General features: G+C 45.5%; 47 protein-coding genes. 17 read left to right on the forward strand and 30 right to left on the reverse strand.

The genetic code is table 11. The features are described 5' to 3' along the window. Window positions 1-352: hypothetical protein (locus QUB30_RS19915; RefSeq protein ID WP_333336699.1), on the forward strand; the 352-nt coding region annotated here is incomplete at its 5' end. A gap of 777 nt (window positions 353-1,129) precedes the next feature. Here QUB30_RS19915 and QUB30_RS19920 read toward each other — a convergent pair. From QUB30_RS19920 to QUB30_RS19975, 12 genes are all read right to left on the reverse strand, one after another. Beyond that, window positions 1,130-1,591, reverse strand: a complete 462-nt coding sequence (locus QUB30_RS19920; protein WP_333336701.1) for a VOC family protein — start codon at window positions 1,589-1,591, stop codon at window positions 1,130-1,132. Between the two features lie 559 nt (window positions 1,592-2,150). Beyond that, window positions 2,151-2,636, reverse strand: a complete 486-nt coding sequence (locus tag QUB30_RS19925) for a glutathione peroxidase (RefSeq protein ID WP_333336703.1) — start codon at window positions 2,634-2,636, stop codon at window positions 2,151-2,153. A 290-nt stretch (window positions 2,637-2,926) separates the two neighbouring features. Next, window positions 2,927-3,820, reverse strand: a complete 894-nt coding sequence (locus QUB30_RS19930; RefSeq protein ID WP_333336705.1) for a DUF2382 domain-containing protein — start codon at window positions 3,818-3,820, stop codon at window positions 2,927-2,929. 219 nt (window positions 3,821-4,039) lie between these two features. Continuing rightward, complete coding sequence (locus QUB30_RS19935; protein WP_333336707.1) at window positions 4,040-4,894, reverse strand: DUF2382 domain-containing protein; 855 nt, start codon at window positions 4,892-4,894, stop codon at window positions 4,040-4,042. A 458-nt stretch (window positions 4,895-5,352) separates the two neighbouring features. After that, entirely contained in the window at window positions 5,353-5,811 is a 459-nt protein-coding gene (locus QUB30_RS19940; RefSeq protein ID WP_333336709.1) for a DUF1499 domain-containing protein, read from the reverse strand. 125 nt (window positions 5,812-5,936) lie between these two features. Then, window positions 5,937-7,595, reverse strand: coding sequence for an adenylate/guanylate cyclase domain-containing protein (locus QUB30_RS19945; RefSeq protein WP_333336711.1), 1,659 nt, complete (start codon window positions 7,593-7,595; stop codon window positions 5,937-5,939). Then, window positions 7,570-10,128 (reverse strand): response regulator, encoded by a 2,559-nt coding sequence (locus QUB30_RS19950; RefSeq protein WP_333336713.1) that lies wholly within the window; start codon window positions 10,126-10,128, stop codon window positions 7,570-7,572. The genes QUB30_RS19945 and QUB30_RS19950 overlap by 26 nt, the downstream gene beginning before the upstream one ends. Next, the gene (locus QUB30_RS19955) at window positions 10,125-10,517 is read right to left on the reverse strand and encodes a response regulator (protein WP_333336715.1); all 393 of its coding nucleotides are present in this window, start codon (window positions 10,515-10,517) and stop codon (window positions 10,125-10,127) included. The genes QUB30_RS19950 and QUB30_RS19955 overlap by 4 nt, the downstream gene beginning before the upstream one ends. Window positions 10,518-10,835: 318 nt before the next feature. Beyond that, complete coding sequence (locus tag QUB30_RS19960) at window positions 10,836-12,260, reverse strand: response regulator (protein ID WP_333336717.1); 1,425 nt, start codon at window positions 12,258-12,260, stop codon at window positions 10,836-10,838. Window positions 12,261-12,267: 7 nt separating this feature from the next. Then, window positions 12,268-16,212 carry a PAS domain S-box protein gene (locus QUB30_RS19965; RefSeq protein ID WP_333336719.1) on the reverse strand — a complete coding sequence of 1,315 codons (3,945 nt, stop codon included), beginning with the start codon at window positions 16,210-16,212 and terminating at the stop codon, window positions 12,268-12,270. A 538-nt stretch (window positions 16,213-16,750) separates the two neighbouring features. After that, window positions 16,751-19,489: a family 10 glycosylhydrolase gene (locus QUB30_RS19970; RefSeq protein WP_445300523.1), complete on the reverse strand. Its 2,739-nt coding sequence runs from the start codon at window positions 19,487-19,489 to the stop codon at window positions 16,751-16,753. A gap of 355 nt (window positions 19,490-19,844) precedes the next feature. Next, window positions 19,845-22,583, reverse strand: a complete 2,739-nt coding sequence (locus tag QUB30_RS19975) for a DEAD/DEAH box helicase (protein ID WP_333336724.1) — start codon at window positions 22,581-22,583, stop codon at window positions 19,845-19,847. A 245-nt stretch (window positions 22,584-22,828) separates the two neighbouring features. Here QUB30_RS19975 and QUB30_RS19980 point away from each other — a divergent pair, with 245 nt between their 5' ends. After that, on the forward strand, window positions 22,829-23,962 hold the full coding sequence (locus QUB30_RS19980) for a succinylglutamate desuccinylase/aspartoacylase family protein (RefSeq protein WP_333336727.1): 1,134 nt from the start codon (window positions 22,829-22,831) through the stop codon (window positions 23,960-23,962). A 69-nt stretch (window positions 23,963-24,031) separates the two neighbouring features. Here the strand turns inward: QUB30_RS19980 and QUB30_RS19985 are convergent, their stop codons facing one another. The 3 genes from QUB30_RS19985 to QUB30_RS19995 form a co-directional block, all read right to left on the reverse strand. Further along, on the reverse strand, window positions 24,032-25,393 hold the full coding sequence (locus tag QUB30_RS19985; RefSeq protein WP_333336729.1) for a protein kinase domain-containing protein: 1,362 nt from the start codon (window positions 25,391-25,393) through the stop codon (window positions 24,032-24,034). Between the two features lie 114 nt (window positions 25,394-25,507). After that, a complete protein-coding gene (locus tag QUB30_RS19990; RefSeq protein WP_333336731.1) occupies window positions 25,508-25,909 on the reverse strand; it encodes an endonuclease domain-containing protein in 402 nt (133 codons plus the stop codon). Between the two features lie 526 nt (window positions 25,910-26,435). Further along, on the reverse strand, window positions 26,436-27,818 hold the full coding sequence (locus QUB30_RS19995; RefSeq protein WP_333336733.1) for a serine/threonine-protein kinase: 1,383 nt from the start codon (window positions 27,816-27,818) through the stop codon (window positions 26,436-26,438). 358 nt (window positions 27,819-28,176) lie between these two features. Here QUB30_RS19995 and QUB30_RS20000 point away from each other — a divergent pair, with 358 nt between their 5' ends. Then, complete coding sequence (locus QUB30_RS20000; RefSeq protein ID WP_333336735.1) at window positions 28,177-29,187, forward strand: cysteine peptidase family C39 domain-containing protein; 1,011 nt, start codon at window positions 28,177-28,179, stop codon at window positions 29,185-29,187. Between the two features lie 359 nt (window positions 29,188-29,546). Here the strand turns inward: QUB30_RS20000 and QUB30_RS20005 are convergent, their stop codons facing one another. Both QUB30_RS20005 and QUB30_RS20010 read right to left on the reverse strand, forming a co-directional pair. After that, window positions 29,547-30,035 carry a hypothetical protein gene (locus QUB30_RS20005; RefSeq protein WP_333336737.1) on the reverse strand — a complete coding sequence of 163 codons (489 nt, stop codon included), beginning with the start codon at window positions 30,033-30,035 and terminating at the stop codon, window positions 29,547-29,549. Between the two features lie 276 nt (window positions 30,036-30,311). Continuing rightward, the gene (locus tag QUB30_RS20010) at window positions 30,312-31,340 is read right to left on the reverse strand and encodes an isochorismatase (RefSeq protein WP_333336739.1); all 1,029 of its coding nucleotides are present in this window, start codon (window positions 31,338-31,340) and stop codon (window positions 30,312-30,314) included. Window positions 31,341-31,417: 77 nt separating this feature from the next. On the opposite strand from QUB30_RS20010, the gene QUB30_RS20015 reads away from it, so the two are divergent. Both QUB30_RS20015 and QUB30_RS20020 read left to right on the forward strand, forming a co-directional pair. Beyond that, window positions 31,418-32,149 carry a TVP38/TMEM64 family protein gene (locus QUB30_RS20015; RefSeq protein WP_333336742.1) on the forward strand — a complete coding sequence of 244 codons (732 nt, stop codon included), beginning with the start codon at window positions 31,418-31,420 and terminating at the stop codon, window positions 32,147-32,149. A gap of 16 nt (window positions 32,150-32,165) precedes the next feature. Next, window positions 32,166-33,701: a mercuric reductase gene (locus QUB30_RS20020; RefSeq protein WP_333336744.1), complete on the forward strand. Its 1,536-nt coding sequence runs from the start codon at window positions 32,166-32,168 to the stop codon at window positions 33,699-33,701. A gap of 143 nt (window positions 33,702-33,844) precedes the next feature. Here QUB30_RS20020 and QUB30_RS20025 read toward each other — a convergent pair whose 3' ends face one another. The 3 genes from QUB30_RS20025 to QUB30_RS20035 all read right to left on the reverse strand — a co-directional run bounded on the left by QUB30_RS20025 (window position 33,845) and on the right by QUB30_RS20035 (window position 36,559). Next, window positions 33,845-34,435 (reverse strand): Uma2 family endonuclease, encoded by a 591-nt coding sequence (locus QUB30_RS20025; RefSeq protein WP_333336746.1) that lies wholly within the window; start codon window positions 34,433-34,435, stop codon window positions 33,845-33,847. Between the two features lie 70 nt (window positions 34,436-34,505). Further along, a complete protein-coding gene (locus QUB30_RS20030; protein ID WP_333336748.1) occupies window positions 34,506-35,354 on the reverse strand; it encodes a phosphatase domain-containing protein in 849 nt (282 codons plus the stop codon). 119 nt (window positions 35,355-35,473) lie between these two features. Continuing rightward, window positions 35,474-36,559: a T4 RnlA family RNA ligase gene (locus QUB30_RS20035; RefSeq protein WP_333336750.1), complete on the reverse strand. Its 1,086-nt coding sequence runs from the start codon at window positions 36,557-36,559 to the stop codon at window positions 35,474-35,476. Between the two features lie 190 nt (window positions 36,560-36,749). On the opposite strand from QUB30_RS20035, the gene QUB30_RS20040 reads away from it, so the two are divergent. The 9 genes from QUB30_RS20040 to glgA all read left to right on the forward strand — a co-directional run bounded on the left by QUB30_RS20040 (window position 36,750) and on the right by glgA (window position 43,778). Then, on the forward strand, window positions 36,750-37,310 hold the full coding sequence (locus tag QUB30_RS20040) for a hypothetical protein (RefSeq protein WP_333336751.1): 561 nt from the start codon (window positions 36,750-36,752) through the stop codon (window positions 37,308-37,310). Window positions 37,311-37,455: 145 nt separating this feature from the next. Next, window positions 37,456-38,460, forward strand: a complete 1,005-nt coding sequence (locus tag QUB30_RS20045) for a hypothetical protein (protein ID WP_333336753.1) — start codon at window positions 37,456-37,458, stop codon at window positions 38,458-38,460. A 138-nt stretch (window positions 38,461-38,598) separates the two neighbouring features. Continuing rightward, window positions 38,599-38,835 (forward strand): type II toxin-antitoxin system prevent-host-death family antitoxin, encoded by a 237-nt coding sequence (locus QUB30_RS20050; protein ID WP_333063723.1) that lies wholly within the window; start codon window positions 38,599-38,601, stop codon window positions 38,833-38,835. After that, a complete protein-coding gene (locus QUB30_RS20055) occupies window positions 38,832-39,269 on the forward strand; it encodes a type II toxin-antitoxin system VapC family toxin (RefSeq protein WP_333336755.1) in 438 nt (145 codons plus the stop codon). Before QUB30_RS20050 ends, QUB30_RS20055 begins: the two co-directional genes overlap by 4 nt. Window positions 39,270-39,473: 204 nt before the next feature. Then, window positions 39,474-39,713, forward strand: coding sequence for a hypothetical protein (locus tag QUB30_RS20060; RefSeq protein WP_333336757.1), 240 nt, complete (start codon window positions 39,474-39,476; stop codon window positions 39,711-39,713). Between the two features lie 48 nt (window positions 39,714-39,761). Further along, a complete protein-coding gene (gene hemC / locus QUB30_RS20065) occupies window positions 39,762-40,733 on the forward strand; it encodes a hydroxymethylbilane synthase (protein ID WP_333336759.1) in 972 nt (323 codons plus the stop codon). A gap of 359 nt (window positions 40,734-41,092) precedes the next feature. After that, entirely contained in the window at window positions 41,093-41,920 is an 828-nt protein-coding gene (locus QUB30_RS20070; RefSeq protein ID WP_333336761.1) for a S1C family serine protease, read from the forward strand. 218 nt (window positions 41,921-42,138) lie between these two features. After that, entirely contained in the window at window positions 42,139-42,309 is a 171-nt protein-coding gene (locus QUB30_RS20075; protein WP_333336763.1) for a hypothetical protein, read from the forward strand. 41 nt (window positions 42,310-42,350) lie between these two features. Continuing rightward, window positions 42,351-43,778 (forward strand): glycogen synthase GlgA, encoded by a 1,428-nt coding sequence (gene glgA, locus QUB30_RS20080; RefSeq protein ID WP_333336765.1) that lies wholly within the window; start codon window positions 42,351-42,353, stop codon window positions 43,776-43,778. A 119-nt stretch (window positions 43,779-43,897) separates the two neighbouring features. Here glgA and QUB30_RS20085 read toward each other — a convergent pair whose 3' ends face one another. From QUB30_RS20085 to QUB30_RS20095, 3 genes are all read right to left on the reverse strand, one after another. Further along, a complete protein-coding gene (locus QUB30_RS20085) occupies window positions 43,898-44,326 on the reverse strand; it encodes a DUF1824 family protein (RefSeq protein WP_333336766.1) in 429 nt (142 codons plus the stop codon). A 219-nt stretch (window positions 44,327-44,545) separates the two neighbouring features. Beyond that, window positions 44,546-45,259, reverse strand: coding sequence for a ribonuclease III (rnc, locus tag QUB30_RS20090; RefSeq protein ID WP_333336768.1), 714 nt, complete (start codon window positions 45,257-45,259; stop codon window positions 44,546-44,548). Between the two features lie 364 nt (window positions 45,260-45,623). Next, window positions 45,624-46,145 (reverse strand): NYN domain-containing protein, encoded by a 522-nt coding sequence (locus tag QUB30_RS20095; protein WP_333336770.1) that lies wholly within the window; start codon window positions 46,143-46,145, stop codon window positions 45,624-45,626. A gap of 672 nt (window positions 46,146-46,817) precedes the next feature. Between QUB30_RS20095 and QUB30_RS20100 the strand changes: the two genes are divergently transcribed. Next, window positions 46,818-46,961, forward strand: a complete 144-nt coding sequence (locus tag QUB30_RS20100) for a chlorophyll a/b-binding protein (protein ID WP_015176459.1) — start codon at window positions 46,818-46,820, stop codon at window positions 46,959-46,961. Window positions 46,962-47,153: 192 nt separating this feature from the next. Here QUB30_RS20100 and QUB30_RS20105 read toward each other — a convergent pair whose 3' ends face one another. From QUB30_RS20105 to QUB30_RS20125, 5 genes are all read right to left on the reverse strand, one after another. Then, window positions 47,154-47,366 carry a hypothetical protein gene (locus QUB30_RS20105; RefSeq protein ID WP_015176460.1) on the reverse strand — a complete coding sequence of 71 codons (213 nt, stop codon included), beginning with the start codon at window positions 47,364-47,366 and terminating at the stop codon, window positions 47,154-47,156. A 105-nt stretch (window positions 47,367-47,471) separates the two neighbouring features. Beyond that, window positions 47,472-47,690, reverse strand: a complete 219-nt coding sequence (locus QUB30_RS20110) for a hypothetical protein (RefSeq protein ID WP_333336772.1) — start codon at window positions 47,688-47,690, stop codon at window positions 47,472-47,474. Between the two features lie 463 nt (window positions 47,691-48,153). Continuing rightward, entirely contained in the window at window positions 48,154-48,546 is a 393-nt protein-coding gene (locus QUB30_RS20115) for a response regulator (protein WP_333046072.1), read from the reverse strand. 381 nt (window positions 48,547-48,927) lie between these two features. Beyond that, the gene (locus tag QUB30_RS20120; RefSeq protein WP_333336774.1) at window positions 48,928-51,495 is read right to left on the reverse strand and encodes a PAS domain S-box protein; all 2,568 of its coding nucleotides are present in this window, start codon (window positions 51,493-51,495) and stop codon (window positions 48,928-48,930) included. A 360-nt stretch (window positions 51,496-51,855) separates the two neighbouring features. Next, complete coding sequence (locus QUB30_RS20125) at window positions 51,856-54,102, reverse strand: glycoside hydrolase (RefSeq protein ID WP_333336776.1); 2,247 nt, start codon at window positions 54,100-54,102, stop codon at window positions 51,856-51,858. A 68-nt stretch (window positions 54,103-54,170) separates the two neighbouring features. Between QUB30_RS20125 and QUB30_RS20130 the strand changes: the two genes are divergently transcribed. Continuing rightward, complete coding sequence (locus tag QUB30_RS20130) at window positions 54,171-54,317, forward strand: hypothetical protein (RefSeq protein ID WP_333336778.1); 147 nt, start codon at window positions 54,171-54,173, stop codon at window positions 54,315-54,317. On the opposite strand, the gene QUB30_RS20135 is transcribed toward QUB30_RS20130, so the two are convergent. Next, window positions 54,318-54,554 (reverse strand): NifU family protein, encoded by a 237-nt coding sequence (locus QUB30_RS20135; protein ID WP_172191146.1) that lies wholly within the window; start codon window positions 54,552-54,554, stop codon window positions 54,318-54,320. It abuts the gene before it with no gap. 278 nt (window positions 54,555-54,832) lie between these two features. After that, complete coding sequence (locus QUB30_RS20140; RefSeq protein ID WP_333336781.1) at window positions 54,833-55,483, reverse strand: DUF3386 domain-containing protein; 651 nt, start codon at window positions 55,481-55,483, stop codon at window positions 54,833-54,835. 315 nt (window positions 55,484-55,798) lie between these two features. On the opposite strand from QUB30_RS20140, the gene QUB30_RS20145 reads away from it, so the two are divergent. Further along, a complete protein-coding gene (locus tag QUB30_RS20145) occupies window positions 55,799-57,337 on the forward strand; it encodes a PAS domain S-box protein (RefSeq protein ID WP_333336783.1) in 1,539 nt (512 codons plus the stop codon). Window positions 57,338-57,671 lie beyond the last annotated feature (334 nt).

The following is a 57,671-nucleotide window of genomic DNA, read 5'->3' on the forward strand; positions in this document are numbered from 1 at the left end:
GTGTGAATGTGACCGTTTTTCACGGTTCGGCAAGAATAGCAAAGGGGACAATTCGGCAGAGTTTACAAAAAACTTATTGAGGCTACTTTTTTACCATCATTACTTCTTGACCACTACCCAAAATCGAAGTAAGTCCGCAGGGTTGTTGTTTTTTGGCAGTGATGTCAACTTAACATCAAATGTAGTAGCGGTTTGCTGTCTTAATCCAAAATCATCTCGCTCCCCCCAGCGCCCTCCTCGCGGGCAGGGCTGTTTCATTCTAGCAAAATCATCAACCGCCAAAACCTATCACGGAGCCATCTTCGGCCTTGCGTTACCGATCGACAGCTCACAACTCGGAAAAGATTCATAGCAATAGTAGTTGATAGAATTGAAAAGTTAATCACAGACCCAAATTGATGTAAGGGAAATTTATATTCTTAGGAGTTACGCATGGGGCCCAGCAACCGGGTTTTTTTACGAAAAAACTTCGTTCGCAGGAAGTAAATTACAGCATATTTCTGGTTTGTGAAACACAGTAGCAGCTATATTGTGTGGTACCTGTTATGTAGGGGGCGTCGCTGCTCAATGGTTCAATCAAACTTGCAGATTGCAGATTGTTAATGGCGAGGCGACGCACCTTACTTAATACAATATGGTGTATACCAAATAGACATGAAATATACTGTAAGAGTTGATTTTTGACAATGCAGAGCCTCCCCCGTAAATACTTTGTTTGTCAGACCTGAATTCCTTAGTGTAACTCTTTAAGATAAAATCTCAAATGGTATGAATATCGGTAAAATTAATCTTATGTGGATGTCTTTGTCTCTGCACTCGAATAAAATCCTTGAGTTTTTTTAGAGATTCGATTAGAAGGTGCGTATTATTAATTACCAAATTACGAGCGATTGCTATCTAATTTGCTTCAGGGCGATCGCTTTTTATTTTCCCGATTTAGTATTAGAATCAAACAGCCCTGATTCTTAAGGGGGCGTTGGGGGTATAAGCGAAGCTAATAGTCAAACAGTAGACTGATACTACGTTTGAGCTGGTGGTTGACACTGATTAAATGTGACATACTGCTACACAGACTGCAAACAGTAAATGTAGGCTGCGCACGGAACAACGAGATACTGATAGCTGGTGTTTAAACTGGATCGCAGCGGATTTCGATGATAAATCCGTCGGGATCGTAAAAGTAAATGCCGCGTCCTGTAGCGCGAGTGACGGGGCCGCTGTCGATCGCAATTTGATTTGACTTTAGCACTTCAAGAGCGCGATCGAACAAAGCCGGATCGATGTCGAAGGCTAAGTGGTTGGCGCGGGTAAAAGCTTTCTCCGGGTCTGGGTTTGGCGGTTCCAAGTGCGGCTGCCAAAATAAGTCAATCACAGTGCCGTCTGGGGTGACGAAATTAGCGACTTTACCGGCGGCTACCATTTCTGTTAAAGTTGCGGGAATTTCTGCACCTGTTAGTTCGTGCAGACCGAGAATTGTAGCGTAGAAGTGGCGGGAAGCATTCATGTCGCGCACGTTTAAAGCAATATGGTGAACGCGGCGCAAATTCCCCGGCGCGAGGGCAATTTTGACTGTGTTTTGGGTTGTTTGCATGATTTTCAATTGCGAAGATTAAAATTGAATGCTGTTAGATTTATTCTGATTCTGTCCTGGAAAATAACCGTTTTAAGTTGGTAGTGAAAACTTTTAGTATGGTCGTGCGATCGCACATAATATCAAGTATTCAGTCCTGGACGCATCGGGGCCCAGAAACCGGGTTTTTACCTTGGGTTCGGTCTACAACCCGTCTTTTCGTAAAATACCCCGGTTTCTCAACAATCCCACATAATATCAAGTATTGTTATTTTTCTTTAGGGAACGATGCCATGCCTACAAATAGCATTGCCAGACCGCCTGCAAGAATTGCGAAAGCAAGTACACCTACAACTAAATCTAATCCCGATGTATTTTCCATTAAATTAAACCTTTTTCCACTTAAATAAAATCATCGGTATTTGTTCATGGTTGAGTGCTGGCAAACAATGAATGGGAAAGAGAAGAAAAAAATAATATTTCAACTTCTAAAAAAAAGCCTATTAAGTTCTTCTCTCTTTCCTAAACATCCATCCGTTAAATCGGTTAAATTCCGTACACTGCTTAGTTGCCGAACTTCTTATTTTGCCAATTCTCGATCGATCGCAGCGATCAGTTCTGGCGAATCTGGGCCTACGCTGCTGCGGAATCTGGCAACCACTTCACCTTGTTTGCTAACTAAGAATTTCTCAAAATTCCAGGAAACATCACCCTTGGGCTCGACTGCACTCGTAAGCTTAGCGTACAGCGGGTGCTGCTGACTGCCTTTAGCGTGTACTTTGTCAAATAATTCAAAGGTGACGCCGTATTTTGTAGTACAGAAATTGACGATTTCTGAATTACTTCCGGGTTCTTGAGCTCCGAAATCGTTGCAGGGAAATCCTAAAACACGAAGTCCAGCAGCGCTGTACTTCTTGCCCAATTCTTCGAGTCCTTTGTATTGCGGTGTATACCCACATTGGGAAGCTACGTTAACTATCAAGAGTACCTTGCCAGCGTACTCTCCTAGCTGCTTGTCTTCGCCTGCGATCGTTTTTACTTTAATGTCGGAGATTGTGCTGGGCATTTTCAAATACTTTTAAATTTGACCACCACAATTTTACCGCAATTGGGTACAATCTTGTCTAGATGCCGATCGCTAAAAATTTAAATATCCCGGCCTGGGCAGGTTTGCCGAGCTCTGGCTTGTATGATAAATATTGGCGAACCCGCCCATACCAAAATTACGGTTAATTTACCCAACACGATCTTAGTAGATGGCGGTGAACTTTCCCCACAGCATCTATCGCCACAGTCAGCTATTAGATTGAAGCTTCTTGCTGATAGCTAAAATCTACAGCGAAAAGGAGGAATATTTTAACTCTCTGATTGGTGTTCCGTCATCCATTTTTGGTAAGTATCCTCAAGTTGCTTGTCTTCGAGAACGAGTTCTAGGCGGACTTTGACGCAACCGTGGCGGGGTTGAGAGGCGATCGAATTTAAGATTTTGCTAGCTTTCTGCACAGAGGTAAATTCCGCCTTAACTGTCGGTTCCTGGCGATCGCTTTTAACCTCCGTCAAATCTATACCGGTGATGTTTCCCTCGCCCAAATCTATTTCTGCCAACACCTTCGGATCTTCGCCCACTTGTTCGACAATCAGCTTTTCCCACTGGATCGGCACTTGTACCATCCGAGTTTCAATTTCTTTGCGCACGATGACTTCGCCGACTTTGCGCTTGCTGCGGTTGATCACCAATCTTTCTTCTAGCAGGCGAATTACTTCTCGATCGACAATATCCAAGTTTTCCTCATCCTCATCTGTGTCCAAATTTGCATCTGTGCGATCGGCATCTGTTAGATTTGACATAACTTTTGAGGGATTCGTTAACTCGGTGTTGCTGAATTCACTATGCGGTTCTGAGGCATTTTCTAAAGACTGACTCCCGGCATTTGCCGAAACTCCCGGCAGCATATCGACTTGTTCGGAATTAATACTTACAAACAGCGCTTTTTGGTGATAATCGACTTTTTTGAGCAGCTTAATACTTAGTAAAAAAATGCGGGTATTTTCACTGCCTAGCCCGGAAACCACAAAGTTTAGCTGACCGTTCTCATCAAAATAGACATCTTTAACTTTGCCTACCAATAGACCTTGGTTGTCTTTGACTGTAAAACTTTTTAGCTTAGTTCTAACTTTTTCGGGCACCCGGTTGAGACGGGTAATTGATTTGGCAGTTGCTATCTTTTCTGCTGATGCTTTAACGTTCATTTTTTAAACTTGCCTGCTTAGGTATTTTTATTATGAATTGGTAAGAGAAAATGGGTAAAGGCGGGGAAAGTGCATAAACTTTGCCAAAACCAGACAAGTTTTGTACCCCACCCGCCCCGTCATCACATAGGAATTGCGCGATGCCACAAATCAAACCTGCGCGGTGACAGAATTATGTTATGAATCTGCAATCCCTATGCAATACCTGTTGCGGTTGCGTTAGATATCTTTATTATCTATAACCGCAGTTCCATCGCTCTTAATGTCTAATTCTTCACGACGCAAAGTTTCTTCGCCCTCAACCGTGCTGCGAACAACTTCTTTTCTGACGTTGACTTCTTCCCGGACGAAAGCTTCCTTGTGAATGTCGGCCGTTTCTTCGTAGACTTCCATGCGTGCAACTTCCCCTGATTGGAAGTCAGCGTCACCAACTGAAACTACTCGACCCGCTTCTACCGGCGTTACTCGCTCGATTACGACTCGTTCTTTTTCAATGGGTACTGAAGCTCGCGCTGTTTCAGTTTCCACGCGCTTGCCAACAGCTACTTCGCCTGTTTTTGCGCGGTGTTTGTTGGCAATCAAGCGTTCTTCATAAAGCTTGAGATTTTGGTGCTGCTGTTCGTTGGTGTCGTAGAGGGGGCGGTCGATATCGTAGCTGTAGCTGCTGCGATCGTAGCTAGCAGGAGTTGCAGTGGTTGCGGCTGCTGTTCCTTGATTGCGGTAAACGCCTCTTACCTGTTCTTCGCGATCGTAATCTAATGGTTCTAATTCATTGTAAGCCGGCAATTGTTCTGCTTGAGCTTTGTTGCGAAGGCCTGTTGCGTGGACGCGACGGGCTCCGTAGTCGAAGCGAGCCGAGCCGATTGGCAACAATACTTTTTTGCCAAAAATCCAAATACCGGTATCAATTACCAGATAGCGGAAACGACCAGTGTCATCAACCAAAGCATCATAAACAGTGCCTACTTTGTCATCAGAGTCGCCAGCATAAACATCAAATCCCTTGATGTCGTCTCCAGCAAAGATTTCTTCCTGATAATTAGGATAAAATTCAGCTAATCTTTGAAGTGCCATGTGTTTTTTCCTCTTCGCTCTACTTAAATTAATAGTAGAAATTAATTCGTTGACTTCCCTCTCCCTAAAGTCAGAAGTGTATAATTTAGGGTGTTTAATACTATAGGAATACTGCCCCAAATCTTTTTCTGTGCTAGCAAACTCAGCTATTTAAAAGGTTGTAAAACTTTACAATCCTCACTCTTATAGCCATTATTAAAAGTCAAAGCGAACCGTAGGGACACGGCATTGCCGTGTCCTACTCCCCGCGCCGGACAAGGCAATGCCGTGTCCTACTCCCCGCCCTGGACAAGGCAATGCCGTTTCCTACTCCTCGCCCTGGACAAGGCAATGCCGTTTCCCTACTGTTAATAATTGTTAACTAGGTAGTTACAAATAAACATTACATAGTTATATACAAAAATCGAAGCCCCTCATCTTGCGGGAGAGGGGCTTCGGGAAAGTTAGAAATTTTAAGTTCAGAGTTGATTTAGTTGAGTTCTGATAGTTTCTATCCGGCTGCGATTAACTCCTAAATCCGACTCTCCCAGACGCGAAGCCGATCGCACGTGGATGACTTTTGCTGCATCATCTACCAAAAATTCAACGTCATCAACAAACCCCATCAAAGCACTGGTGAACTCCGCATAGAGGTAATTATCAGTTGCCGTGATAATTTTAGTTTTTCCATAGGACTCGATCGCCTCTTTGAGCTTTGCCATCGCTTCACTCTGGGACGAAGTGTATGCCAAAGGCTCAATTTTGTGTTCGGCATCTTGACTGAAGCTGCTGACGCAGTTGGGGGAACTCGGACACGCTGCGAGTTTTCCTGACACAATGCCGATATTGGCAGGTCTTTTTCCAGCAAACATTGTTTTTTCTCCGGGTATAGCGATAAAAGTAGCGATCGACAGTACCGCTACTGCTACCAATGACATTAAAATAACTATCACTCTTTTCAATGCTGTCGGCGATTTAGTTTCAACTGTTTGCAAAGGATTAGCCCTCTTGAAAGTGTAAATACGGTATAATTTTAATATTAATTCAAATTAACATCAAAAAGTTAAATATATTTACTTTGTTCTTCTATCAACCAGTAAGTCAACATTCTTCCTTTACCTTTAACCGGGATATGACCCCGTTCTTCAAAAACAAACTGCTCTTTCAAACGATCGTAAGTCTGCACCGTCACTTGAATTTTACCGGGCAATCCGTTCGACTCCATGCGCGAAGCAACATTAACAGTATCCCCCCACAAATCATAGCTAAATTTGCTAATCCCAATAATTCCCGCCACCACCGAACCGCTGTGAATTCCGATCCGCAATTGAAAATTTTCTCCCATTTTGCCATTAAACCTCCTCAAAGCTGCCTGCATCTCTAAAGCTAAAAGTGCGATCGCCTCAGAGTGGTCCTCCCGCGCCGTCGGCAAACCCCCAACCACCATGTAAGCATCCCCAATCGTCTTAATCTTTTCCAACCCGTGCAACTCAGACAACCTATCGAACTCCGAGAAAATCCCGTTCAAAATTTCTACCAACTGCGTCGGACTTTTGTGAGCCGAAAACTCTGTAAAACCCACCAAATCAGCAAACAATACGCTCACATCATCAAAATGATCCGCTATCAATTTTTGCTCTTTTTGCAAGCGCTCGGCAATAGGTTTCGGTAAAATATTCAGCAGCAATTTCTCTGTTTGTCCTTGCTGCAATTTCAGCGCTGCTTCAGCTTGTTTCCGCTGAATCAGCGAACCGAGCTGCGTAGCAACCGCACTCACTAATTCCAACAAGCGCGGCTGACATTTTAAAAAAATTTCTCGATAAAAAATCAAAATAGCTAACACTTGGTTGTCCGCCACAATTGGCACCCCAAAAGCCGCTTTCAATCCCACATTCACCGCAATTTGCGATCGCAAAAAAACTTGTTCCGGTGCAGTAGAAACATCCTCGATCCATTCAGGCTGCTGCGACTGCCAAATCCTCCCCGGGAGTCCCACACCGGGAACAAAAGTTAACTGCCAACTTTTTTGTCGGAATTCAGCAAAACTCAAGTCGCTGACGTACCTGCCTGTAGCACATTTTAAAACGCCCTCACTGCAAGGAATCCAAGCTTCGCCCAGATTCCATTCAATAGTTTGGCAAATTAAACCTAAAATCACATTTATAGCCGAATCAAAATCCTCAGATTTGCTAATAGCTTGAGTTGCCTTCAGCAGCAAGCTTGTTTCCATTTCAACCTGGCGACGTTCGGCGATTTCCTGGTGCAACTGAACGTTTTGATCTGTCAATTTTTGATTTTTTTCTTGCAATTGCATTTGCAATGAACGCACAGTAAGTTGATTGCTCACTCGTGCCAATACTTCTTTCACCTGAAAAGGTTTTGTGATATAGTCTGCTCCACCCACTTCAAAAGCTTTTGCCTTATTTATGCCTTCTTCTAGCGCGCTGAGAAAAATGATGGGAATTTCCCTAAATTGGGGTTCTGATTTCAGCTTTTGACAGAGTTCGTAGCCGTCAATGTCCGGCATCATAATATCGAGTAAAATCAAATCCGGTGCGCTAGATTGAATCGCATCTAGGGCAGAAAAACCATTAGTAACAGGCCGAACTTTATAGCCGTTGTTTTGCAAAATTTTAATCAACAAACGCAGATTATCTGGCGTATCGTCAACTACTAAAATATCTGCTTGATAGTTTTCAGTTTGTTCCGCCTGGATCTGCATTATCTGATTCCTCCGCCTCGGCAATTAAATTGAGAATTTTCTGGTAATCAAAATTATCGAGATGACCCTGGAGGATTTCGGCAAATTCAGGATGAGCATCCCTTATTTCGTCGATTGTCCTGACAATTAAGTCAAAATCAGCACTGCGGATTACCTGCTTCATGTTGTCTATCCATTCTGCGGGAAGTGTAGGTAAATAAGCAAGCGCAGCATTAGATGGCGAGCTAGATAGATAATTTCGATCGCCTGTGGAGATAAAGTCCGTTGAGTCAGAGTAGAGATACTTCACCCCCAAATGTTTGTTGAGGGTATCAAATATATCTGTTTTGCGGAAAGGTTTGCTCATAAAATCGTCGCAGCCGACCAATAAAGCAAACGCTTGTCTGCCTTCAATTGTACTAGCTGTCAAAGCAATAATCTTCGGAATCGGGGAGTCTGGATGGGAAATATTCATTTTCCCCTTTTCTTGCTCTCTCTGCTTGATTTTGGCCTTAATTTGTTTAGTAGCTTCGTAACCGTCCATCACCGGCATTCGCAGATCCATCAAAATTAAGTGCGGGTGCCAATTTTCCCACATTTCTATTGCTTCGTGGCCGTTGGTGGCTTGTTGCAGCCCGAAACCGCAGGGAGAAAGCATTTTGACTAAAAGTTGGCGGTTGTCTTCGCGATCGTCCACAATTAAAATCCGGTAGCACGGTTGATTTGGTTCCAAACCAGTAACTTCGCGGTTAATTGGCGAGGCGGGAATATCAGCATACACCGCACTGACTGGAATCTCAAATTTAAAAGTAGTGCCGAGTTCCACTTGACTTTCTACGACGATTTCTCCTCCCATCAGGCGGACAAATTGACGGCTGATGGTCAATCCTAAACCCGTGCCTTTCTGAGTTTTTTGACCGGAAGCAGTTTGCACAAATGCCTTAAAAACATTGTCCAATTCTTCCGGAGCAATGCCAACTCCTGTATCTTGTATTTCAAACTGAAGGAAAAAAACCGGAAGCGGAGTTAAATCATCAGCCTCCTCCCTCAATTGAATGGGTGCAAAATCACTGCTACTTAAAGAAAATTTTTGAATAGTTGTTGTGGTATCAAAGCCAGTGGTTGGAATGTTACCTACCAAAATTTCCGAATTTTCTAACTTTCTAACTCTTAATATAATCTCGCCTGTTTGCGTAAATTTAATCGCATTGCAGAGAAGATTGATCAGCACTTGGCGGAGTTTAATATCATCGGTTCGCACGTACTGAGGAACGTCAGCATCGCGCTGGAAAAGCAACTGCAATTCTTGATTTTGTACCCGCAGTTGAAACATATCTTGCAAATCGTCAAGCAAGCGGTAGAGGTCGAAGTTTGTCGGGTCGTTCATCATCCGCCCCGCTTCGATTTTTGACAAGTCTAACGCTTGATTGATCAGGGTCAGTAAGTGTTCGCCGCTGCGGTGAATAATTCTCAGATTTTCTCGGTTCTCGACAGTAAGATTGGGGCTTGATTCCATAATTTGTGCAAACCCGAGTATGGAATTGAGAGGGGTGCGCAACTCGTGGCTCATATTGGCAAGAAACGTGCTTTTAGCTTTGTTTGCGGCTTCAGCAGCTAATGCGGCTTGTTGCAGTTGTTCTGTGCGCTCCTCAATTTGGGCTTTTAAGGTTTGCTGGTAATCTGCTAGTATTTTTTCGGCTTGTTTGCGATCGCTAATATCTTGAAAAGCTGCGATCGCATAAGCAATATTTCCGCTAGCGTCAAAAATCGGCGTCGTATTGATCTCGATCGCAATTATTTTGCCATCTTGACGGATTTCTACATCGTCAACCTTGACAAATTCTCCTTTCAGCGCGCGCAAAATTGGCAGATTATCCGGCGGGTAAACCTCATCAGTATTGCCAACATAAAGTTGATAAGTGGCAGCTAATTGTTCCGCAGTGCTTTCCGGGATAGTGTCTGCACCCAGCAAATCCCGCGCTGTCTGGTTGAAATAGGCGATCGAGCCGTCGGGATTATAAACAGATACCCCCACTGGCAAAGCTTCTAAAAATTGCCTCAGGCGGCTTTCACTCGCAGACAGCGCCTCATTTACTAGCTTTAACTCCTCGTTTACTTCTTGCCGCTTAAGGATTTCATCTGTTAGCTTTTGGTCTTGCAAGTAACTGTGAACCGCTTCTACTACCGTTAATTTTAAGTCTTCATTTTGCCAAGGTTTAGGGATATAACGGTACAATTTAGCATACTTAATAGCATTACTCAGGGCTTCCAAATCTGCTTGCCCCGTCAGCATAATCGTCAGCGTCTCCGGCGAGCTTTCGTGAATTTTTCGGAGCAGTTCGTCCCCTTTAATATCCGGCATGATATAATCGGAAAGCACCAAAGCAATCTCGTATTCATCGGCCTGCAAATCTGCCAGCAACTCTAAAGCATCAGCCCCCCCTTCAGCCGTTTCAATAATACACCGATCGCCGATCGCCTTTTTCAGTTCAATCTTTAAACTGTTCAAAACGTCAGGTTCATCATCAATACAAACAATCACAGGTTTTTTCATAACTTAGCCAGCCCAGATTTTATAATCTCTATTAAGTCTTTGCTTTGCCACGGTTTGTACAAACAACAGTATAAATCGGCTTCTTCTACTGCCCGCTGAAGTGCCGCTGCATCAGCTTGTCCCGTCAACATCACCTTAATAATTTTAGGATATTTTTGGTGAACTTTAATTAAAAGTTCGTCACCTTTAATTCCGGGCATCAGCCAATCAGAAACAACCACAATTACCTGAGCTTCTTCTTGAAAATCCTCAAGTAAATCTAAAGCTTCATCACCACTTTCAGCTAATTCGTAAAAGTAATCATTTTTGAATTCATTCTTGAGCTGAATCTTGAGAGTATTCAAGATATCGGGTTCATCATCAACGCAAAGAATTACAGGCTTATTCATCTTTTCCTCTCTGCTTTTATTTTAGTGGTTTACCGACATGACTTGCTTCTATCTTATTGATTTCGGGCGGGGATGCAGGATATCTGTCCCCTATCTTATACCATTTGAGATTTGAGATTTGAGATTTGAGATTTGAGATGCGGAATGAATAATTTCATAAGAGTTGGGAACTTGCCTACAGTTACATTTTTTTTAAAAGTGGTATTATTTTAATAGAACTTCCGAACAGAAACTCAGTTTATCGCCCTAAATCTTGTCTTGGTCAGGGAGACAGCGACGAGTTTCACCGGGAATCAGTCCCCTACAAATAATTTTTGTTTAATAGATTGGCAGCGAGACTGTAAAACTTGTCTGCCCCGGTACAGAATCTACAGCAATTGTGCCTTCGTGTTTTTCCACAATTTTTCTCACAATATCCAATCCCAAACCGCTACCTTCGCCCGCCGATTTAGTCGTAAAAAATGGCTGAAAAATTTTGGGAATCACTTCTGGGGGAATGCCTTTTCCGTTATCAGTAAATTTGAGGAAAATATTTTCCTCTTCCTGGTGAGTTTCAATTGTCAAAATACCTTTATAATCCATCGCTTGCAGGGCATTATGAACGAGATTCGTCCAAACTTGATTTAAGTCATCTGGATAGCACATAATTGTGGGTAACTCTCCATATTTTTTAACTACTTCTATACCGTGTTTCAGTTGATTTTGATAAAGGGTTAACACCGTTTCAATACCGTCGTGCAAGTTCGCCTGGACTTTTTCTGGTTTGCTATCGAAATGAGCGTAGGTTTTCAAGGCAAATACTACTTTTCCCGACTTCGCTGTCGCTCTTTGGATCAGGCTAATACTTTTTTTAAAGCTTGCAAACTGGTAAGCAGTATTTAAAACTACTTCCCAATCCGGCAATTTAAAAAGCGGCAACAAGTGTTCTATGTTGTCGTAGATTTCCATGTCAACTAAAGTATCGGCAATTTCATCGGGCTTTTCAACTGATTCTGCCATCAACTCTCCCGTCAACTGCTGCTTAAACTTCCGTTTCTCTCGGCTGGTAAATAAAGTTTCTTGATGGGTAGCTCTGTACAGTAAACTTAAAAAATAAGCTTGACCTTCTTCAGAAAGCTGTTGAAAAAATTGAGGCATTTTGTCTAAATTATAGTCCCAAAAATTAGCTATATTATTAATAGAGGAACCTATAATGCCCAGCGGGGTATTGATTTCGTGGGCAATACCGGCAATCAGTTGTCCGAGTGCCGCCATTTTTTCCGATTGAATCAAATGCTCTTGGGTGGCTTGCAGTTGGTGGAGCGCAGTTGCTAAATCTTGATTTTTTTCTTGCAAAGTTTGTTGCAGCGAACAAATTTTTAAATGAGTTTCTATCCGGGCTAAAACTTCTTCAACCTGAAACGGTTTAGTAATAAAATCCACTCCACCAACGGCAAAAGCTTTAACTTTATCCATCACGTCGTTAATCGCACTGATGAAAATCACCGGAATGTCTTTGGTTACTTGAGAATCTTTGAGGCGCTGACAAACTTCATAGCCGTCCATCTCCGGCATCATAATATCCAGCAGCACTAGATCCGGGGGCATTTTTTGAGCTGCCGACAGTGCTAGCTTGCCGTTGGGAACTGGGCGAACTTGATAGCCTTTTTCGCTCAAAATTCCTGTCAGCAGCCGCAGGTTTTCGGGAGTGTCGTCCACTACTAAAATATTAGCTCGATTGGTTATCGGTAAAGTTGAAGTCATCGGGTATTTACTGTTTTTCGCTGATATCGATTATGTTCAAAATTCTGTCATATTCAAAATTATTAATGCAATCTTGAAGCTTGGCCGCAAGAGAGGGATTGACAGTGCCGATTTGTGCGATCGAAGTCGCGATCGCCTCCATGTCCACACTCAAAATATTTTGCTTGAATTCGGTCATCCAGTCTGGAGAAAGAGAGGCAAAAGCCTCCGGTGTCAGCACCTCCTGACTTGACTCCCCTATACCTGCCCCACTGACTGCGGTTGGATCTTCATAAATATAGCGTACTCCTAAATGTTTTCCCATTGCCACAAAAATGTCCTCCTCTCGGAATGGTTTCCGCATAAAATCATCGCAACCAGCCGAAAGAATCACCGCCCGTTCTTCCTCCAAAACGCTAGCAGTCAGGGCAACAATCGCCGTTGCTTGCCCGCCAGTTGTAGTTTTAATTTGTTTCGTTGCCTCGTAGCCATCCATCACGGGCATTCTCATGTCCATCCAAATCAGATGCGGTTCCCACTCCATAAAAATCTCCACCGCTTCTTTACCGTTATTAGCTTCTCTTAACTCAAATCCAAGTGGACTGAGAAGTTTGACCAACAGTTGGCGGTTCAAAGGTTTGTCGTCCACAATTAGCAAGCGATAACTTGGCTGATTCGGTTCGAGGGCAACGACTCGACGTTGAGTTTTTTTGCTTTCAATATCACCAGCTTCAACCAGATGAACTTGGATGTCAAAATGAAATACTGCACCCTTTCCGAGGTGGCTGGTTACAGTAATTTCACCTCCCATTAATTGCACGAACTGGCGGCTAATCGCTAAACCTAAACCCGTTCCTTCCTGAGAATCTTTACCTGTTTTTGTCTGCACGAATGCTTCAAACAACTGATGGATTTCATCAGGAGCAATGCCTGCACCGGTATCTTGAACTTCAAAATGTAGCGAGTAGCGATCGGGCAATCGATCGCGGCTATTTTGGTCTACACCCCGCCTTCCTCCTTTGATTTGCACGGACACTCCGCCTTGTGAAGTGAATTTAATTGCATTGTTGAGCAAATTAATTAAAACTTGGCGCAATTTCACTTCATCGGTACAAATATAATGGGGCACTTCCGCGCCCCGCTCGAACACTAATTGCAAGCCTTTTTCCTCAGCTTTGAGAGCAAACATATCTTCTAAATCGTCGAGCAGTCTGTACAAATCGAAGTTTTTTTCATAGATTGTAGTGCGTCCGGCTTCAATTTTTGACAAATCTAAAACTTGGTTAATTAAAGCCAGCAAATGTTCGCCGCTGCGCAGGATAATTGCGACATCTTCTTGATTTTCAGGAGACAGAGTTTTACTGCGGATCATGACTTGAGCAAAGCCGATGACCGCGTTCAGAGGCGATCGCAGTTCGTGGCTCATATTGGCGAGAAAGGTACTCTTAGCTTTGTTTGCTGCTTCCGCCGCTTCTTTCGCCTGCTGCATTTTGATTTCCGCTTGTTTGTTATCAGTAATGTCTTTAATAAAACCTTCGTAGTAAAGTAGATTTCCTGATTCATCGCAGACAGCGCGACAATTTTCCGAAATCCAGATTATGCTGCCATCTTTGCGGTAGATTTCCGATTCAAAGTTGGATAGTATCCCGTACTCGTCGATCAGCGCTGCAAATTCGTCGCGGCGGTTGGGCTTCACGTAAAGCTGGTTCTTGAAATTGGGCTGTGCTGCTATTAATTCTGCGGGCGATTCGTAACCGTAAAGCTGAGCTAAACCGGGGTTAGCGCTGATGTATTTCCCGTCACTAGCAGTTTGAAATATTCCATTCAAAGCATTTTCATAAATGTTGCGGTACTTTTCTTCTGCTTCCCGCAGGGCAGTTTCTGCTTGTTGGCGATCGGTAATATCGCTCGAAATCGACAAAAAACAAGCTTCTCCCTCAATATTGATGGTTTCTATAGACAGCAGCGCCGTCCTTTCTGTACCAGTTTTATTGCGAAACCTCAGCTCATAATTGTGAATTGCTGTCTTGTCTTTTAACATTTGAATCATGCGATCACGCTCTTTCAAACTCGCCCAAAAGTTGAGTTCAACCGCTGTTTTACCGATAATTTCTTCCTGGGTGTAGCCCATCATCCGGCAAAAACTCTCATTAACTTCTAGGTGGCAACCGTCACTGATTCTTGTAATTGTAATCGCATTCGGACTCGAACGAAAAGCTTTAGAAAACTTTTCTTTTGCCTTAGCAAGATCTGCGGTACGTTCGGCAACTTGCACTGCTAAATTTTGGTTGTACGCCCTTGATAATTTCTCCGCTAGTTTGCGCTTCGTAATATCTTGAAAAGCGCACATTCCGTAAATAATATTTCCTTGGGCGTCGTAAATAGGAGTCCCCCAAACTTGCAGGGGAACAGTTTTGTTATTGGAGGAGATTTCAATGTCATCAACAATTACACTTTTGCCCTGCAAAGCATTTAAAATTGGGTCGCGTTCCGCCGGGTAAATTTCCTGAGTTCCAGCTAAATAAACTCGGTATAATTGGCGCAATTTTTCGGCATCTGCTGCCACAATTCCTTGACATAAAAGTTTCTCTCCTGTAGGGTTAATATAGTGAGGTTGACCGTTTGGCTCTGCAATAAAAATGCCTAGCGGTACTGCATTGAGAAATTGTTTGACTCGGCTTTCGCTTTCCGAGAGGGAAGTAAATGAATGCTGCAATTGCTCTGCCATACTGTTAAAAGCAGTGGCAAGTTCTCCGAGTTCATCTTCGCGATTCAGACTGAGCTTTGTATCCCATTCATTCCGCGCCAAAGCTTTCGCCGCCGCATTCAATCTTAAAATCGGCCTCACCACCCATTTAGCAGTAAGAATCCCCAGAATTGTCGCCCCAATCAAAGCTGCAACCGACAGTAAACAAGTGGTGCGGGTATTGAGGTTAATTTGCTCCATAAAGTCGGACTCGGGTACAACTACTATAATTAGCCAATCCAACCCTCGATCGTCTTTAAAAGGAGCTACCTGAATAAAATTTTTCTTGCCGTCAACATCAAATGTAAGCTGTTGAGAATTAGAGATTTTAGCTAAGCTGTCGTAGGATTTCTCTAAATGCTGTGCGGTTTGGCGAATTACCGGATTCTCGCTTTCTGAAGCTTTGATACGTCTGGTTTCTTTACCTTCCACCACGAATTCTTGACTCGCCGTTGAAGTGGCAATTAACATCCCCGATCGCTCCATCACAAAAGTTTGTCCCGATTTGCCAATTTTGAGGTGAACGAGAAATTCTTTGATTCGGGAAAACAGCAAATCGCTGCCAGCTACTCCTAACAATTTGCCAGCGTCATCGTAGATAGGCAAAGCAGCAGTAATTGCCAGTTCCCGAGTCAAAAAATCCGTATAAATTTGACTCCAAATAGGTTTTTTGGCCGCTGCTGCTGCTATGTACCAAGGGCGAACTCGCGGGTCGTAAATATCGGGTGAAATTTGCACTAATTGAACGCGGTTTCCCTGAGAGTCAGCAGTATATCGAGCTAATTTATTGCCAGTAGAGCTGTCAGCAGCCGATATCAAAGTCTGGCTTTTAGTGCGGATTGCTCCCGAGTGGTCTCCATTTTTTGTGGCTGTGTAAATGATGCTGATCGAATCAAAATATTGAATTTGTTCGAGAAAATGAAGTTCTAGTTTTTGTTTTTCTTCTAGGTTCAACTGCCCCAATTTTAGGCTTTGAACGTTCAGGTGATTGACAATGTGGGGAATTGACATATAATTTTCCATGCGGTCTTTGATGCGATCGCTAATTTCTCCCCGCAACTGAGCGGCCACATCGTTGACTGCCCGCTGACCGTTTTGGAACGACAGCCAACCTACAACTCCTACCGTGCCGACAATTTGCACTAAAAAAGGAACTACAAGCACAGTTTGTAATGGAGCTTTGCCGATAATTTTGGTAGCAAAGCGATTGAGCGGTTTAGAAAACATAGTCATCTTAAGAGGAATTAGGAATTGGAAATGGGGAATTGGGCATTGGTAATTGTTTTGAGTTCTGATTGGAAATCATCTTCCCTTTGCTCTTCCTTTTCTCCTTCTCCTGTAGTTTACTGACAACAGTACCGTCGATCAATTTCAATCAAAATAGCGTATTTCTAATCAGATTTTTTTCGTAACTGCTGATACAGATCGCCCAAGCGCGATCGACCTAAGTCGAAATCATTTGATTTATTGCACCATTCTCAATAAGTCTTGGACGGGCGGGCTAGAAGAGCAACGGCCCGCAATCAAACTCACTATTCGCGGAACGGGCCCGAAAGCCTGTTAAGCGAGAATGGTGCAACATCTCAGTTTAAACTGAGATATTGCACCATTATCAATAACCCTTCTATGGGCGGGCTCTCCGACCCACCCCACAAGAAAATACACTTGTTGTGGAACAGGGCGGAAAGCCTGTTAAGCGAGAATGGTGCAAGATGTGAGTTTAAACAAACAGTAGCTAACCAGCACTCCGCCCAAAAACCTGCATTTACCTGCGATTCAACTCCATCCTTTCGCCGTAACGCAACAGCATATCCAAACTATCCAAACGATTTTGCCAAGTTTGAACTTGATAGCTATTTTCAGCAGAATGCAAGCGCATCGAAGATTGAAATTGAGATTGAAAACTCCTTAACAATCTTTTAGCAGTTGCTAAACTTTCCGTTGAAGGATTTGCCGCCAATTTGCTCAAAGCTTGCGCCAATTCATCCGATCGACTTTCCAAAACTTTCAGTTCAGATTCCGACACCCGCAACTGATTGTTAGCCAACAAAAAACTCCATTCCTGCTTGAGAGCAGTATAGCGCGAAGCAGCCGCTGCAAACGGCTGTCGGTAAGGAATCGGCTCCGCAGCAGAAGTGGAACGCACCGGCCGGCCTTGAGTGCGGTTAAAAAACCCCTGCATCGCGCTGCTGATACTTTCCACCGCAAAAATAGCATAGCCCCCAGTCGGCAAATCGCGCAAAGCTTGAATTTGGTCGATCGCCACAACTTCCGGGAGAGTCAACAGCTTAACCGACGGAGAAATCAAAGCCGAACCGAGCATTTGTTCCTTTACCAGCGGTTCGGTGATGCGCTGAAGTCGGTTAGTATCCAAAGCATAAGTCATCGGCACAATCAAATCTACAATGCCCTGACGAGCCCAAACTTCCCAATTTTGCTGAATTTTGTAAATCCGCTGACTTTCCGGGTGCGGAAACACCGCCACCGACAGAATAGTGCGCGGATAATTCTGCCGCAAAAGCTGAGAAACTTCAGCTACAAAAGTATTAATTTGATTAGTTTTAAACTCAACCCACTGCCGCCACAAACTGCCGTCCCTGGGGGAAATATTCACCGGATCTGCACCAGTCAACTGCCTAAATTGCTGCCTCGCCGCAATACCGTAACCGTAAGTAAAATTCGCATTGTCATCTTGAAAAGGATAGCGAATATAGTCTAATTGTACCCCATCTACTTTGTAGTTGTTGGCAATTTCGCTGACAATTTGCAGCACATAATTACGCGCTTCCGGGTTAGCAGGATCGAGATAAAACTTACCATCGTTAGGATTTTGCGTGCGTCCTTTATTGTCAATATTTGCCCACTGTGGATGAGCGGAAAGCACCGGCCCGGGATAAGAACTAGGCTTGCCAATTAAAGTATTGTGGCGCTTATTTCCTGCGGCAAAAACCCAAACCCAAGCGTGCAGTTCCATGCCTCGATCGTGGGCTAATTTAACCGCAGATGCCAGCGGGTCCCAGCCAACTGTCAGGGGATTTTGTTGCGGTGCAACTTGACTGGGATAAATCGTATATCCGGCATTCAAAGTTTCAAAGAAAACGGTATTGATACCGGCGGCGGCGAGCCGATCGAACACGGAGGCCAAACCCTGCTCAGATCGCGCTGCGACGATCGTCCCGCGATCGAGCCAAACCGCCCGAATTTCAGCCCCAACGCGCTGTCCTTCCTTCGGGTAATTTTGCCACAGCAACTGCCGCGCTTCCACCCACTGCTTTCTAGCCTCCGCGTACTTTTGCTCTTGCAGGAGTTGGTCGAAAGTTTGCAAAACCTGCCGCGCAGAGGCGATCGCCCCCGTCCTGCTCGATTGCAGAACAGGCGGGCGACTGGCTGCCGGGCCGCCGGCACTGTTGCTTGCCGCCACCAGTTGAGGGGCGGTAGCAGCATTGAGATTAACAGGCGTATTAGCTGAATTAGCTGCTGTCAGGGCGCTTTCAAACCTGCCGAGGAGGTTGGTGAGTTCTTGGCGCATCAAATACGCTTCAATGCTGACGATCGGCTTATTGGAATTTGCCTGCACGTCCAAACCCGCCGGCGCAGACTGATCTGAAGGGTCTGTAAAAGTTGCAGGTACTGGATCGGGAAGCGCACCCGAGGGAGAAAGTCGGCTCAGTGGGGTACTGCGCGGCGAACCAGGCGTGTTTCTAGTAACTCTGGAGGGGGGATTTGGTAGTGGGGTCGCGGTTGCTGTTGGCGGTGCAGCAGGCGAGCCGATCGTGCCTCCCCAGCGGGCGATCGAGGCCCGCAGCCAAGCCGTGTCTACATTGGCCGAACCGTCGCTACCCCAGCGCCAGCCGAGATAGGTAGCGCGATCTGTGGCGATGGCTGCCGAGGAACCGGAACTATCTTTCCAAGTAGCGACAGTTTGACTGTTTGCGTCGGCCGGAATCAAGACACCGCCTAGGACTGAGGCATTTTGTTGTGCAGTCGGCACCCAATTGCTAGAAGTAGTGCAAGCAATATCTCGACAGCGGCTGCGCGCTTGTGGCGTCGCCCGCTGGGTTAACGGAAAAGCCCAATAGGCCCCGAGGAGCGATCGCAAAGATTGGCGCACCAAGGCAGGGGAACTGCGGCCGACGGGGCCCGAAGCAATCAAGCGGCCGCCCTGGGAGGCCCAAGCTTCTAAAACTTTAATTTGTGCCGGAGTCAAAGTTTCAATGTTGGGCAAAAACAGCACGTTAACGCCTGCTAAATCCGCCGTACTTTTGATTTCTTCGAGATTGATTGGTTTGTAAGCAATGCCGCTTTCCCAGAGGCGCGTGGTAATCTTCACCCAATCGGGAGAATTCTCGGAACTGCGAACAACACCCAGAACTACTTCTGCGAAACTCGGAGAGGGAAATAAGATAAAGAGATTGAGTAATGTACTCGCTAGAGTTCCAATTAAGACTCTTTGCAAGAAAATGAAAAAGCGAGTTTTTTGAGCCTGAGAGCAGACATCAGGCATTTGATGAGGCTTATTGATTTGTTGCATAAATATGAGAATTACCCACCACACCGCTAGAGAAAAATTCAATAACAATTAAGAGCGATCGAGCGATTTTAGATTTTAGATTTTAGATTTGGGATTTGGGATTTGGGATTTGGGATTTAAATCTGGGTCTATTCCTCATGACAGTTGACAGGTGACTGTTTGGACATTTGAACAATACCGATGCAACCGGAAACGATTTTAGATTAAAACCTGGGTGCATTTGGGTTGAAAAACCCCAAATACAATTTAGATGCCGCACAGCTTACAGCCAACTGTCAACTGTCAACAGTCAACAGCCAACAGCCAACACTCAACTGTCAACACTTTTCTAACTTGCAGCTTCATTCACCGGGAATCTATCGATTAACTGCATCGCCCGACAAGCATTCCTCCGCAAAGCATCCGAAACATGAGGAACATGAGGAATCTGAGACAAGAAATCCAAAGTCCGGCGCAAAATCCGCACCACATCCCCTTCATCCAAACTCGTATGGCTAATCAGTTCCAGCCATTCAACGCCCAGAGCCCACTGTTCGACCAAAGTCACTAAATCCCGTTCCAGCCAAATCGGGATGGCAGCTTCGTGACGGTACTGAACTTGAAACAATCGGCGGCGCAGGCCTTTTTGGAGATTGTCCAAAGGTGCCAAAACTTCCGGCGACAGCGAGTAGTGAGTCCAACTGTCCGGCCTGGAAACTTCTGTAACTAAGGCCGCGCAAGCAGCAGCGAGGTGGTGGGGGTCGAGTTCGTCAAACTCCGCAGACATCAGGGACAAACCCAGCCACAGTTCGTTATCGCCGCGAATGGCGGCGCAAGCTTGACCCAAGATTGTGGGCACCAACCTGTCGGAGGAGTCATCTCGGTTTCCAGTTGCCGAAACTACTCTTTCCAAGCAGCCGAAATTCAGCAAGATGTCAATTAAATTGAGAAATTGCTCCCAGTAGCGAGCTCGCTGCTTTTCTAACTCTTGTTCGCTTTTGCGGATTTCTTTTTTCAATTCTTCCCGGCGGCGCTGGCGTTTGAGCAAAGTACCGGGATTGCCCCATTCTAGAACCGGGTGAATTTCTAGCTTAGCTTCTAGGGCTGCGATTTTCCGCTGTTGCTCGATCGCCTCTGGGCTCGGTTCCGGTGTCGGCAATTGTGGGATCGATGCAGCAATTGAAGCAGTTTCTTCAGTTCCCAAACGGCACTGGCCGAGTCTCAGAGCCATTTCCGGCGGCGGGTTCAAGGTATCTGCAACGCTCAAGCGGGGTAATTCGGCGTGCAGGCTAGCGACATCGCTAATGGCGACGACATACCAGCGGTTATCTTTGCCCAAGCACACCAAATTTGGTGCTTGGCCAGAACCTGCGATTTTGGCAACCAATACGGCGGGTACAGGATTTGTGTGCGATCGTTTGGCTGTCGGAACGTGCTTGCCTTTGAGACTCATAACCGTGCCGAGCACTGCAAAAGCCACAGCTACGGACATCTCCTTAAATCTGGCTTCTTCAGCTTGCTGCAAGAGAATTTTGAGCAAACGTTTGTCTTCTTTGAGTCTTGCCTGCAATTTTTCGTAATGGGCGAGCTCTTTTTCCAGGGTGGAGACATTGCCTCCAGCCGCCAGGGACTGTTCGAGCACCGCCAATTCTGTTTGCAATCGGTCTAATTCTTCTTGCTGCGGCTGCAAGTACAAGGTAGACAGGTATTGACCAAAACTCCGCTCTACCAACTCTTGAGCTTCGTCGAGAGTGTGAGTTTGCAGCAAATTCAGCACCATGCCGTAGCTGGGCGTAAACTGACTGGCGAGGGGGTCGGCTTTGGCTGTTGCCAAATAAGAGGCTTCTTTTGCGCCTTCAAAGCGCGTCTGAACTGCGACGACGTGCCCCAGCTTGTCCATGCCCCGCCGACCAGCCCGACCGGCCATTTGCAGGAATTCTGAAGCGTTTAGCAGTCGGTGTCCCTTGTCGGTGCGCTTGGACAGGGTGGAAATGACTGTGGTGCGGGCGGGCATATTAATCCCGGCTGCTAAGGTTTCGGTGGCAAATACGACTTTAATCAAACCTCTGCCAAAGAGTTCTTCTACTAAACCTTTCCAAGCGGGCAAAATGCCTGCGTGGTGGGCGGCGATGCCTTTTAAAAGAGCTTCTTTTTGACCGAAGCGTTCTGCTTCTGGGTTTCGCTGTAAAAAATCGTCAATGATGCGTTTGAGTTCGGCTGTTTCGGCTTCGTTAACCAGGGAGAAATTGCCGACTTCTGCGACTGCTTGGTCGCACCCGCGACGGCTGAAGATGAAGTAAATTGCTGGTAGCATATCTCGATCGTCCAACCGCGCCAAAACATCGGTCAAACTCGGAGTGGGGATGCTGCCTCTTTCTACTTTTTGCTGCTTCTTTTTGGGGACTAACCGGACATTCGCTCTTTTGCCGGTCTCGTCTAGCAGGGGAAATATCCCTTTTTGGTTGGCGAAGTGGAATTGCAGCGGCACTGGCCGAAAGTCTGAGTAGACGAGTTCTGTGGGCCCGTGGACTTTGTTAATCCAGTCTGTGAGTTGCTCGCTATTGGCAACGGTTGCTGAGAGGGCGAGAAGTTGAATTTCGCTCGAACAGTAGATGATGGATTCTTCCCAGACGGTACCGCGCTGGCGATCGTTCATGTAGTGACACTCGTCGAGCACCACGGTTTCGACTCCGGTGAGGGAAGTACCGACTTCTCCGATCGGCGTACCGTAGAGCATATTCCGAAATATTTCGGTAGTCATCACCAAAATCGGCGCATCTCGATTGACGGAGATGTCGCCCGTCAGCAAACCTACGTTGTCGTCTCCAAATTGACTGCGGAAGTCGCGCAGCTTTTGGTTAGAAAGTGCTTTGAGGGGAGTGGTATAGAAGACGCGCCGCCCCCTGGAGAGTGCTTGATGGATGGCGTATTCCCCGATTAACGTTTTCCCAGAGCCTGTGGGAGCACACACGACAACCGATTTACCTGCATCGAGGGCGGCGATCGCCTCTCTCTGAAAGTTATCTAGCTCGAATGGAAATATGGTCTTCAGATCCAGCTCTGGGCGGTTCTGGGCAGTGTCTGGCACAAGGATTATTATAAGGTTGCAGGATAAGTATGCTTAAATCTTGCTGAAAGCAAGTCAGCAGAGGACTGTATTGATTTTAAACCTTCGCCACCAAATCGGCTAGGAAGGAATAAGTCTGTTGGCAGTTGTCATTAGTCATTAGTCATTAGTAACAATTACCAATTACCAGTTACCTGTTTGGCTCATGCCCCATCCCCCATGCCCAATTCCCAATTCCCAATTCCCAATTCCCCGTTTCCTTCTCTATGATTCCAGTTATTTCGACTATTCCTGTGGTGCAGCTTGCTTCTGGCGATCGGCTTTCACTGCAAGTCTATCAGTTCCAAGGTGCGATTCCCGGCAAAAAAGCTTATCTCCAATCTAACCTCCACGGCGCTGAGATTAGCGGTAATGCTGTGATTTACCAATTAATTGAGTTTTTAAGGTCTTTGGACAGCAGTCAGTTAATCGGGGAAATTTGGCTAGTTCCGGTTTGCAATCCTGTGGGTGTCAGCCAGCGATCGCACCATTTTTCTCCTGGTCGCTACAATCTTTATGATGGAGTAAATTGGAACCGGATTTTCTGGGATTTTGAAAAACAAGGGGAAGATATTCTAGGTTTTGCTAAGTCTCACATCCATCTCGATGCCGATACTGTCAAAGTTAATTACAGAAAAGCGATTGCTTTGAGTTTTGCTAAAGAGTTAGCAAAACTTAACGCTCCTAGTTGCGGCCCCTACAGCGAACTTTACCGATATCAGCTACAATCTTTGTGTTTGGATGCTGACTATGTGCTGGACTTGCACAGTTCTACGAATCAAAGTTTAGATTACCTTTACTGTTTTAATTCCCGCGAGGAGAGTGCGAAACCTTTTTTGCTCGATCGTGCAATCTTGATGAACGAGTACGACGGCGATGCTTTTGACGAGGCGTTTCTCAAGCCTTGGCTGGCTTTGGAGAAGAGTTTGGCCCAGTTGGGAAGTGCGATCCAATTTGACGTGGAAGCTTGGACTTTAGAATTAGGTTCGGGGATGGAAATGAATCCCCAGTCGGTCGCGAATGGCTTGCGGGGAATCAAAAATTACTTAGCAAGTAAGGGTTTATTGAAAATAGATGGATTTCCCCTCCCGGAAACTGCGAATCATCAAGTTATTTTTACCCCCAAGAATTCCGCGATCAAATACTACGCGCCGGCGGGAGGGATGATTCAAAATCGAGTGCAATTGGGGAGTTATGTCAAAAAGGGCGATCGGCTTTATCAAATTCTCAGTTTTAATAAGAATGGGGAATTTCCCAGTTTGGTTTATGTTGGTGCTGAGTCGGATGGCTTCATTTTTGATGTTTCGACAAATCAGTCAGTAAATCAAGGAGAGTATGTGTTGTCTGTGATGGCAGATTGAGAATACCAAGAAACCCGGTTTCTTGAAGACACCGGGTTTCTGAAAACCTATGGGTAGTCGAACCATACATTACGATATGCTATTGAATAGGGCTTGTTTAAATTCCGCTGCACTTTTATAATAAATTTCAGGATTGTCAATTAAAGCGCGATCGATAACTGTGGCTAGCGGTTGAGGAATGGCTGAAGTGCGATCGCGCACAGGAACCGCATCATTTTGTAAAACCGCCAAAAACGGGTCTTGATCCTCCAAATTTCGCGGGGAATATCCCGTTATCATCACATACAAACAAGCAGCCGCCGCCCAAACATCAACATCCGGTTGCGTGTACTTATAATTTACTACCTGCTGTCGCGGCATAAAATACGGCGTGCCCACAACATTACCAGTCATCGTTTGGCCGCTTAAACCCGCTTGGTCAAAAGCCTTTGCTAACCCATAATCCCCTATTTTGGCAACTTGTTTCCCACCCACATTCGCCAGAAAAATATTCCCCGGTTTCAAATCTCGGTGAATCAAACCCCGTCCTTTTGCAAAACTACCATCAGCCAATCTGACATTGGGAATTTCTGCATTGTGCGTATAAGTTAAACCCTCTAAAACTTGCAAAATAATAGCCACAGCCTCACCAATCGGCAAAGTGCTGAAACCGCGTTTTTCCATCAAATCCACAACACTGCCACCGTCGCAGTATTCCATCGTGAAAAAGAAAGTTTCATCAGCATAACCAAACTCTTTTAATCCTACCACATTGGGATGTTTTAAAACTTTCATATTTTCAACTTCCCGCAAAAACCAATTAACAGCCCGCTGATGTGCCGCTACTTTTGGCAGCATCACTTTCAGCGCAACTTGTTCGTTAGTCCGCTTGTGTCGCGCCAAATAAACTAAACTAAAACCGCCCCTACCCAACTCTTTGAGCAAAACGTAATCGCCGAGAACTCCGATATGGCTTTCATTCGCCACTGCTTTCAACAGAAAAGCTTGCAGCATTTCCCACAGATTTGCTTGATTTGAGGGAATGACAGGGGGTGTTTGGTGTTGGAGAGTTTTGACAATTTCCGGGTCAAGGGCAACGCCAACTCGAAAAGAAGTATCGCTGAGTGTAAATTCATCTCCCTTTTGCAAGTCGTATTCTGGGAATTGAATTTGAGCAGCTTCTTCGGGAGTTTGATGAGCTTCTCGTTGACCGATTTTTTTGCCATTAACAAAAGTGCCATTTTTGCTACCGAAATCGCGCACCCGGATATCGGGAGGATTGATATCCAGCAAGCAGTGATAGCGGGAAATCGTGCGGTGTTTTTCGTCGTCGGGAATTTTGGGATAGCAATCTTTGGCGCGGCCAATAATGCAAGTTGTGCGGGTGTCAAAGGTAAATTCTCGGCCTTTGAGATTCCCGGAAGTGATGGTGAGGGTAACTTTTGAGCTCATATCGATTTCGTATTTGGGATTTTGGACTATCGAAACTCTTACTCCCCCCCCCCTTAACAAAGGGCTAACTCTTACTCCCCCCCCTTAGCAAGGGGCTAACTCTTACTCCCCCCCTTAGCAAGGGGGGGCTGGGGGGGGTAAAACACCCGATGCTCTCAACGATTGAATCCCCTCTACAATAACCTCTAAAACCCCCTCCAAATTATGATAAACATCCTCATTAGTAAACCTCAAAAAATTAATCCTTGCCGCTTCAATAAACTCTTGCCTTTCTGCATCATATTCTACAGCGCCATCCACAAAATGGCTGTCACCATCAACTTCTAGTGCTAACTTGATTTCCGGCGAGTAGAAATCTAGCACAAATGCTGCTACGCTATATTGTCTGCGAAATTTACAGTTTTCAAGCTGTCTGTTTCTTATTTGTTTCCATAGCAGCTTTTCAGCTTCTGTCATTTCTGTGCGAAGCTTCTGTCGCTTGAATTTTTCTGAGGTTCTGTTGTAGAGTTTTGTCATTGTTATATAGGATTTTAACCCCCCCCAGCCCCCCCTTGGTAAGGGGGGGAGTAAGAGCGTTTTTTTAGTTTGTTCGTTGGTTGTTTAGATTTATTCCCCCCCCGGCCCCCCCTTGGTAAGGGGGGGAGTAAGAGCGTTTTTTTTATTTTTTCGGAGGTTGTTTGGTTTTTTAACTGCCGAAACCATCCATATGCTTCGCCCAATTCACGCGAGTAAACTCGAATCTTCAGGGTTATCACTAATCAGCGCGGGTTTACCAATATGTGCGGTGGGAAATCAGATAAATCAAATTCTAAAACATCGGAATTGTATCTGGCGCGGAGGGCTGGGCGAAGCATTCTGGCAATATATTGTCGGTTTTGAAGCTCATATTTTTTGCCGAATGCTTCGCCCCTACAGTTAATAATAAAGTTTATCTTAGAGTCATGGTAACTCGGGGTTTTAGGCATTAGCTTAGAAGTGGATTCGTGGAAAAAGTTGGGTTCGCAAGTCTTAATAAAAATCTTAAACGCTTAGATATTACAGTCTACAAGTCTCGACGCGAGAGAAGAATACACTCCCCCCCTCCCCACGTCCACCCCCAAACCCAAACCACGGGGAGGTGAGCTTCTGGTGCTTTCTCTGAAAAAGTGAGCTCATTGTAGTACAGCCATTCGTTCTTTTTTCTCCAACCTACCCGATCGCCAAACTTTTCCCAAACCTCACTATCATACTCCCTAGTTCCCCCCAGACTTTTATAAATGCGCTTCTGCACGCTAAAGCCGAAGCGCCCATTGCTGTATTTTACCCAAAGTTGGTCAATGGTACGCAAGTCCTCGCAGGGAAAATTATCAATACTTTCTGTATTCAGCCCTCCTTCTTTCTCTCTACCCGCCACCTTCAACATAACTCTCGCCGTTTCCTCATCGGCTTCTCGCCACTTTTTAGCCGCCAATAAATTCTGCAAATTTGTATAATCCATCCCCACGGCTGAAATCACTCGCGTAGTCTCAGCAGGCACTGGTTTCGGTATCAGCAAATCCAACCATTTCTGCACCGACTGCGGGCGATTTTCCGGTTCCAATTCCATCCCTTTCACAATCGCCGCATTCACCCTGTCGCTAATCTTAGAATTGTGTTGCTTCGGCGGAGTTAAAGGAATATTTTGCTTTCTGAATTGCGACGGAAACGGCAACTCACCAGTCAACATGACATAAAGCGTTGCTGCTAGGGAATAAACATCAGTATAAGCACCAAGTTCAGCGCGTTTTTCTAATAATTCGATGGGTGCGTAACACTCAGTCCCGGAATTGCTATTTGTCCTCAATTTGCCCGGTGCCGTCACCTGTCGCGCTAAGCCAAAATCAATCAAAACTGCACCCCCCTGGCCCCCCTTATTAAGGGGGGAAGAAGAGAAGGGGGGATTTTCTCTTACTCCCCCCCTTACCAAGGGGGGGCTGGGGGGGGTTCTTAGCATAATATTTTGGGGTTTCACATCGAGATGAGTAAATCCTTGCTTGTGAACAAAACTCAGAGCACTTCCCACTTGTTGAATAATTGGCAAAGCTTTTTCTTCCGACAAAATGCCGTTATCTTCGAGATATTCTGCTAAGTCAGTTCCGTCGATTAATTCCATCACCATGCACCACAATTCTATATTTCCTGCCATTTCGGGAAATACTTCGTAAACTTGGACAACGTGGGGATGGCTGCACTTGGCTAAAGATAAAGCTTCGTTGACAAATTTGGTTTGGAATTCGCGAAAGTTTGGCTTACCTTGAACGTTGGCATTTAGGGTTTTGATGGCGACTACTTTACATTCTTTGCGGTTTTGAGCGCGGTAGGTGACACCGAATCCGCCACCGCCGAGGATTTCTTCGATTAGGTATTTGCCGTCGTGGAGTTGTTGTCCAGGGGGCCAGTGCCTCATAATGGGTATGTGAGGATGTGGAGAGGATGGTTTTGATTATAGCTGAGATGGGGGGAGTTTGTTGGATGCACGCTCTAATTTGTAGGGTGCATCAGTGAGTGGAGAGATTCTTGATTGTTGTGAAGATTCATGCTGAGGAACCTTACGATTTAAGGTTTGTGTAAGGTGCGTCAGTGCGGAGATTATCGATTTTTGAGAAGATAACTCACGCTGACGCACCCTACTATTTAAAGTGACGGTTTATGGTTGAATGAAAATACCGATCGCATTATGAAATCTCGCAGCAGTTGACTGAGGTCGATCGCATAAATGTTACAACCTAGTTAAGCGACCATATTCTGAACTTATGGAAATACTTGTGACGCTGGTGCTGGGTTCGGTGCTGTTGGTCTGGGGAATACGCTTCGGACGGGTGTTAGTTCGATCGGGAGTGACGGCTAATGATTTGTTTAAGGGCAGAAATTCGATCGCCCTGCTGTTTTTGGGTTTTTATATTGCCTTACTGCTACTGGCTCTAAATCTGCCTCAAATGCCAGCTTTGCCGATCGAGTGGCGCTTTCACGGGATGCAAGTTACTTGGACTTTGCTGAGGGCGATGTTGATGGGAGTCTGCGGTATTGGGTTTAGTATAAGTTGGCTGACAGCGCGATCGCAAGTAATCGCAGTAATTTTAATTGGCTTGCTGGGATTGGCAGGATTTACCAGCGCTGAAGCGTATTTTCTGGCACCAATTTACACTGATTTAATCGATAATTTGCAGCCAAACGGTGTGTTTCGGCAAACATCTAGCAGCAGTTGCGCGCCGGCGGCCCTAGCAACAGTCTTAAGGCGTTGGGGAATCGATGCGACGGAATCGAGTGTAGCGCGTTTTGCCGGTACGAGTCGCTTGGGAACTTCGATGCCACAAATAATTGTGGCAGCAAGAGCTTTAGGTGTCAATGCGATCGAACTAACGCCGACTTGGGAGCAAATTCAGCAAATTAATCGCCCCGGAGTGCTAGCAGTTTGGCTGTTTGACGGCCCTCGGAAGCTACCGCACGCGGTGGCTTTGCTGGGAATGAATGACAGTGTAGCTGCCATTGGAGACCCGGCGCGGGGCAGGATTTTCTATTTAGATAGGGCAACTTTTGCCCAGATTTGGCGAGAGGAATACGTGCCGATTTTTCGTTCGGCCGATATCTTGTTAAGTGACAAACAAGCTATTGACTATTTGAGGAAATTAGGATATAATAGCGGCGATTTGAAAGCAGATATCGAGCGGTTTCAAACAGGTAAAAAATTAAAAGTCAGCGGCAAGTTAGACCGGATGACTGAGTTAATGTTGAGCGGTATTTTTTTGGAAGGAGTCCCCCGATTGGATGGGAAATAGTTATTAAAAATCGTCAAATGCAGAGGCAGTCTTGATGCAGAGGGAAGAGGAATTGTGCAGTTTTTTTTTAACAATCTTTGAGTCATTCGTTCATAATGATCGCAAATATTCGATCGCCCCAGCAGATGATCGACGATCGCACCTTCCTAGCGTGAAGGCATGAAATTACCAATGTAACCGTAGGCAGTTGCATCTAATGTGGTGCGTTGCTTCCGATAACAAACGGTTTCTCTGCCAGAAAGTCCGAGAGGGCTTGAAAATCAGCGCAGATTACCTGACTGATTTCTTCATGATTAGGACGACCGATTGCCTACATTTTCATTCTATATTTTTACGGTATATCGCAGCTTTGCCACGCCTCACCGTTTTTGACAATTTGGAACATTTGAATCGCTCATTTTAGGCTCAGAAAGTTTGACTTCCCATCCATTTGAATTCCACCAATTAACTCGCTGATTCGGCTGAATCCAGAAGTTTAGCTGCGCGATTTTGCCATCCTCAAATCTGAGTTTTGGAAAGGTAGGGTAACTGGTATCATCGGTTTCGCGGTAAGTGCGTCCCAGGTAATTAATGCAGGTTGTTAATCCCTCGGCAATTCCCAATTCTTCCACTCCAGTTCCCTTCAATTTCGCATCATCGTAGCTGAAAGAACCCTTGAATGAATTGCCGGCTAACCTGCCTTGGGTAACAGTGACGGTGAAATCGTAGGTGACGGGAACTGCGCCGGCTTTGGTTGCAGTTAAAGATGTGCTCAGAAGAGTCGTGGCGATGGCCACCGATAGTTTTGAAATTGCTCGCACACTCACATCCCGAAAAAGAACAACACTATAAAATTCGCTTTCAGCCATCGGGAAACTCCTTAACTACGGTTCTATCGTAAGTGATTTACCCGATAGGATATCATAAGTAATCAGTTAAATCAGTCCTGGAGGCAAAAACCCGGTCTCTGCACGTAATTTGGTCATATACGCTCGAATGTGACAACGAGAAACAGGTTTTTTTTGGGAAGCGTGCGTCCAGGAATGTAAATGCGCAGCAGACTGCCAAGCGAACAAAAATTACCGCCTATGGTTAATAATGTATACTTTTTTGGTACTGAAAACCCCAACAGAAAACGATTGTCTTTAATCGCCCAGGATTAACTGAGTAGATTTAACAACATTCATTCCCGCCGCCGCAAATTTTTGATAAGCTGCATCTGCTTGTTCCGTAAAATCAACAACACCCGGAACAACCACAGGCGAAGTGCAATCTTCCAGCAAATAAACCTTCTTTGCCAAATTCGGCTCTCGCGCCAAAATTTCCGTTAACAAATCATCAATTGTCCAAGCAACGCAGTGACTTTTGGCTTGTCCGGCAATAATTACTGCATCAAAATCGAGTAATTTATCAATAAACTTAGCATTCTTTTCAGCAATCGGATTGCCGTCGAACCCATCTAAAACTTCTGGGCGCAAAACCGAATAGTTTTCTGTTAGCGGATTCCCGCCTTTGATTTCAAAAAGTGCTTGACTGTTGCGGGCTATTGTATGAAAAAATATTGCTTCTTCAACGGCCGAAACCAGGGCGTGTCCGATGCCGCCCAGCATCGAGTGATAGGGCCAAATTGTCAGGGGATATTTCCCATCGGCGCTGAGTTTTTTGACGTAGTGGCAAGCCTGTTTTTCCAGTGCTGAAAAATTGTCCGCGCTGATGCTGTGGGCGATGGCTGGATTGACTTTCCAAATGCCTTTTTGGACATCTTCGAGTGTAATAGAAGTTGCGGCTGGTATGGGGTGTTCGCCTGCTTCGTCGATCCAAAAAATAGGATGAAAAATTTGCATGGCGGTGTGGGTATCCATTGTCGGCGCAATGGTTGTAATTGCGTTTAAATTGCGGTAGATGAATTCGCACAACCGCAGGTTATCGTCTACTGCACCGCTACCGGAACGCCCGCCCACAAATAGTTCAAATTCTGGCAAGCAAAAGGTATTTTGGGCGTCGATTATCAGCAAACAAGTCTGATTTTTGTCGCTGGCGGCGGGCTGGATGCTGTGCTGCTTTGCCCAATCTTTCGCTTGGGGGGCGCGTTCTCGGTAGGGGACTCGCCAGACTTCGCCTAATTTTTTGGGGTCGAAAAATTCGGGGATTGGAAGTTGGGCTTTTTGTGTCATGACGATCGCTTTTAGGGTAGTTTACAGTAATAATTTAAGTTCGGAGTATAATGCTGATAAATATTTGCGGGTGAATCATGGCAAAAGAACGAATTCAAGATTATGCTAGGGTAAAACTTAAACGCATCATGTTGTTTTTTTCGATCGCCCTTTTGCTCGCTCTCTTAATTGTAGCAACTAGATATGCCTACGTTCAAGATGTTTTGAGAAGTCTGTTAATGCAGATCGAGGATTTAGGCTGGTGGGGGCCAGTGGCTTTTATAGCTACTTACAACTTGGCTACTGTGCTGTTTGTACCGGGTTCGTTACTGACGCTGGGAGGGGGGGCGATTTTTGGTTTGTGGTGGGGTTCAGTTTACGTATTTGCGGCGTCCATTTTAGGTGCTGTATTTGCTTTTGCGATCGGGCGCTATTTATGCCGCGATCGCGTGGTAAAATATATGGAATCTCACCCCAAGTTTAAAGCTCTCGATCGCGCAGTTTCCCAACAAGGATTAAAAATTGTTTTTTTGACTCGTCTTTGTCCTTTATTTCCTTTCAATTTATTGAATTACGCTCTGGGAATTACTCAAGTTTCTTTGAAAGATTACGTGCTAGGTTCCTTTGGCATGATACCGGGTACAATTATGTACGTTTACTCGGGTTCTTTGGTGGGAAAGGTTGCTGCGATAGGCACGGAAACTGTGTATACAAGTCCTCAAGATTCCGCAGTAAAATGGTTGATTAATGTTATCAGTTTTCTTGCTACTGTCGCTGTTACTGTCTTTATCACTCGCATAGCCAGCAAAGTTTTGAAAGAAAGTATTTAATTAGGATAATTTGCCAATGTCGCAGTCAAAAGTCGATCGCGTAACTGTCCCCCCGATGGACGAACACAACCAGAAATTAGTCTCCTATTTGCATCCGCCCGATTGGGTAAATCCCCAGCCGGCTAGTTCTTATAATTTAGTAGTAATTGGCGCGGGGCCCGCTGGATTAATTGTGGCTGCCGGTGCCGCAGGTTTGGGCGCGAAAGTTGCTTTGATTGAAAAACATTTGATGGGCGGCGACTGTTTGAATGTCGGTTGCGTGCCGTCAAAAGCTTTAATTCGATCGTCTCGCACTGTCGGCGATATCTGGGAAGCAAGTAAATTTGGTGTTAATGTTTCTGACAGTGTAGAAGTGGATTTTGCCGCTGTGATGGAACGGCTGCGCCGCATCAGGGCGGGAATCAGCGATGTGGATTCTGTTGAACGCTACCAGTACAAATTAGGAGTTGATGTTTTTTTAGGTTCCGGTCGTTTTACTAGCAATAATACAGTAGAAGTTGGGGGTCAAACTCTTCGCTTTAAAAAAGCAGTAATTGCCACAGGTGCAAGGGCGCTACAACCACAAATTCCCGGCTTACAAGAAGCTGGATATCTGACAAATGAAACTGTGTTTAACCTCACGGAAAGGCCGCAGCGTTTGGCCGTAATTGGCGCAGGGCCGATCGGCTGCGAATTGGCTCAAGCCTTTCGGCGGCTGGGTTCGGAAGTCGTATTGCTGCACAAAAATGCTCAGATTTTAGACAAAGAAGATGCGGCTGCTGCTAAAATCGTGCAGCAGGCTTTTGTACGCGAAGAAATTCAACTAATACTAGAATCCACAATAGAGCGCGTTGAGAAAACAAATGCAGGCAAAGTAATTTATTATAAATCTCAAGGTAAGGAAGCATCGGTAACAGTAGATGAAATTATTGTGAGTACAGGGCGATCGCCCAACGTGGAAGGATTGAATCTGGAGGCGATCGGCGTTGAATACGATACACAAAAAGGCGTATTTGTCAACGACAATTTGCAAACTACTAATCCCCGCATTTATGCCGCCGGCGATATTTGCATGAAACATAAATTTACTCACGCTGCTGATTTTGCCGCGAGAATGGTGATTCAAAACACTCTCTTTTTCGGGCGCAAAAAGCTCAGCGCTTTGACGATACCTTGGTGTACTTACACAAACCCGGAAATTGCGCGCGTCGGAATTGGGGAACACGAGGCTAAGGAAAAAGGCATTGATATCGATACATTTTTAATTCCTTTCAGTCAAGTCGATCGGGCAATTATTGACGGCGAAGAGGAAGGATTTGTAAAAATTCACGTCAAGAAAGGCAGCGATAAAATATTAGGTGCAACTATTGTAGCGCGACACGCTGGGGATATGATTAGCGAAATTACTTTAGCAATGGTTAACAATATTGGTTTAGGAAAAATTGCGAGCACAATTCACCCGTATCCGACACAAGCTGATGCAATTCGGAAAGCTGGAGATGCTTACAATCGCACTCGTTTGACGCCGTTTGTGAAAAATTTGTTTAATCGCTGGCTGGCTTGGACGCGATAAGTAAATAATTGTGGAACAGGCATCTTGCCTGTTCATTATCGGCTTTTATAGGCGGCGTCGAAGCCCACCACAAAATTAAATTCACTCTCTGTGGAACAGGCATCTTGCCTGTTCATAAAAAAGCGGCAAAATTAGGTGTGTTTTTATCCTTCTGTTTCTGTTTCTGTTTCAAATCCAACACCTTCATACAAAAGTGCGATCGGCAAATCAAACCCAATACTTGATAAAGTGATAATCTCCCCAGCAGTGTAAGAATAGTAAAGCCACATTCTGCCCTCGCCCCGACAGTAACGCTCAACAAAAATCTTTTGTGAATCAATCAAGATATACTCTTGCAAAGTCGGAATTTTCAGGTAACAAGTGAATTTTTCATCCCGATCTTTAGCACTTGTACTGGGTGAAAGAACTTCGACAATTATTTTAGGATTCTGAATGAATGTGCGGGAATTGAGGTCTTCAGGGTCGCAACTGACTATCACATCGGGGTAGTAGTAACGGCTTTGAGAACTGACTTGCAATTTCACATCGGACACGTTCATCCGACATCCTCTGGAACGCAGATGTGGGCGTAAGTTCCTGTAAAAGTTAAGTGCAATATCGTTATGGGGAATTGTACTGCCCATCCTGGCAAAAACTTCGCCGTTGACATATTCGTAGCGAATCTCTTGTTGAGCTTCCCATTCGAGATATTCCTCAACGGTCATTTTTTGGGGCGCTTCGGGAATGGCTATCATAACAAAATTTTTGTCAATGTTACTTTGATTTTAGCATTAGGCATGGGACAATTGTCATAAAAACCATAGGTCAAAAATCCCCTTCATCTACTTGGAATACCGTCAATCCCAAGCCTCTCCACATATCAACAACTTGCTGGCGATCGTCCAACACAAACTTAACATTATATTTCCCTTCAATATGTCGCCGATAGAACTCCTCTTTAATAATCGCATCCTTCCTCATATCTCCGGTTTTCCGCATATAAAGAGCGGCATAATTAACCTCATACTGCTGCAACCATTTTTCAGTTTGAGGCTGACAGTCATCTGTGCGACCCGACACTACAATAATATGGGCGCTAGACTGCCACTTGCGAACGGTATCTAAGACGGGCTGATTGGGCAAATCGCGATCGCACGTCGAAGCATCAAAAGGATTTCTGCCATTGAGAAGTGCCAGCGTACCGTCCATATCGACAATAATTGCATCCGGCAAATCCGGGTTATATTCCGGCGGCACAACGGGAACACGAACGTACTTATTGTACATCTTCATGATCACATGTTTGCCCACCGAATTAAGCCTTTTCAAGTCTCGTTTAATACATTCCTCTACCGGAACTTGGAGAAAAGAATCATTAACTTCCACAACAGCTTTACCTTTAACCAACTCCTTGATATGCTCGATGTGAGGCCCAAAATTAGTATCATCAACAATGACGTGCTTGCCGCTTTCCAAAGCCATCAAAATAATCGTATCTCTCAACTGCACAATAAACTTTTCATTTGCAGGCGACCAATGAGAAGCGTGAGCCATTTCTCTGAGCAAATCTTTATTGCTACGCACCCACTTTGCAGGTTCCGACAGCAGCAATTCCCTAGCAAATTGAGATTTTCCCGAAGCAGGTAAACCAACAAGTACAATAACTCTTTTCATCGCAATTGGTAATGGTAATGGATAATTTGTAATTGCTAATTTGTAACTTAATTCTTTAGTCCGCGTAGGCGGACTTTGTTTTTGTAGGAGCGGTTTCAACCGCCGATTCTCTGCGAACCTCACAAACCTAGATGGATGTAATCTAAACCCAATAGATCCTCTATTTTATGGATAGTAACATCACGGAGAGCTTCTTTCACTCCCGCAACTCTTCGGGCCCGCAAAGAAAACAAAATCCCGGAATACGGCAAATGTTTCACAGCTAATGCAAAATCTTTCTGAACTTCGATATGTTCGTGCTGTCGGTAAGCTTCCTCGATTTCTTCAACCAAAGATTGATATTTGTCCTTAACTTGTTGATACAACTCACTCCACTCAGGAAAATAAGCTAAAAACTCTTCTCCTTCATTAGTTAAAACAATTTCTATCAGTCGGCGGGTCGAAAACCCTTCGCGCAGATGGGAAATCGCGACATATTGCGGAGACTTAACTTTAACTCGGTTGAAGTTAGCGTCGCAGATAATATACCCTTCCGAATTCATCGGATCTAAATGTTGAGCCGCTTCAATAACTTCTTTCCAGCTAGTTAAAGGATAGGATGCGACCAATTCCCATCCGTATTTATTTGCCCAAATACTCGGGTCTGTTTCTAGCAGCGTTTGAGTGTTACGAACCCCGTGCAGCACGATTTGATTGTTTTTTGGCTGGACAACTATTCTATTGTAAGGCGTCATCAACTCAAAGATAAAACACTGGTCTGTTTCTTCTGGCAATTGATATCCCAATTCTTGCCAGACTTTCCAAAAAAGTTCGGCAAAGCTGAACCCAAAACCATTAACTTCGCCGGCGGCGTCTGGAGTGCCGCTAGATTGTACCCTCCATTCTCCCTTGTAAAAATACAGTACAGTCAGAGAACCGTCTAGTTTTTCATAAACTTTGGCATGACTCCAATTAATTGCAGCAGCGTGAATTTCTCCGTAATTAAAAAATTTGTCGTAGGGATAAGAAACTATCTGCCAATCTTGAGATGAATCTAAAATAATGCCTCGGCACTGCTGGACTATCTTTTCGCCTAGGGGAGATTCTATCTGCGAGTATTTCAGACAGACTAAATCGGGATATTGGCGGTGGCGGGTAACTTTGATATGATAAGTTTCGGACAAAGTTTCCAATCCGTGCTGGCGCAAATACTCTTGCAGTTCCACGATCGACTCCTAAATTGCTCGCCTTCTCTATCTTATAGATGACTTCATATTTTGGCAACCTTGTCAAGATAGCCAAAAAACATTTTTCCCGGAAAAGCGAGTGTTAATTTTGTATTTTGAATTATGGTTGTACATAGGTGAATGCGGTTCACCGCCCAACTACACTCTTTGAATATTGAGGGAAAAGACCGTGAAAAAGAAATTATTAACTTTGGCGACTTCGGCTTGTATATTGACTGCTTTAGTACCTCCCTCGGTTGTTTTTGGAGCATCGCAATTGTCGCAGCGACAATCGGGAACAACACAAATTGCTCAAGGAGGCACTGCGTTTCCGGTAAATGAAATTTTGCGAAAGTTAAAAGGCAAAACGCAAGTGCCTATTTTTATTCCCAGCAGGATTCCGGTTTCGCAAAAAATGTACTATCCAACTACAGCACAAGCAAACAGCTATAGTATTTCAATCGAGTATAAACCAGATTGCGGCGGTACGACAGTTTGCAGTTTTGGGTCAATTCAAGGTCAAAAAGGCGGGGAGTTTACTACAAAACTAGAAGGGGTAACTAAGACCTTAAAAAATGTCAAGCTTGCGGGCGGAGTGAAAGGAGTTTTTCATAACGGTTGCGGCGCTTACTGCACAGCAACTCTTGAGTGGAAAACTCAGGGTTTTATGTATACTGTAGCCATTAAAAACGGACGAGAATCTGATTTAATTTTAATAGGAAATTCTGCTATTCAAGCTGGGAAGCGTTAAGTTTGGCAGTCTGGAAGGCACAACTTCTATATGTAGGGTGCGTAAGCGCGCAGCTTACCGTTATTGTATGATATATCTTAGCTCGCACTCGCCCCTTACAAGATGCTATATTTTTTTGCGCTTACCTACTTCGGGGGAAATCAGAATGAGGGGAAGATGGCTATTTGCGGCGATTTTTGCTTGTGTGGTGACTGCTTTTACCATCGCACCTTTGACACCAAACTCAGCGTTAGCAAGGACTGAACTCCCGATTACAGAAATCCGCTGGTTTAATTATTCCCCTGAAGATAGCTGGCAACCGATACAATTTATTGTACCCGATCGCAACACTGCAAAATCTGCCGGCAGCCGCAAGTTGCGGTTATACGATGTTCATATTGCCAAGATGTTTGAGATTTCTCATTTTCTGTGCGATCGCGATCGTGCTTCTGAGGGTTACAATTGGTCTTATCAAGCGGAAAATGGCAATATTGAGATGGGACGCTTCAAAATTAGCTGCAACCTCGCCCGTTCCATAGCCAAAGCTTACGGGTTAGGGAAACCAGAAATTACAGTGATTCGCCGCAGCTTCAACCTGAAAAATGGTCGTCCTTCTTTTGCGCTAGAAAAATACTCTATTCCCACTTTTAACATTGCTAAGAATAGAGTTGTGCAGTGGAGAGATTTTGTGCAAAAGTTGACGCCAATCCCCGATAACTCAGGTGCAAACCAAGCTAACAGTATTTTTCCTGCGATTAACATTTTTAGGCAAATCAAAGGCAAAACGCGAGTGCCTGTTTTTCTTCCGAGCATACTTCCTTTATCTAACACTCAGCAAGTTGATTTTGATGTGCAAGCGGGGGCCCACGGTTACATTGTGGGAATGTATTTAGGCAAAGGATGCCGCGCGGGAGCCTGTTATTTCGGCACAATCGAAGCTAAAAGAAATGAACCGTTTTCGCCTCCTTCCCAATTGCCGCAGGATACTTACAGAAGCGTTGAATTGGCGGGTGGATTCAGGGGGATTTATTTCAATAATTGCGGTGCTTACTGTACAGCTTTTGTTGAGTGGCAAAGGCTGGGGGTGCTGTACCGAGTCACAAGGAGAAACGCACGGCAGCAAGAAGTTGTCCAGATAGCAAATTCTGCACTTCAAGCAGGGCAACGTTAAATTTTGGTGAGAAATGGAAAAGGTACGCGCCAGCGAAGCTATCTTCCCGCAGGGGTTCCCGAAGAGTAGGGAATCGACCTTTTTCGCATTAAATATCCTGTTGCTGTACACTTAAAAAGTACCTAAAAAACTAATGAGATGCCTGCGATTAGCGTTGAAGAAGCCAAGCAGAGTCTGCAAGCCATCTTGGAAAAGGTGGCCAAAGGAGAAGAAGTGACGATCGTACACGAAGGTAAAGTAGTAGCTCGCGTAGTCCCGCCGCTCACGAAGGAGCAGCGGTTAGCTGAACTCAAGAGATTCCGAGACTCTATTCAAGTAAAGGGTGAACCCCTGAGTGCAACAGTCATTAGGCTGCGACAGGAGGAACGCTATTGATTTACTTGGATACTAGCGTAATTGCTCCCAATTACTGGCCAGAACGTCTCAGCGAAGCATCTCAGCAGTTACTGAGGACTGAGACTGAACGAGGGTTGAGCCAGCTAGTTGAGGTAGAATTTTTTTCCGCACTGTCTCGCAGAGTGCGAATGAGAGAAATTTCTCAGGAAAGGGCAAGACAAATAGCAAGAGAGTTTCAGGCAGACTTGGACAATGATTTTTATACTCGCATCCAGTTAGAGCCTATTCATTACAATTTAGCTCGCGATTGGATTAGCCGTTTTGAAGTACCGTTGCGTACCTTAGATGCACTGCATTTAGCAGTAGCAAGTTCTAATCAGTTGCTGTTGGTGACTGGCGATGAAGCTTTGGCTGGCAGTGCTCGGACTTTAGGAATTGAAGTTCAGTTATTAATTGCCGTAGCTGAGGGCTAAAAGGTCGATCGCCCTTTGGTCAACGAAGCTGCTACAAATAAATACGATCGCCCTTTTCCCCTCGCCACTACATTTTTCTCTCCAAATCTCGCAACCTTTGAGCTAATTCTTTCTCGCTGCAGCTAAGCTAACTCCTCATGTCAACCAGGTTCATCCGGCTCTAAGCTAGGTAAATCGTACATCGCCGGCAGCCTTTGCTTCGGAATGTCGCTCGCCCCCGTGCCAGCGACGCCCAATGCAGGATGGGAAACATCATCAAGGCTTACGGCTACTGGCGATCATACGATTTTAGATTTTAGATTGGCAATGGCTTATTATGTAAAGGTTTGGAGCTTGCCTACCGTTGCATCCTTTTTTCAAACTGGCGGTCAAAATCCGGTATTTCTATTTTATCGCCCGAATTATCCCAACCAGCAATTAAAGTCCCCACCTGCGGTACGCTAGATCAGGTGAATATATTGGCTGATTTCAAGCTATCCTCCGATCGATCTTATGTCCCCAACCACATCTGCCCCTTCCCGAACCGTTCGCATCGGTTCCCGCAAAAGCCAACTCGCTCTCGTGCAAACCCACTGGGTGCAAGAACAGCTACAGAAACACTTCCCGGAACACACTTTTGAAGTCCACACCATGTCCACCCAAGGGGACATAATTCTTGATGTCGCCCTCGCTAAAATTGGCGATAAAGGACTTTTCACCAAAGAATTAGAAACGGGAATGATTAACAATGAAACGGACTTTGCCGTTCATTCCCTCAAAGATTTGCCTACCAATTTGCCCGAAGGTTTAATTTTAGGATGCGTCACCGAACGGGAAAATCCCGCTGACGCCCTGGTAGTTCACTCCAAGCACAAAGACAAGCAACTCGACACTCTCCCAGAAGGTTCTGTAATCGGTACTTCTTCTTTGCGCAGGCTGGCTCAACTTCGGCACCATTTCCCTCATTTTGAATTTAAAGATATTCGCGGCAATCTCAATACTCGACTCGCTAAATTAGATGAGGGCGGTTACGACGCGATTATTTTAGCAGTTGCCGGCCTCGAAAGATTGGGAATGGGCGATCGCATCCACCAAATTATCCCTGCTGAAATTTCCCTTCATGCCGTCGGACAAGGTGCTTTGGGCATCGAATGCCGCGCCGGAGACACAGAAATCATGGAAGTGATTAAAGCTCTCGAACACTCGGAAACCGCCCAAAGATGTTATGCAGAACGCGCATTTCTGCGGGAATTAGAAGGCGGCTGTCAAGTGCCGATCGGCGTAAATACCAAAATAGAAAACGGTCAATTAACCTTAACTGGAATGGTATCGAGTCTCGACGGCAAGCGGTTCGTCAAAGATACTGTTTCCGGTGCCGCCGAGACTGCTGAAATGCTGGGAATTGACCTCGCTCACCGCCTGCGCCAACAGGGTGCTAGTGCAATTTTGGAGGAAATATTTGTTCAAGTTCAACGCGGTTCCTAAATCCGAGCGGCATCTATTTGTTAAGGCTTTGAGACGCAATCTATCGCCTTTAGTAAAAAAAAATAACAGGCGGTTCGCTTTGGCTTTCACAGGTAGAGTAGCAGTCTGATTGTAGATTTTTGGTGGGGATTTTAGATAGGACTTGCGCGATAGATTTCAAAAATATCTGACTAATTTAGGACGCTCCGCACGGGTGTTAATCAACCCGGTTTCTGATGTAAGTCTCGCTGTATTGGCCCAAGATTTATGGTAAAAACCGGCTTTTTTTCGTAAGTCCTAGAATTATTAACATACCCATCCAAAATCTACAATCACACATCCAAAATTAATCAGCAATTTATTTCAGGTAAAGGCAAAATATGAGCGCTAGAGAAATTCAATTAAAGCTGGAATTGAAAAAGGTTCAGCAACTCTACAGCAAAATGCAGGCAGACCAACAAGCTTTGCAGAAGCAATTGAAAGAGTTCAAAACTCAAGCAGGAAATTTTTCGGATGTAGTCGAGCAAGTCTTGCCGTCCGTAGTTTCAATTTACGTCATGGATTGGGATACAGAAGAAGAGATTTCTTCAGGGAGCGGCTTCTTTGTATCGCCGGACATAATTGTCACTAACTATCACGTTGTAGAAGATATTGCGGATCAAGATTACTTCTATGAAGAAGATGAAGTCGAACAGGTTTTAGTGGAAACTCACGACGGAAAATTGAGATTGGCAGAGGTGGTGTTTACTGGTAATGCTGAAGAAGATTTAGCATTGCTCTTAATTAGCGATTTTACCTTCGACCAGAACACAGGGGAACAAGTGGAATCTCCCCAAGAATATCCTCCCCTAGAGTTGTCTTTTGATGTGAAAGTGGGAGATAGAGTAATTGCTGTGGGCAATCCTTTGGGGCAGTTTGCTTCAACTGTAACTCAAGGTATTGTGAGTGCTATTCGAGAACCTGACGAGTATGAAGAAGGCGACGAAGAAGATGATAGTGTTGCTGAGGTAAAGGTGTTACAAACGGATGCGGCCATTAATCCGGGAAATTCCGGCGGGCCGCTGATTAATATGGCCGGTCAAGTCGTTGGGGTGAATACGTGGGGATGGGAAGATGCTGATAATATTAATTTGGCGATCGCCTCTGAAGCTTTGGATGATTTTCTAGCGGGATTTGAGGAGACTTTTGAGGACGATTCTCAGAATTAGCCGGGATTGGTCGGTAATATTTGATTCGAGCGTTGGCGAAGCTTGCAGAAGAGGATCGCTCTTTTTCTGAGAGGGGATGGAAAAGGCGATCGCTATTTCCTTAATTACATACTGATGGCTTTGCGTGCAGTTTTACTAATGCGTAAAGGCGAGCAAACTGCATACAATTTTTGATGTTTACCGTCCCTCAGAAAGTGACAGATAAATTTGATTAGATCGTGAAAATTCTCGCGGGAGAGGAGTACGGGCGATCGCTCTTTTTTTCACCGCACAGCGACGCGGATGGAAAAAGGGCGATCGCATTATTGAGTAAACTGCGATCGCTACAGCAACTCAGATTTATAGTTGTTTTTGAAAGGCGCGTTAATATTGTGCCGCTCGCCATTTAAACTTAATCTAGACTAACAATCTCAAGGAACACAAAAAAATAATGCGCATTTTATTTGTATCCGCCGAAGCAGCACCCCTCGCCAAAGTCGGCGGTATGGGCGATGTCGTCGGCGCTTTGCCTAAATTTCTGCGGCGCATGGGACACGATGTCCGCATCTTCATGCCCTACTACGGTTTTATCCCCGACAAAATGGATGTTCCCAAAAAACCTGTTTGGGATGGGGCGGCCATGTTCCAAAGCTTCTCGGTGTTTGAAACTGTTTTGCCGGGAACCGATGTACCTTTATACTTATTACAACATCCATCTTTCTTGCCGCGTCGCGTTTACGGCGGTTTAGATGAAGATTGGAGGTTCACTTTCTTTGCCAATGCTGCGGCTGAATTTGCCTGGAATCATTGGAAGCCCCAAATTATCCACTGTCACGACTGGCATACGGGGATGATACCTGTTTGGATGAGCCAAGACCCCGATATCAGCACGGTTTTTACTATTCACAATTTAGCTTATCAAGGGCCGTGGCGCTGGCGTTTGGAGCAGATGACTTGGTGTCCTTGGTATATGCAAGGTCACAATACAATGGCTGCCGCAGTACAGTTTGCCGATCGAGTAAATACAGTTTCGCCGACTTACGCCGAGCAAATCAAAACCCCAGCTTACGGGGAAAGTTTGGAAGGTTTGCTTTCTTACATCGGCGGCAAAGTTTCGGGCATTTTGAACGGAATAGATACAGAATCTTACAACCCAGAAACTGACAAGTACATCCATCAACAATTCAGTGTTGATACTATTGAAAAGCGCCCCGCTAACAAAATTGCCCTGCAAGAAGAAGTCGGTTTGGAAGTGAATAAAGGTGCCTTTTTAATGGGCATGGTGACGCGGCTGGTAGAACAGAAGGGGCTGGATTTGATAATTCAAATGCTCGATCGCTTCATGGCCTATACCGACGCTCAGTTTATTGTACTCGGAACGGGCGATCGCTACTACGAAACCCAACTTTGGCAAATGACAGCCCGCTATCCCGGCCGGATGTCCACCCAATTACTCTACAACGAAGCCCTCTCCCGTCGCGTTTACGCAGGCTGCGACACCTTCCTGATGCCCAGCCGTTTCGAGCCCTGCGGCATTAGCCAAATGCTCGCCCTCCGCTACGGGTGCGTGCCAATGGTTCGCCGCACAGGCGGTTTAGTCGATACGGTTTCCCACAACAACCCGATCGACAATACTGGTACAGGTTACTGTTTCGATCGCTACGAACCCCTCGATTTGTTCACCTGCATGATCAGAACTTGGGAAGGTTTCCGCTACAAAGATAAGTGGAAAGAACTGCAACAGCGCGGCATGAGAGAAGATTTTAGCTGGGATATTTCGGCCCGGAAATACATCAACTTGTACAGCGATATTTTGGGACTGCCACCCGAAGGAATCGCACCGGAACAAGAGCCAGAATTGATCGTTGGTAAGGGTTAATTGGTAATGGGTAAGTTGACTGTTGACAGTTGACTGGTGACAGTTGACTGTTGACAGTTGTTATTTGTTAGTTTTTGGTTCCAATGCCCAATGCCCAATGCCCAATGCCCAATTCCCAATTAATCAATAAATAAATCGAGAGGTAAATGACCGTAAGTGCCAGTAACTCCACCTTCTGAGGCAGATTGACACGAAATCAAAACGCCCCGGTAAGTTCCGGGATAGCCGTCAACATAATACGAACCCTTCAAAGTATTGAACTTAATATAAACCGAACCAGCAAAGGTCGAGACAGCATTGGGATCTAAAACAGCTTGATATCCCAAAGCTTTCAAATAAGCTTCTAAAGCTAAAAATCCCTCATGCGTCGAAGACGCGCACACTCCCAACATTTGATAATCCGACAAACTTGCTACCAGCAAAATCGCTTGACGGAGGGCCTGTTTTTCCAGCGGCGATGCTAGAGATTGCATATCCAGACAAGTGAAATCTTTGAGGATTTGCTGTGCTTCTTCAACAGTTAGGGTAGTCGGGTTTTGAGTAGACATGAATTGCTCTGATATTTCCCAAAATTACGATCGACACTGGGGTACTCGTCAACGAATTTCTGTCATTGCAACCCTCTATCGACGGCGGTAACACTTGCACAAGTCCTGATTATAGCCCATTGTGGACTCTGGCAATCAATTCGGGCGATCGTCTTCGAGGGCTTCACCAAAACCCCAATCGCACAAAAAAGCTAGTAGTTTTTACCGATGTTTTCAAGTTTAGATCAGTCCGCGTTTTTTCAGCTTTGCTAGCGCATCTTCTGCCGCATTTTTCTCAGCATCTTTTTTGCTTTTGCCTTTACCTTCTCCATAAAGTTTCTCTGCGACATAAACTTTAGCGAGAAATTCCGGCTTGTGGGGTGTGCCTCCTGCTTGGACTGTCACATATTTGGGGGGAGTCGTGTCACCATTGGCTTGTACCCATTCTTGAAAGCGATTTTTCGAGTCTACAGTCGATCGAGTTTCCACCACATTTTCGGGAACAGAATCAAACATTTGCCATACAAACTGGCTAACTTTGTCCATGTCTTGCGTATCGAGATAGTAAGCGCCAATAAATGCTTCAAAAGTGCTGCTGAGCAAATTTGGATTAGTAATCCCACCTTCTCGATAAGCTCCTTTTCCCAGCCGCATTTTTAAGTCTAAACCTATTTCAGTAGCAAATCTGGCTAATTGTTTTTCATCTACTAATGCAGAACGCCGGCGAGTCAGTTGGTCTTCTCCCATTTCTGGATGACGCTGATAGAGATATTCGCCGCTGAGAAAAGTCAGCAAAGCATCGCCGAGAAATTCTAAGCGTTCGTTGTCTTCTTCGCGGAATGTGGGGTTTTCGTTGACGTAGGAACGGTGAGTGAGCGCTTGGCGCAGCAGTTTTTCATGGTGGAATTCGGGAACGGTTATTTGTATCTCTTGTGTTGGATTAGTTAATGGCATAGGAGTTTTGTAAGGGTTATTGTTTTTGGAGTTTGGTGTTATTATGTGGACATGAAAGAGCCGCAGATAGCGGTAGGTTTCGAGAATCTAGTTTATCAAATAAACTGGATTTTTGCTATCTGCGGCGGGGGTAAATTTTAACAGATATTGGCAGATTCTACTATTAGTCCGCTAGTCCGTCAGTCCGCCAGTCCGCCAGGGGTTTTAACCCCTGGCTTATAGCTAAAGTCCTCTTAAGACGACTGAAAATTGTATTTTTTTAACTGTCAGTCGGTTTTAACCGACTTTAGCTATTAGACAGGGAATTCATTCCCTGGCGGACTGTGTTGCTTCAAGCAGATAATTTATCTGCTTCTATTGATAACTATTTTTGATTTTCAAGTTGCGCTTTCAATCCTGCACACAAACTAGACAATTCGTCTACATCATGAAAGTTATCCTCACCAACAAGGTTAATCAGTTTTTGGCTTGCACTTTGACGCCGTGCAAAAACGATGACTGTTATACCCAAAGCATTCAAAACGGTGATTAAACCTGCAAAGTCCCGATCTGCTAAGCCTAGGACAATTATGTCAGGAGAAGGCTTAGTTGCAACTCGTTTGATACAGTCAAACACCAATTGTTTATCTGCACTATTTTTGCCTGAATCGGGAACATCAACGCCAAGAAAACCCAGCTTTTCTAGCCGAATTTTGTCGTTAACTTGATTTTTGTGCTGCGAGTTATAGTAATTTTTCGGCGGTTCTAAACGCCCTTTTGATTTGGCAAAACTGACTAATAATTCAGCTTGCTTTTGGTTTAAGTGGACACCCTGAGAATCCAACAACATGGCAACTAGCTGAGACTGGGTTTGTTGTTTGCCTGTGGTTCGATGATTGTCCGTCATTTGATTATGTCCTACAAAGGGGTTGACTGGACAGCCTCGACATATCGCGCCTCTAGCATTAAGGGAGTGTTGTCTGTGGGTTTGCTCATAAAGGAACTTCCCCCAACCAGACAATCTGTTACCACAAAACACTTTGATTTTGTTGGGATTTGATTAGCGTCTTAGCTACAGGGTTTACAGAACTGGAACGAGTTTAGTAGCAGCCCGTTGAAGGGAAATGGAACTCAATAATGTTTGGATTTTTTCAAGCTTGTATGAACTTGTTAAAACGACATTAGACGTTCTTTCCGCTCAACGGGGTGCTAGAAACTTGCCCCAGTTTTATAAACCGTGTAGCTAAGACGACTCAATCAACATTCCTTGATTTTGAATGCGATATTTAGTTTTAGCTGTGTTTTTAGGCTAGCGTTCTAATTATTGGATGTCAAGTATTAACTCAAGATAATTTTCTTACATCCTGACACATCTCACTACGGTTTTCGCCAATTTGACACCGATCGACCGTCCCCACATCAAAAACCCTCTCCCCCTCCCCCTGCGAGCCCCTATCCCTGCGGGCCCATCCCGCTTATCTCCGGCATTTGAACAGCCAATGTAAAAATATGTTGCAAAGTTGGTACAGTTGTGTTAAGTTTAGTTACATAAGGTTGAAATTAAACGAGGTTTCTGGTTATGGAAAACAAAGACGCAAAAGTTGGCTTTACTGAGTTCGCTGAAACCTGGAACGGCCGTTTGGCAATGTTGGGCTTCGTTATCGGCCTAGCTACCGAATTCCTCACCGGTCAAGGCATTCTCTCTCAAATCGGTTTGATGTAATCAGCTCTTCTGCATACAATAGCTGAAATTCAGGCGATCGACCCCTTCACAAGTGCAAAAGCCCCCCCGCTAATAAGTCCCCTTCACTTCACACGGAAGGGGCTTTTGCATTTTTTATTAAAAAATCCAACAGATGGCACAATCAAAAATTTTTTCTGTCTTAATATTTATCGCGACACTAACTCCAGCTAACTAAGCAATTCCTACCGAATCCAAAATCCTCAATTTAGGAGTCAAAGCAGGAAGCTTCACCAAACCGTCCCGTTTGTGAGTCCGCGCGCTGTGACCTAAAATCATTTCCGACAAATCCGGCATTTCCTGCCAGCAGTGCGAGCAGAACCAATAAACGCGATTGTGGCGAGCGTGGCGGAGCAATTGAGAGGAGCAGCAAGGGCAACTATTCATGATATTTTAAACCTTCTTTAAGATATGGATCGATAACTAAATCATTACAGAGATTGACGAATGCCCGAGCATCTCAACTCCAGACACAACAATAAAAAATCTCTTTCACTCACAACTTTGAGTGTCTCGCAAGTAGCATTTTTGGAGACCGAACAGCAACACCACAATCAGAAGCTGAACACTCCAAGGAGCCCAAGAGAAACCCCAAAGAAAACAACCCAGTCCGCCTAAAGCCACAAGAACAAAAATATCTTGAGATGTTTGCCAGTAAATCCAGACTGCCACCAGAGAAACTATTAGTAGCAAAATATAAGCTGAGGGCATAGTCGTCTTCTCCCAATGTGTCTGCAAACCGTCAGGAGCGATCCCTGACGATTTGCTTAAACTTAAAACTAAAACCTGAAGAACTTATGAAGATAAGCGAGCTGTCACAAAAAGTAAAATACTCCTGCCAGTTTATATTTTTCCGAGAAATCATCAGGAATATTGAGTTAATTGTTGAGGTCGAATCTACTTAAATGAACGCACTACCCATAGGGAATTAAGTATCGCCTATTGGTATCAATTTCACCTCAAATACTGACAGTGTTGAAACGCCTGCCTGCCGGAATCTGGTTTTTAGTCCTAAGCTAACAGGACGCAAGGCAGCGGGCCTAAGTCCTTACACTTATGCTGTGCGATCGACCTGATTCTATCTGAGGCACAATACTGAAGAAACCAAGTTTTTTTAACTCTCTTTGCCTGCAAGACTAATGCTTGAAAAACAGCACAATTCAATGGGGGCGATCTATTCTTGCTCCCAGCCCAAAGCTTCAGCGACCTGAGCCGCCAAAAACATCGGTTCAAAAGGCTTAGCAATCACGCTCACCACGCCTAAATCGGCGAACATCCGCCTGTCCCCAGCGAGAGCTTTAGCCGTCAATAAAATTACCGGAATGTGCTGCGTAGCATTATTAGCTTGTAATTGTAAAAAAGTAGTAGGCCCGTCTTGGTCGGGCATCATTACGTCCAACAGAATAGCATCAGGCTGTTCGGCAAGAGCCTTAGCAACACCCTCGCGGCCAGAACTCGCGGTCAGGACTTCCCAGCCCCCCACCACCTCAAGACTGACTTGAGCCACTTCCCGAATATCTTCCGCATCGTCAATAACCAAGATGCGCTTGGCAGTCAAAATTAACATTTTTTTAGGAATGAGAACTGATCGTATACTAAAAGCGAAATGCGAATATTTTGTAAAACAAATTATCTTACCAGATCGGACTTTACAGTAAATTTTCAAAACTGTATAGCAGATGTTGAAGGCTATAGCGGCTCAGCGAGCAGGTAAAAACAAGGAAGACAGCAGTTGCAATCGACCGCAAGGGTTTCAACAATTAATAACATCCTAACCGTCCGGCGCGGTTGGTGTAAAATATCCACCCCAAAAAAAGCCGCTTTTCGACCTCAAATCGCGATTTTTGCCCGCAGTCCCCGAACGACAGAAACGGCTGAGATTGTTTGTCGATGACTCGATCGAACAATCTGCACAAAATCAGTAACTTTGGGTACACCTGGGTAGAAATTAACTTTCACTTGCAAGCCCCTCCCTTAGAACTGGCAGACTTAAGAAAAAAGTGCTGCCCTCCCCCAAAACGCTCTCCACCCACATCCGGCCGCCGTGCTGCTGCACGATACTGCGACAAATAGCCAGCCCCAAACCAGTTCCTCCCTTCTGGCGAGAATCAGAAGCATCAACCTGTTGAAAGCGTTCAAAGACCATCTCCAGCTTGTCTGCCGGAATGCCCCGTCCTTGGTCTTTAACAGCTATCACGATGGACGAGCTCGATACTGGCAACTGCTGATTGGCGGCGGCATTCTCAGGAGACAACAAAGACGGGGACGACACCGACTTTGGCCCTGCTTTTTCTACCAAATTCGGAGTGGGGGTCAACTCCGCGCTCAGCCAAACCGTAGCCCCTGAGGGAGAAAATTTGATGGCATTGCTAAGCAAATTAGTCAAGGTCTGAATGAGCCGATCGGGAACCGCCCGCAATTGCGCCCCCACAGGCCTCACCGACAGAGTAACTCCCGCCTCCTGAGCCATTCCTTGCATCTCGTCTGCCGCCTGCAGCATCAGCTCAGCGACATTGCAAATTTGTTTGATTGCAGTGCTGTAATTCGACTCCATCCGCTCTAAATCTAGGATGTCGTTGATCAAGCGCACCAAGCGGTCAGTGTTAGTGACAGCAATCTCCAGCATCCGCTTGGCTTTCTGCGGGTAAGCGTCAAGCAGGCCGCTGTTGAGGAGGCCCAGGGCACCGTGAATCGAGGTCATGGGCGTCCGCAGTTCGTGGCTGACAACAGAGATGAATTCATCTTTCATGCGCTCGACGGCAAGCCGATCGGTGATATCTTTAAAAGTCACCACAGCTCCAATAATTTCGCCTTGTTCTCGCATCGGAGCAACAACGTACTCAACCGGAAAACTGCTGCCGTCTCGCCGCCAAAAAATCTCATCGGTGACGCGCCGCGCCTCTCCGTCTTCCAAGGTCGCTAAAATTTGAGAACTTACCCGGTTCGGCAGCAATTTCGCCGGGGCTGGCGGTGCTGCGCAGACTGCAGCAATTTCAGCGCCTGAATTAATTTGTGTTGCAGGTGAGAGTTGCTCGATCGCCTTTGAGGATTCTTCCTGTGAACGGTGTAAGCTTTCATAGAGCGGTCGATCGATCAATTGCTTCGATTCGCAGCCGGCCATTCTCACCGCAGCAGGATTGACAAAAGTTACTTTTCCATGTTTGTTCAACCCGCAAATTCCTTCTCCTGCGGAGAACAAAATCATTTCTGTTTGGTGGCGGAGTTGTTCAAAGGCTTTTTCGACTCGCTTGCTGTCGCTGATGTCGCGAGCGATGGTGGAAACGCCCGTTACCGCTCCAGTGGCATCTTTAATCGGAGAAATTGTCAGGGACACATCTATTTGTTGACCGTCTTTCCGCAAGTGCACGGTTTCGTAATGGTCGATGCTGGCTCCAGCCCTAATATTTTCCAGAATTTGGGGCATTTCCTTGGGGCGTTCGGGTATGGCTAAAATCTCGATCGACTGCCCCTTGATTTCTGCGGCACAGTAGCCGTAAATCTTCTCTGCTCCTGCGTTCCAGCTCTGAATGGTCCCGGCGAGAGTTTTGCCGACGATGCCGTCGTCGGAAGACTCGACAATCGACGCCAAGCGCACGAGTTCGTCTCTAGTTTGCTTGTGTTCGGTAATGTCGCGACCCAAAATCACTATACTTTTGCGTCTGCCGTCGGGGTGAAATACGGGTACTTTAATCACGTCGTAGATTTTCACAGTACCGTTCGATCGGAGAATCACTTCTTCTCCCCTAGAAAGCTCACCTTTTTCCCACGCTTCTCTATCGCTCACCTCGCACGCCTGTAGGGCCTCGCGATAAAAACTGCTGAGTTCTGCTAATTGAGAATCTTTGAGGCCGCGGTAGTCTATTTTTTCTAGCTCGAAAACTTCCAATATCGCTTGATTTGCCTCCAGCCACCTGCCCTCGCCATCTTTGAAGCAGACAATATCTGGCATGGCATTGATCAGCGAGTTGAGATAGGAGTTTTCTCGCAGTGCAGTTTCTACCTCCGCCCGCTTGGCGATTTCCCGTTGCAGGTTTTCGTTTGCCGTTTGCAGCGAGTTGATTAACAAACTTTCTGTAAAAGTGCGTTCTTTAATTACTTCTTGAAGCCTGTGGAGTTCTAGCGACAGCCACCTGCGGGCCAACAAATTTTCTACCCGCAAGTCCAGTTGGGCGGGTTCGGCGGGACTTACTATCAAATCGTCTATTGTGCGATCGAGTTGTTTGTCCGGCAGTGAAAATCGCTGTTCGGAAAGAGCAGGTGTTTGGGACTTGCTAAGGAGTAAGAACGGTAAAAATATCGGCTCGGCGGCAGCTTTTAATCCTTTTACCAGCGGCCCGATGCGATCGAAAGAGGCCTCGTCGAGAATGCACAAGTCAAAAGCGATTTGGGGAAAGGGAAATTCGGAGTTGGGATCTAAAGCGCGATCGAGTACGATCACCTCATGCTCGGTGTTGAGGTGTGCGATCGGCAAATTAGGTTGTTGGTGGCGATCGACCAATAGTAAAATGCGGCTCATTAGTTTGTTAATTTCCCCATGACTAATGATATTATGTCCGGTAAATTAACCATTATACGGTTTATAGTGAGGACTTTATTACTCTTTTTTATTAGGACTAAATCCCTCACTACAAACAAATTTTATAGCGCTACATCGACCGGACGCGATCGAAACTATCCAGGCATTAGGCAGCCAGAGTTGAAGCCCCAATTCAAAAAAAAGTGATAATTATTTAATTGTTTGTTCGTTCAAAAAATGACTGATGACTAATTCAGTGGGCGGGGGCGGGTTTATATGTATTAGGGTTCGCAGTTCTATGAAAGCTGGTGAAACCCCCCCCTACAGACAGATAACTAATGACTAATGAATAATGACTTTTTACGGCATTCCGATCGGAATCAAAGTATCTTCCGGCATATAGCTAGAGTAACGATCCCCTTCCGATAAAACCGCAATCAGTCGCAGCGACCAGTCGGGCATAATCTGCAAATCCGCCCAGGGCACTGCTACCTCCAAACATTTATCCAGTCCCACTTGGGCCCGGCTGATCCGGGGCTGCCACTCATCGCCCTCTCCTGCTTCCTGAAACCAAATCGATTTCGTCAGCAAATTAATCTCTAACTGATGGTGGAATCGATAGTTTAGCGGTGCTTCGTCAGGTAAACCAGACAGCGGAATCAGACTGTTGTTCATCGTGCGATCGGGATAAAACCACAACAAATTTAACTGCTGCGGGCAATCAATTCCCGGCCGCACCCCTGCCTTGAAGTCGGCGCGAATGTAAAAATTCAAGTGGTCAACCCCGTACCAAAGCCGCTGAATTGCCGAACTCCGGTGCATTGTACCCCTTGATCCCCCAACTTCAATCCGACCGGCTTTGTCCCAATCCTGTTCGTTGCCGATACCGTCAATCACCGGGTGAATAAAGCTCAGCGGCAGGTGGTCGCCTTGAACAGAGTGCACCTCTACTTGCCGCCGCACTTCCGGGGGTACGGGCTCGCCTAGAGCTTCGTAAATCGCCGCTACGTGTTCGCGGAATAGCTGGTCGAACATGGCATCTTGGTTCGATGTGTGGCCTTCGCCAAACCACCAGAACCAGTCGGAACCTTCGGCAGCGTAAAGCGCTTCCCAAGCTTCTGGGTTGCTTTCTTCTGTGGCCTCTGGATGGTTTGCCAGCATTTGTCTGGCGGGCCCTAATATGTCCCAAGCGCGATTTTTCGCGGGATCGCCGATCCAAGTTGTGAGAGAACCGTCTACCCAGGAACCGGTGTGCAGTTGGGCTGCGGGAATTGTTTCGGTTGCTGGGAATTTGTCTAGAAATTCCGAGACTGTGACTAATTTGATATCTGGATTGTCGCTGAGAGTTTGATAGAGGGATTCTAAGAACGGTTTGCCGTCTTGGGGATAGAATTCCCAGCAATTTTCGCCGTCTAGGGCAATAGTAACTAACCAGGGATTTTCTAAAGCTGTTTGGCCGTCGGACTGTCGGTGTTTGAGAGTTCTGCCGATCGCTTCTAAGTGTCCCACTAAATCTGATGCTGCTTTTTCCGGTTCCATCGAACCGTAGGTAAACCCGATCAAGTCGGACAATCTGTGGTCTCTAAATACTATGGCTAAATCGCCGTCAGGAGTTTCTAAACGGTAAGGGCGATATAAGAATTCTGGTTCGTAGACATTTCCTGTCGCGTCGCGGTTGAAAAAGTGTTTAATTGTCCACCCCAATACTGCTTCGTCCGAGACTATCCATTTAAAGCCTTGTTTGGCAATGTAGGGCAAAATTTCCGGGCTGACTGCTTGTTCCGACGGCCACAAACCGCGCGGTTGACACTCAAACCGGTCTTCATACATTTCCCAGGCTTTTCTCAGGTGTCGGGGAATATCTTCTTCCCACTGAAACCTGTGTTGTGGCAGCGTCATGTTTGGAATAGCTATGCGGCCGCCGTTGGTGTCGGCAAGCAGCGGTAAAATCGGGTGCGTGTAGGGGGTTGTTGTGACTTCCAACTGTCCCTCAGCTTGCATTTTACGGTGCTGGGGAATGATGCGAGCGAGGATTTCTTTTTGTTTTGAGTAGATGTTTTTTCTGTCTGCCAAACTAAAATTTTGTCCTTGTTTCAGCCACCCTGCAATCTCCGGGTCGTCCCAAAACAGCGGGTCAATCCAAGCTAAATTGTGCCATGCCAGCAAGTCGCTAAAATCCTGCAATTTCCAGTTTTCCAAACACCACTGAATGCCTTTTTCCTGCCGCTGAGTGTAGAGTTGAGCGTAGCGGGGATGCGGCTGAATCAGAGTGTGGTAATTGGCGTCAAAGAAGTGTTCTAAAATGAACTCTTGTTCTGGGGTGGTTAAAATTTCTGCTGACTTTAATGTCACCGTCAAGTAAGGGTCTAATGCTTTGTCTGCGATGCAGTCTTCTATCTGCAAAATCAAGGACGGAACCAGGTTTACGGTTTGATGAAGTTTGGGATATTTTGCCAGCATTAGCACTAAATCCAAGTAGTCTTTGACTCCGTGCAAGCGCACCCAAGGCAGGCGGTATTGAGCCTCTGTGGAGTTAGCTGATACTCGGGATTTGTACAGCGGTTGGTGTTGGTGCCAAATGAAGGCTACATACAGGGGGTGAGACATTGAATTTAGTAATTGGTAATTGGTAATTGGTAATTGGTAATTGGTAATTGGTAATTGGTAATTGGTAATTGAATTTGGTAATTGGTAACAGTCAACTGTTAAACGTCAACTGTCAACTGGTAATTGGTAACAGTCAACAGTCAACTGTTAAACGTCAACTGGTAACAGTCAACTGTCAACTGTCAACCGTCAACCGTCAACTGCCAACTGACTAATTACATTACCTGTTCGACTTCGGCAATTTCTGGGATGGCCTCGCGCAGGCGGCGTTCAATGCCCATTCTCAGAGTCATTGTGGAACTGGGGCAAGACCCGCAAGCTCCTTGCAGTCTCAGGTGTACCACTGGGCCGTCGATTTCTACGAGTTCGACGTTGCCGCCGTCGGATATCAGGTAGGGCCGCATTTCATCGAGAACTGTTTCGACGTTATCTTTCGTTAGTGCTAGTGTCATATTTCGCCTCTGTGATGATTTCTTGCAGTTGATTTTGTTCGCTTTGAGTCAAGGGCAGCATTCTCAACCGCGCGGGATTTAAGCAACTGGGTTTCTTGACAAAAGACTTGCACACTCTGGTGAGCTGGCCGCAAGAAACCCGGTTTCTGTAAGGCTGATGCTCGATATGAGTTCGCTCTCTCGTTCGATCGTAGCCTTACTTGCTGCCAAATCAAGTTGATTCTGATAGGTTAACCAAAAAAACCCGTTTTATTTAAGAAATTGGGTTTTCGATCGCGCTACACTACTGCTGGTTCTAGCAGTTTGACGTTGGAGTAGTTGAACTCGGTTGTTGTCAGTTGACCTTTTTCTTTTGCTCGAACTACTTGCTTTGTCATGACATAATAGTCGCCTATCTTCTCAAAGGTATCTTCAAATTCGAGTTCTCTGATGATTTCGTCTGTTTGGGGGTTGCGGAAAACGGCATCATAGTGAGTCGCCAAAGAACCTTCGGGTGTTTCTAAGCTTTTGTGCGTGTCAATTACGAAAGCCATGCGGCCCATCACCCGGCTGACTTGACAAATTGATAGACCTCGGATTTTATAGTTAGAACCCATTGAGTCGCCTTGCACCAAGATGTCCACAGCGTCGGTGCTGTCTTTCTCGCCGAGGGTGAAGCTATTTTTGCCGTGAGATTTTTCAAATGTCGAGCGTTTGCGGTGGGTGACAATATCGCGCATTTGGGTGTAGACGCTTTGCTGCACTTCCTCGTCTTCAATGCCGCTGACTTCCACGCTCATGTCGGGTTTGATGGAAACATGACCCGTATATACTTCCTCGCCCTGTTTGAGTTCAATATCGGCACTGTAACCGGGAAAATTGGCATCCCAGGTATAGCGGTGTTCGTAAGCAGCGCGAAACAAATCGCGAGCGTTGGCTTGCTCTGTCATAAATCCCTCTTTCTCTTGACACCCATCTAGTTTAGCTTAACCGCGAGAAGCCCCACATTCAATGGATAGGGGAGTTACCCGCACTTGTGGCGATCGCTTTTTGGGGGTGCTGCTGGGCTGGCAATTAGGGCGCAACAAGAATTTACTTTAGGGATGGGTTGCTATAATCTGAAAATCAAGTGACAAAATGGCTGGTTATTGAGATCGCGAGCGATCGCCAGACACCAGTCTTAGTTATGGGTTATCTTGAAAAAACTTGTGTCCGCTTTTTAGGGGTTGCACCTGTGGCAACTATCAGATTCCCCCATTAATAAAATGCTAGAAACAGTCTACAAACACTTAGAAACGTTGCAGAAACAAGCTAGCGAATTGCCACCGCCGCACCAGGCAATTTTAACGAAAACTCTGGAAAATTTATCAGTTTCTTTAAAGGAAATGGCAGCCAGCCGTATGTTTGAAAGCGCGACAAATAAGGCAGCCAAGCTGGTTGAACTAGAAAAAAATAATCGCCTCTTGGAACGCACTGTCGCCCAGCAAGTAGGGCAAATCAGACAGCTACGGGAGCAGTTGGAAAAACAAATCAGCCAGCATCGCAGGGACAATCAAGCATTAACTAAAAGCGAAGCCAAAGTGCAAGCTGTGCTGCGCAATTCTCCGGATCTAATTAGCATTCTCGGCTCCGACGGGCGAGTTCGATACCACAGCGGAGCCTTACAGCGAGTTTTGGGTTACAATCCAGAAGAAAGAGTTGGGAAGTTTCACGGCGAGTTAATCCATCCCGACGATTTGCTGGCTTGGCAGGCGTATTTTGGGAAGTTGCTAGAATATCCTGGAGTTGCTAGACCGATCGAATATCGGAAACGCCACGCTGACGGTTCTTGGATCTACGTCGAGTCGATAGGTAACAGTTTGGTTGGCGATTCTAGCGTGCAGGGAATTATAATTAATTCGCGGGAAATAGGGGAACGCAAGCAAGCTGAAATCGCAGTCCGGGAGTCGGAACTGCACTACAGAGTTATGTCGCAAATTACTTCGGATTTTGCCTATTCTTTTAAGGGACTGCCAGACGGCAAGTTTGCCTGCGAGTGGGTGACAGAAGCTTTTGAGCGCTCCACCGGTTGCGTTCCTGAAGAATTGGAATCGTTTGGTTGGTGGAACTCTGAACTCGTTCATTCCGATGACAAGGAAATGTTAATTAAACAATTAGAAGGCTGTACTTTCAGCCGCACGGGAGCCAACGAGTACCGCATTATTAATCAAAAAGGCGAGGTGCGCTGGGTGCGGGACTGCTGGCAAGCGGTGTGGGACAAAACTGCTGAACGGGTTGTCCGTTTGTGGGGCGCTTGTCAGGAAATTACCGATCGCAAGCAAGTAGAATTGAAACTGCAACTCGTTAACGAAGTAATGATAGCGCAGATGGCATCGGCTCCGCTGGCCATTAACTGTACCAGCAATAACGGCAGTACCCTTGTCTGGAACCGCGCCGCCGAACAACTTTTTGGCTGGACTGCCGCTGAGGTTTTAGGGCAACCTTTACCGAATATTCCTGAAGGCCAAAAGCAAGATTTTTACGTGCTGCTGAAGTCGGCGGGTAATGGCAAATGGCAAAACGGTTTGCAAGTACCTTTGTTGAAAAAAGACGGTAGCTCGATCGATGTTTGGCTTTGGGCCGCACCCGTGCGAGATGCCAGCGGCGAGACTCTCGGCAGTATCAACATATTTTCTGACCTTTCAGAACGAAAGCGCATACAGGAGGAGCGCCAAAAATTAGCAGCGATGAAAGATATCGAGGAACCTTTTTGGGCGCGCTATGTCAGCCCTCCAAAAACTCAGACAAAAAAGGGCGGTGGGTAATTCCATCAAGCACAAGTTCAAAACATTAACAGTCCGAAACTACAATCTTTTGCTGGCGATATCATTTCCGGTAAAATAACGGCCATATGTTTGTCATTACAGATCCGTCCTCAGAGTTTGAGCGGGACGAACGTCGTAATTGCAAATCTATCTGATGGGTAGTGCCAGCGCGCATAATATGATAAATAAACCCAGATGCTACGTTTAATAGTTAGTATGCTGTGCTTTATAAAACCCTAATTATCTAAAAATAATTGAGTAATTAGCCACCGAATTTATTAAGGTAATCTATAGATCAACTGTCAGATTTTCCACGCGGAAGACTTGTCTGCAC

Source organism: Microcoleus sp. BROC3 (genome assembly GCF_036702515.1).
Classification (GTDB): domain Bacteria; phylum Cyanobacteriota; class Cyanobacteriia; order Cyanobacteriales; family Microcoleaceae; genus Microcoleus.

What these genes read in the sequence shown, in the direction of transcription:
- QUB30_RS20085 (WP_333336766.1), bottom strand. Translation starts at nt 44,326, where the DNA reads ATGTCTACTCAAAACCCGACTACCCTAACTGTTGAAGAAGCACAGCAA.
- QUB30_RS19995 (WP_333336733.1), bottom strand. Translation starts at nt 27,818, where the DNA reads ATGAGGCACTGGCCCCCTGGACAACAACTCCACGACGGCAAATACCTA.
- QUB30_RS19985 (WP_333336729.1), bottom strand. Translation starts at nt 25,393, where the DNA reads ATGAGCTCAAAAGTTACCCTCACCATCACTTCCGGGAATCTCAAAGGC.
- QUB30_RS20050 (WP_333063723.1), top strand. Translation starts at nt 38,599, where the DNA reads ATGCCTGCGATTAGCGTTGAAGAAGCCAAGCAGAGTCTGCAAGCCATC.
- QUB30_RS20020 (WP_333336744.1), top strand. Translation starts at nt 32,166, where the DNA reads ATGTCGCAGTCAAAAGTCGATCGCGTAACTGTCCCCCCGATGGACGAA.
- QUB30_RS19930 (WP_333336705.1), bottom strand. Translation starts at nt 3,820, where the DNA reads ATGAACGTTAAAGCATCAGCAGAAAAGATAGCAACTGCCAAATCAATT.
- QUB30_RS19990 (WP_333336731.1), bottom strand. Translation starts at nt 25,909, where the DNA reads ATGACAAAACTCTACAACAGAACCTCAGAAAAATTCAAGCGACAGAAG.
- QUB30_RS20045 (WP_333336753.1), top strand. Translation starts at nt 37,456, where the DNA reads ATGAGGGGAAGATGGCTATTTGCGGCGATTTTTGCTTGTGTGGTGACT.
- QUB30_RS19935 (WP_333336707.1), bottom strand. Translation starts at nt 4,894, where the DNA reads ATGGCACTTCAAAGATTAGCTGAATTTTATCCTAATTATCAGGAAGAA.
- QUB30_RS19945 (WP_333336711.1), bottom strand. Translation starts at nt 7,595, where the DNA reads ATGCAGATCCAGGCGGAACAAACTGAAAACTATCAAGCAGATATTTTA.
- rnc (WP_333336768.1), bottom strand. Translation starts at nt 45,259, where the DNA reads ATGCCATTAACTAATCCAACACAAGAGATACAAATAACCGTTCCCGAA.
- QUB30_RS20070 (WP_333336761.1), top strand. Translation starts at nt 41,093, where the DNA reads ATGAGCGCTAGAGAAATTCAATTAAAGCTGGAATTGAAAAAGGTTCAG.
- QUB30_RS20100 (WP_015176459.1), top strand. Translation starts at nt 46,818, where the DNA reads ATGGAAAACAAAGACGCAAAAGTTGGCTTTACTGAGTTCGCTGAAACC.
- QUB30_RS19920 (WP_333336701.1), bottom strand. Translation starts at nt 1,591, where the DNA reads ATGCAAACAACCCAAAACACAGTCAAAATTGCCCTCGCGCCGGGGAAT.
- QUB30_RS20030 (WP_333336748.1), bottom strand. Translation starts at nt 35,354, where the DNA reads ATGAAAAGAGTTATTGTACTTGTTGGTTTACCTGCTTCGGGAAAATCT.
- QUB30_RS19960 (WP_333336717.1), bottom strand. Translation starts at nt 12,260, where the DNA reads ATGACTTCAACTTTACCGATAACCAATCGAGCTAATATTTTAGTAGTG.
- QUB30_RS20115 (WP_333046072.1), bottom strand. Translation starts at nt 48,546, where the DNA reads ATGTTAATTTTGACTGCCAAGCGCATCTTGGTTATTGACGATGCGGAA.
- QUB30_RS19940 (WP_333336709.1), bottom strand. Translation starts at nt 5,811, where the DNA reads ATGTCATTGGTAGCAGTAGCGGTACTGTCGATCGCTACTTTTATCGCT.
- QUB30_RS20095 (WP_333336770.1), bottom strand. Translation starts at nt 46,145, where the DNA reads ATGACGGACAATCATCGAACCACAGGCAAACAACAAACCCAGTCTCAG.
- QUB30_RS19970 (WP_445300523.1), bottom strand. Translation starts at nt 19,489, where the DNA reads ATGCCTGATGTCTGCTCTCAGGCTCAAAAAACTCGCTTTTTCATTTTC.
- QUB30_RS19965 (WP_333336719.1), bottom strand. Translation starts at nt 16,212, where the DNA reads ATGTTTTCTAAACCGCTCAATCGCTTTGCTACCAAAATTATCGGCAAA.
- QUB30_RS19955 (WP_333336715.1), bottom strand. Translation starts at nt 10,517, where the DNA reads ATGAATAAGCCTGTAATTCTTTGCGTTGATGATGAACCCGATATCTTG.
- QUB30_RS19980 (WP_333336727.1), top strand. Translation starts at nt 22,829, where the DNA reads ATGATTCCAGTTATTTCGACTATTCCTGTGGTGCAGCTTGCTTCTGGC.
- QUB30_RS19925 (WP_333336703.1), bottom strand. Translation starts at nt 2,636, where the DNA reads ATGCCCAGCACAATCTCCGACATTAAAGTAAAAACGATCGCAGGCGAA.
- QUB30_RS20110 (WP_333336772.1), bottom strand. Translation starts at nt 47,690, where the DNA reads ATGCCCTCAGCTTATATTTTGCTACTAATAGTTTCTCTGGTGGCAGTC.
- QUB30_RS20025 (WP_333336746.1), bottom strand. Translation starts at nt 34,435, where the DNA reads ATGATAGCCATTCCCGAAGCGCCCCAAAAAATGACCGTTGAGGAATAT.
- QUB30_RS20120 (WP_333336774.1), bottom strand. Translation starts at nt 51,495, where the DNA reads ATGAGCCGCATTTTACTATTGGTCGATCGCCACCAACAACCTAATTTG.
- QUB30_RS20125 (WP_333336776.1), bottom strand. Translation starts at nt 54,102, where the DNA reads ATGTCTCACCCCCTGTATGTAGCCTTCATTTGGCACCAACACCAACCG.
- QUB30_RS20010 (WP_333336739.1), bottom strand. Translation starts at nt 31,340, where the DNA reads ATGACACAAAAAGCCCAACTTCCAATCCCCGAATTTTTCGACCCCAAA.
- QUB30_RS20145 (WP_333336783.1), top strand. Translation starts at nt 55,799, where the DNA reads ATGCTAGAAACAGTCTACAAACACTTAGAAACGTTGCAGAAACAAGCT.
- QUB30_RS20005 (WP_333336737.1), bottom strand. Translation starts at nt 30,035, where the DNA reads ATGGCTGAAAGCGAATTTTATAGTGTTGTTCTTTTTCGGGATGTGAGT.
- QUB30_RS20015 (WP_333336742.1), top strand. Translation starts at nt 31,418, where the DNA reads ATGGCAAAAGAACGAATTCAAGATTATGCTAGGGTAAAACTTAAACGC.
- QUB30_RS20105 (WP_015176460.1), bottom strand. Translation starts at nt 47,366, where the DNA reads ATGAATAGTTGCCCTTGCTGCTCCTCTCAATTGCTCCGCCACGCTCGC.
- QUB30_RS20140 (WP_333336781.1), bottom strand. Translation starts at nt 55,483, where the DNA reads ATGACAGAGCAAGCCAACGCTCGCGATTTGTTTCGCGCTGCTTACGAA.
- QUB30_RS20060 (WP_333336757.1), top strand. Translation starts at nt 39,474, where the DNA reads ATGTCGCTCGCCCCCGTGCCAGCGACGCCCAATGCAGGATGGGAAACA.
- glgA (WP_333336765.1), top strand. Translation starts at nt 42,351, where the DNA reads ATGCGCATTTTATTTGTATCCGCCGAAGCAGCACCCCTCGCCAAAGTC.
- hemC (WP_333336759.1), top strand. Translation starts at nt 39,762, where the DNA reads ATGTCCCCAACCACATCTGCCCCTTCCCGAACCGTTCGCATCGGTTCC.
- QUB30_RS20135 (WP_172191146.1), bottom strand. Translation starts at nt 54,554, where the DNA reads ATGACACTAGCACTAACGAAAGATAACGTCGAAACAGTTCTCGATGAA.
- QUB30_RS19950 (WP_333336713.1), bottom strand. Translation starts at nt 10,128, where the DNA reads ATGAAAAAACCTGTGATTGTTTGTATTGATGATGAACCTGACGTTTTG.